At 77.5% G+C, this 56,438-nt stretch carries 56 protein-coding genes (2 of these 56 running past the window's edge); 36 read left to right on the forward strand and 20 right to left on the reverse strand.

The genetic code is table 11. From position 1 onward, the window contains the following. From ACI796_RS09335 to ACI796_RS09345, 3 genes are all read left to right on the forward strand, one after another. Positions 1 to 258, forward strand: the 3' end of a protein-coding gene (locus ACI796_RS09335; protein WP_456940950.1) for a ComF family protein. 510 nt of this gene lie to the left of the window's left edge; the window shows 258 of its 768 coding nt (coding positions 511-768); the start codon falls outside the window, past its left edge; its stop codon occupies positions 256 to 258. 67 nt (positions 259 to 325) lie between these two features. After that, positions 326 to 1,012 (forward strand): ribosome hibernation-promoting factor, HPF/YfiA family, encoded by a 687-nt coding sequence (gene hpf, locus ACI796_RS09340; protein ID WP_456940951.1) that lies wholly within the window; start codon positions 326 to 328, stop codon positions 1,010 to 1,012. 16 nt (positions 1,013 to 1,028) lie between these two features. Continuing rightward, on the forward strand, positions 1,029 to 1,220 hold the full coding sequence (locus ACI796_RS09345; protein WP_456940952.1) for a VOC family protein: 192 nt from the start codon (positions 1,029 to 1,031) through the stop codon (positions 1,218 to 1,220). 3 nt (positions 1,221 to 1,223) lie between these two features. On the opposite strand, the gene ACI796_RS09350 is transcribed toward ACI796_RS09345, so the two are convergent. Further along, positions 1,224 to 1,790, reverse strand: a complete 567-nt coding sequence (locus tag ACI796_RS09350) for a GNAT family N-acetyltransferase (RefSeq protein ID WP_456940953.1) — start codon at positions 1,788 to 1,790, stop codon at positions 1,224 to 1,226. Positions 1,791 to 1,865: 75 nt separating this feature from the next. Then, positions 1,866 to 2,258, reverse strand: coding sequence for a pyridoxamine 5'-phosphate oxidase family protein (locus ACI796_RS09355; RefSeq protein ID WP_456940954.1), 393 nt, complete (start codon positions 2,256 to 2,258; stop codon positions 1,866 to 1,868). A gap of 59 nt (positions 2,259 to 2,317) precedes the next feature. On the opposite strand from ACI796_RS09355, the gene secA reads away from it, so the two are divergent. Together secA and ACI796_RS09365 are read left to right on the forward strand one after the other, a co-directional pair. Continuing rightward, positions 2,318 to 5,410, forward strand: a complete 3,093-nt coding sequence (gene secA / locus ACI796_RS09360) for a preprotein translocase subunit SecA (RefSeq protein ID WP_456940955.1) — start codon at positions 2,318 to 2,320, stop codon at positions 5,408 to 5,410. 127 nt (positions 5,411 to 5,537) lie between these two features. After that, positions 5,538 to 6,044 carry a GtrA family protein gene (locus ACI796_RS09365; protein WP_456940956.1) on the forward strand — a complete coding sequence of 169 codons (507 nt, stop codon included), beginning with the start codon at positions 5,538 to 5,540 and terminating at the stop codon, positions 6,042 to 6,044. A 3-nt stretch (positions 6,045 to 6,047) separates the two neighbouring features. Here ACI796_RS09365 and ACI796_RS09370 read toward each other — a convergent pair whose 3' ends face one another. Both ACI796_RS09370 and ACI796_RS09375 read right to left on the reverse strand, forming a co-directional pair. Then, entirely contained in the window at positions 6,048 to 6,596 is a 549-nt protein-coding gene (locus ACI796_RS09370; protein WP_456940957.1) for an Rv3235 family protein, read from the reverse strand. Between the two features lie 75 nt (positions 6,597 to 6,671). Further along, on the reverse strand, positions 6,672 to 7,337 hold the full coding sequence (locus tag ACI796_RS09375; protein ID WP_456940958.1) for a hypothetical protein: 666 nt from the start codon (positions 7,335 to 7,337) through the stop codon (positions 6,672 to 6,674). A gap of 85 nt (positions 7,338 to 7,422) precedes the next feature. Between ACI796_RS09375 and ACI796_RS09380 the strand changes: the two genes are divergently transcribed. After that, positions 7,423 to 7,992, forward strand: coding sequence for a hypothetical protein (locus ACI796_RS09380; RefSeq protein ID WP_456940959.1), 570 nt, complete (start codon positions 7,423 to 7,425; stop codon positions 7,990 to 7,992). Positions 7,993 to 7,994: 2 nt separating this feature from the next. Here the strand turns inward: ACI796_RS09380 and ACI796_RS09385 are convergent, their stop codons facing one another. Beyond that, positions 7,995 to 8,303, reverse strand: coding sequence for a helix-turn-helix domain-containing protein (locus ACI796_RS09385; protein ID WP_456940960.1), 309 nt, complete (start codon positions 8,301 to 8,303; stop codon positions 7,995 to 7,997). A gap of 213 nt (positions 8,304 to 8,516) precedes the next feature. Here ACI796_RS09385 and ACI796_RS09390 point away from each other — a divergent pair, with 213 nt between their 5' ends. From ACI796_RS09390 to ACI796_RS09405, 4 genes are all read left to right on the forward strand, one after another. Continuing rightward, positions 8,517 to 9,449 (forward strand): SAF domain-containing protein, encoded by a 933-nt coding sequence (locus ACI796_RS09390; RefSeq protein WP_456940961.1) that lies wholly within the window; start codon positions 8,517 to 8,519, stop codon positions 9,447 to 9,449. Next, a complete protein-coding gene (locus tag ACI796_RS09395) occupies positions 9,449 to 10,744 on the forward strand; it encodes an AAA family ATPase (protein ID WP_456940962.1) in 1,296 nt (431 codons plus the stop codon). The genes ACI796_RS09390 and ACI796_RS09395 overlap by 1 nt, the downstream gene beginning before the upstream one ends. A gap of 91 nt (positions 10,745 to 10,835) precedes the next feature. Next, positions 10,836 to 12,218 carry a WS/DGAT/MGAT family O-acyltransferase gene (locus tag ACI796_RS09400; protein ID WP_456940963.1) on the forward strand — a complete coding sequence of 461 codons (1,383 nt, stop codon included), beginning with the start codon at positions 10,836 to 10,838 and terminating at the stop codon, positions 12,216 to 12,218. A 69-nt stretch (positions 12,219 to 12,287) separates the two neighbouring features. Continuing rightward, the gene (locus tag ACI796_RS09405) at positions 12,288 to 12,800 is read left to right on the forward strand and encodes a DUF6912 family protein (protein WP_456940964.1); all 513 of its coding nucleotides are present in this window, start codon (positions 12,288 to 12,290) and stop codon (positions 12,798 to 12,800) included. An 8-nt stretch (positions 12,801 to 12,808) separates the two neighbouring features. On the opposite strand, the gene ACI796_RS09410 is transcribed toward ACI796_RS09405, so the two are convergent. Then, on the reverse strand, positions 12,809 to 16,927 hold the full coding sequence (locus ACI796_RS09410; protein WP_456940965.1) for an FtsK/SpoIIIE domain-containing protein: 4,119 nt from the start codon (positions 16,925 to 16,927) through the stop codon (positions 12,809 to 12,811). Between the two features lie 155 nt (positions 16,928 to 17,082). Here ACI796_RS09410 and ACI796_RS09415 point away from each other — a divergent pair, with 155 nt between their 5' ends. Further along, the gene (locus ACI796_RS09415) at positions 17,083 to 17,376 is read left to right on the forward strand and encodes a WXG100 family type VII secretion target (RefSeq protein ID WP_456940966.1); all 294 of its coding nucleotides are present in this window, start codon (positions 17,083 to 17,085) and stop codon (positions 17,374 to 17,376) included. 7 nt (positions 17,377 to 17,383) lie between these two features. On the opposite strand, the gene ACI796_RS09420 is transcribed toward ACI796_RS09415, so the two are convergent. Both ACI796_RS09420 and ACI796_RS09425 read right to left on the reverse strand, forming a co-directional pair. Beyond that, on the reverse strand, positions 17,384 to 18,298 hold the full coding sequence (locus tag ACI796_RS09420) for an HTTM domain-containing protein (protein ID WP_456940967.1): 915 nt from the start codon (positions 18,296 to 18,298) through the stop codon (positions 17,384 to 17,386). Then, positions 18,295 to 18,783, reverse strand: a complete 489-nt coding sequence (locus ACI796_RS09425) for a hypothetical protein (RefSeq protein WP_456940968.1) — start codon at positions 18,781 to 18,783, stop codon at positions 18,295 to 18,297. The genes ACI796_RS09420 and ACI796_RS09425 overlap by 4 nt, the downstream gene beginning before the upstream one ends. Positions 18,784 to 18,925: 142 nt before the next feature. On the opposite strand from ACI796_RS09425, the gene ACI796_RS09430 reads away from it, so the two are divergent. After that, positions 18,926 to 19,435, forward strand: coding sequence for a MaoC family dehydratase (locus tag ACI796_RS09430; RefSeq protein WP_456940969.1), 510 nt, complete (start codon positions 18,926 to 18,928; stop codon positions 19,433 to 19,435). A 24-nt stretch (positions 19,436 to 19,459) separates the two neighbouring features. On the opposite strand, the gene ACI796_RS09435 is transcribed toward ACI796_RS09430, so the two are convergent. Then, on the reverse strand, positions 19,460 to 19,888 hold the full coding sequence (locus ACI796_RS09435; RefSeq protein ID WP_456940970.1) for an NUDIX hydrolase: 429 nt from the start codon (positions 19,886 to 19,888) through the stop codon (positions 19,460 to 19,462). Positions 19,889 to 19,993: 105 nt separating this feature from the next. Between ACI796_RS09435 and ACI796_RS09440 the strand changes: the two genes are divergently transcribed. The 5 genes from ACI796_RS09440 (at position 19,994) to ACI796_RS09460 (ending at position 23,338) form a co-directional block, all read left to right on the forward strand. After that, a complete protein-coding gene (locus tag ACI796_RS09440) occupies positions 19,994 to 20,617 on the forward strand; it encodes a DUF6758 family protein (RefSeq protein WP_456940971.1) in 624 nt (207 codons plus the stop codon). A gap of 123 nt (positions 20,618 to 20,740) precedes the next feature. After that, positions 20,741 to 20,905 (forward strand): hypothetical protein, encoded by a 165-nt coding sequence (locus ACI796_RS09445; protein WP_456929373.1) that lies wholly within the window; start codon positions 20,741 to 20,743, stop codon positions 20,903 to 20,905. Positions 20,906 to 20,912: 7 nt separating this feature from the next. Then, positions 20,913 to 21,539, forward strand: a complete 627-nt coding sequence (locus tag ACI796_RS09450) for a PH domain-containing protein (RefSeq protein WP_456940972.1) — start codon at positions 20,913 to 20,915, stop codon at positions 21,537 to 21,539. A gap of 35 nt (positions 21,540 to 21,574) precedes the next feature. Beyond that, the gene (locus ACI796_RS09455; RefSeq protein WP_456940973.1) at positions 21,575 to 22,432 is read left to right on the forward strand and encodes a PHP domain-containing protein; all 858 of its coding nucleotides are present in this window, start codon (positions 21,575 to 21,577) and stop codon (positions 22,430 to 22,432) included. Positions 22,433 to 22,459: 27 nt separating this feature from the next. Then, complete coding sequence (locus ACI796_RS09460; protein ID WP_456940974.1) at positions 22,460 to 23,338, forward strand: RecB family exonuclease; 879 nt, start codon at positions 22,460 to 22,462, stop codon at positions 23,336 to 23,338. Here ACI796_RS09460 and ACI796_RS09465 read toward each other — a convergent pair. Genes ACI796_RS09465 through ACI796_RS09480 form a run of 4 tightly spaced genes read right to left on the reverse strand, consistent with a single transcriptional unit; the run spans position 23,335 to position 28,290 of the window. Then, positions 23,335 to 24,204 (reverse strand): oxygenase MpaB family protein, encoded by an 870-nt coding sequence (locus ACI796_RS09465; RefSeq protein ID WP_456940975.1) that lies wholly within the window; start codon positions 24,202 to 24,204, stop codon positions 23,335 to 23,337. The genes ACI796_RS09460 and ACI796_RS09465 overlap by 4 nt on opposite strands. Further along, positions 24,201 to 25,115, reverse strand: a complete 915-nt coding sequence (locus tag ACI796_RS09470) for an alpha/beta fold hydrolase (RefSeq protein ID WP_456940976.1) — start codon at positions 25,113 to 25,115, stop codon at positions 24,201 to 24,203. Before ACI796_RS09470 ends, ACI796_RS09465 begins: the two co-directional genes overlap by 4 nt. 47 nt (positions 25,116 to 25,162) lie before the next feature. After that, positions 25,163 to 26,332: an outer membrane protein assembly factor BamB family protein gene (locus ACI796_RS09475; protein WP_456940977.1), complete on the reverse strand. Its 1,170-nt coding sequence runs from the start codon at positions 26,330 to 26,332 to the stop codon at positions 25,163 to 25,165. 8 nt (positions 26,333 to 26,340) lie between these two features. Beyond that, the gene (locus ACI796_RS09480; protein WP_456941008.1) at positions 26,341 to 28,290 is read right to left on the reverse strand and encodes a DEAD/DEAH box helicase; all 1,950 of its coding nucleotides are present in this window, start codon (positions 28,288 to 28,290) and stop codon (positions 26,341 to 26,343) included. 103 nt (positions 28,291 to 28,393) lie between these two features. Here ACI796_RS09480 and ACI796_RS09485 point away from each other — a divergent pair, with 103 nt between their 5' ends. Then, entirely contained in the window at positions 28,394 to 29,044 is a 651-nt protein-coding gene (locus ACI796_RS09485) for a ferritin-like fold-containing protein (RefSeq protein WP_387991597.1), read from the forward strand. Positions 29,045 to 29,104: 60 nt separating this feature from the next. On the opposite strand, the gene ACI796_RS09490 is transcribed toward ACI796_RS09485, so the two are convergent. Both ACI796_RS09490 and ACI796_RS09495 read right to left on the reverse strand, forming a co-directional pair. After that, positions 29,105 to 29,341 carry a DUF3107 domain-containing protein gene (locus ACI796_RS09490; RefSeq protein ID WP_387991600.1) on the reverse strand — a complete coding sequence of 79 codons (237 nt, stop codon included), beginning with the start codon at positions 29,339 to 29,341 and terminating at the stop codon, positions 29,105 to 29,107. Positions 29,342 to 29,452: 111 nt separating this feature from the next. Further along, a complete protein-coding gene (locus tag ACI796_RS09495) occupies positions 29,453 to 30,094 on the reverse strand; it encodes a TetR/AcrR family transcriptional regulator (protein ID WP_387991603.1) in 642 nt (213 codons plus the stop codon). Between the two features lie 69 nt (positions 30,095 to 30,163). Between ACI796_RS09495 and ACI796_RS09500 the strand changes: the two genes are divergently transcribed. The 6 genes from ACI796_RS09500 to ACI796_RS09525 all read left to right on the forward strand — a co-directional run bounded on the left by ACI796_RS09500 (position 30,164) and on the right by ACI796_RS09525 (position 37,097). Further along, on the forward strand, positions 30,164 to 31,264 hold the full coding sequence (locus ACI796_RS09500; protein WP_456940978.1) for an alpha/beta fold hydrolase: 1,101 nt from the start codon (positions 30,164 to 30,166) through the stop codon (positions 31,262 to 31,264). Positions 31,265 to 31,661: 397 nt separating this feature from the next. Beyond that, a complete protein-coding gene (locus tag ACI796_RS09505; RefSeq protein ID WP_456940979.1) occupies positions 31,662 to 32,462 on the forward strand; it encodes a DUF3152 domain-containing protein in 801 nt (266 codons plus the stop codon). A 110-nt stretch (positions 32,463 to 32,572) separates the two neighbouring features. Beyond that, the gene (locus ACI796_RS09510) at positions 32,573 to 33,478 is read left to right on the forward strand and encodes an ATP-binding cassette domain-containing protein (RefSeq protein WP_456940980.1); all 906 of its coding nucleotides are present in this window, start codon (positions 32,573 to 32,575) and stop codon (positions 33,476 to 33,478) included. Beyond that, the gene (locus ACI796_RS09515) at positions 33,475 to 35,118 is read left to right on the forward strand and encodes a hypothetical protein (protein ID WP_456940981.1); all 1,644 of its coding nucleotides are present in this window, start codon (positions 33,475 to 33,477) and stop codon (positions 35,116 to 35,118) included. The genes ACI796_RS09510 and ACI796_RS09515 overlap by 4 nt, the downstream gene beginning before the upstream one ends. A gap of 94 nt (positions 35,119 to 35,212) precedes the next feature. Further along, entirely contained in the window at positions 35,213 to 36,373 is a 1,161-nt protein-coding gene (moeZ, locus tag ACI796_RS09520; RefSeq protein ID WP_456940982.1) for an adenylyltransferase/sulfurtransferase MoeZ, read from the forward strand. A gap of 133 nt (positions 36,374 to 36,506) precedes the next feature. Then, positions 36,507 to 37,097, forward strand: a complete 591-nt coding sequence (locus ACI796_RS09525) for a TIGR03086 family metal-binding protein (RefSeq protein WP_456940983.1) — start codon at positions 36,507 to 36,509, stop codon at positions 37,095 to 37,097. A gap of 43 nt (positions 37,098 to 37,140) precedes the next feature. Here the strand turns inward: ACI796_RS09525 and ACI796_RS09530 are convergent, their stop codons facing one another. Then, positions 37,141 to 37,935 carry a hypothetical protein gene (locus tag ACI796_RS09530; RefSeq protein WP_456940984.1) on the reverse strand — a complete coding sequence of 265 codons (795 nt, stop codon included), beginning with the start codon at positions 37,933 to 37,935 and terminating at the stop codon, positions 37,141 to 37,143. 84 nt (positions 37,936 to 38,019) lie between these two features. On the opposite strand from ACI796_RS09530, the gene ACI796_RS09535 reads away from it, so the two are divergent. From ACI796_RS09535 to ACI796_RS09555, 5 genes are read left to right on the forward strand one after another with little or no spacing between them, the layout of a single operon-like run. Beyond that, complete coding sequence (locus ACI796_RS09535; RefSeq protein ID WP_456940985.1) at positions 38,020 to 38,289, forward strand: hypothetical protein; 270 nt, start codon at positions 38,020 to 38,022, stop codon at positions 38,287 to 38,289. Next, positions 38,286 to 38,597: an MGMT family protein gene (locus ACI796_RS09540; protein ID WP_456940986.1), complete on the forward strand. Its 312-nt coding sequence runs from the start codon at positions 38,286 to 38,288 to the stop codon at positions 38,595 to 38,597. Before ACI796_RS09535 ends, ACI796_RS09540 begins: the two co-directional genes overlap by 4 nt. 18 nt (positions 38,598 to 38,615) lie before the next feature. Beyond that, positions 38,616 to 39,152: a dihydrofolate reductase family protein gene (locus ACI796_RS09545; RefSeq protein WP_456940987.1), complete on the forward strand. Its 537-nt coding sequence runs from the start codon at positions 38,616 to 38,618 to the stop codon at positions 39,150 to 39,152. Between the two features lie 46 nt (positions 39,153 to 39,198). Beyond that, positions 39,199 to 42,387: an ATP-dependent helicase gene (locus ACI796_RS09550; RefSeq protein WP_456940988.1), complete on the forward strand. Its 3,189-nt coding sequence runs from the start codon at positions 39,199 to 39,201 to the stop codon at positions 42,385 to 42,387. A gap of 16 nt (positions 42,388 to 42,403) precedes the next feature. Continuing rightward, positions 42,404 to 45,823, forward strand: coding sequence for an ATP-dependent helicase (locus tag ACI796_RS09555; protein WP_456940989.1), 3,420 nt, complete (start codon positions 42,404 to 42,406; stop codon positions 45,821 to 45,823). Between the two features lie 120 nt (positions 45,824 to 45,943). Here ACI796_RS09555 and ACI796_RS09560 read toward each other — a convergent pair whose 3' ends face one another. Further along, the gene (locus ACI796_RS09560; protein ID WP_456940990.1) at positions 45,944 to 46,780 is read right to left on the reverse strand and encodes an alpha/beta fold hydrolase; all 837 of its coding nucleotides are present in this window, start codon (positions 46,778 to 46,780) and stop codon (positions 45,944 to 45,946) included. 45 nt (positions 46,781 to 46,825) lie between these two features. Here ACI796_RS09560 and ACI796_RS09565 point away from each other — a divergent pair, with 45 nt between their 5' ends. From ACI796_RS09565 to nudC, 6 genes are read left to right on the forward strand one after another with little or no spacing between them, the layout of a single operon-like run. Next, positions 46,826 to 48,229, forward strand: a complete 1,404-nt coding sequence (locus ACI796_RS09565) for a M20/M25/M40 family metallo-hydrolase (RefSeq protein WP_456940991.1) — start codon at positions 46,826 to 46,828, stop codon at positions 48,227 to 48,229. Continuing rightward, positions 48,226 to 49,839, forward strand: a complete 1,614-nt coding sequence (locus tag ACI796_RS09570; RefSeq protein WP_456940992.1) for a serine/threonine-protein kinase — start codon at positions 48,226 to 48,228, stop codon at positions 49,837 to 49,839. The genes ACI796_RS09565 and ACI796_RS09570 overlap by 4 nt, the downstream gene beginning before the upstream one ends. 55 nt (positions 49,840 to 49,894) lie before the next feature. Next, positions 49,895 to 50,791 (forward strand): DUF2510 domain-containing protein, encoded by an 897-nt coding sequence (locus tag ACI796_RS09575; RefSeq protein WP_456940993.1) that lies wholly within the window; start codon positions 49,895 to 49,897, stop codon positions 50,789 to 50,791. A gap of 41 nt (positions 50,792 to 50,832) precedes the next feature. After that, positions 50,833 to 52,143, forward strand: coding sequence for a M16 family metallopeptidase (locus ACI796_RS09580; RefSeq protein ID WP_456940994.1), 1,311 nt, complete (start codon positions 50,833 to 50,835; stop codon positions 52,141 to 52,143). Then, on the forward strand, positions 52,140 to 53,519 hold the full coding sequence (locus tag ACI796_RS09585; protein WP_456940995.1) for a M16 family metallopeptidase: 1,380 nt from the start codon (positions 52,140 to 52,142) through the stop codon (positions 53,517 to 53,519). The genes ACI796_RS09580 and ACI796_RS09585 overlap by 4 nt, the downstream gene beginning before the upstream one ends. Continuing rightward, positions 53,516 to 54,484 carry an NAD(+) diphosphatase gene (gene nudC, locus ACI796_RS09590; protein ID WP_456940996.1) on the forward strand — a complete coding sequence of 323 codons (969 nt, stop codon included), beginning with the start codon at positions 53,516 to 53,518 and terminating at the stop codon, positions 54,482 to 54,484. Before ACI796_RS09585 ends, nudC begins: the two co-directional genes overlap by 4 nt. A 91-nt stretch (positions 54,485 to 54,575) precedes the next feature. On the opposite strand, the gene ACI796_RS09595 is transcribed toward nudC, so the two are convergent. From ACI796_RS09595 to ACI796_RS09605, 3 genes are all read right to left on the reverse strand, one after another. After that, complete coding sequence (locus ACI796_RS09595) at positions 54,576 to 54,923, reverse strand: hypothetical protein (protein WP_456940997.1); 348 nt, start codon at positions 54,921 to 54,923, stop codon at positions 54,576 to 54,578. A 299-nt stretch (positions 54,924 to 55,222) separates the two neighbouring features. Continuing rightward, positions 55,223 to 55,831, reverse strand: coding sequence for an ANTAR domain-containing protein (locus ACI796_RS09600; RefSeq protein WP_456940998.1), 609 nt, complete (start codon positions 55,829 to 55,831; stop codon positions 55,223 to 55,225). A 121-nt stretch (positions 55,832 to 55,952) separates the two neighbouring features. Beyond that, entirely contained in the window at positions 55,953 to 56,216 is a 264-nt protein-coding gene (locus ACI796_RS09605) for a mycoredoxin (protein WP_456940999.1), read from the reverse strand. Positions 56,217 to 56,429: 213 nt separating this feature from the next. On the opposite strand from ACI796_RS09605, the gene ACI796_RS09610 reads away from it, so the two are divergent. Next, positions 56,430 to 56,438, forward strand: the beginning of a protein-coding gene (locus ACI796_RS09610) for an ATP-dependent helicase (RefSeq protein WP_456941000.1). 2,031 nt of this gene lie beyond the right edge of the window; the window shows 9 of its 2,040 coding nt (coding positions 1-9); it begins with the start codon at positions 56,430 to 56,432; the stop codon falls past the right edge of the window.

Here is a 56,438-nt window from a genome sequence, read left to right on the forward strand (position 1 = left end):
CTCGCCGGCACCTTCGCCGTCCGCCCGGCGCGGGTCCCGCCCGGGGCGGTCCTCGTGGTGGTCGACGACGTCGTGACCAGCGGCGCCACGCTCACCGAGGCGGCCGCCGCGCTGGCCGCGACACGCCCGGACGGCGACACGCCGGTGCTGGCCGCCGTCGTCGCCGCGACGCCCCGCCCCGGTCCCCGGCCGGTCCGCGGGGCGTCACCTGGGCCCTTCCCGGACGGCTCCGAGAGGGGGCGCCGGAGACCCGGCTGATCGACTGTCCGGGCCACGTGACAGCGACTAGCGTTGCATCGATCACACCCGATGACCGGGAGGTCTGATGGAGATCGTGGTCCGTGGCCGCAACGTCGAAGTGCCCGAACACTATCGGCAGCACGTGGAGGACAAGGTCGGTCAGCTCGAACGGTTCGACGGCAAGCTCTCGCGCATCGACGTCGAGCTGTTCCACGAGAAGAACCCCCGCCAGTCCTCCAACTGCCAGCGCGTGGAGATCACCCTGCGCGGCAAGGGACCCGTGGTCCGCGCGGAGGCTGCCGCGCCGGACTTCTACGCCGCCCTCGACCTGTGCTGCGGCAAGCTCGACAACCGGCTGCGGCGGGCGAACGACCGCCGCCGCGTGCACCACGGCCGGCGCACCCCGCCCAGCGTGCGGGTCGCCGGCACCACCGCCGCGCCGCTGGAGACCCCGGCGCTCGGCATCCCCGACGTGGAGCAGCAGTTCGCCGGGGAGCCCCTCGTCACAGACCTCGACGAGCACCTGCCCGGCCGGATCGTGCGGGAGAAGCACCACCCGGCCGTGCCCATGACCGTCGACCAGGCCCTGCACGAGATGGAGCTCGTGGGCCACGACTTCTTCCTCTTCCAGTGCGCCGACACCGGCCAGCCGACCGTCGTCTACCGGCGGCACGCCTTCGACTACGGCCTGATCCGGCTGGTGGAGCCGCCGCTGGGCAACGCATCCGCACACGTCGCGGCACCGGCCGAGCCCGCCGCCGTCCCGCGCTGACCGTTCCGGAGGGGCCGTGCCGTGCCGGCGCGGCCCCTCCGCCGTGTCCGGGCACCGACGAGCCGCCGCCGACGTCCGCGCCTCGCACGCCGCGCTCACCGCGGCCGGCGCGGTACCCGGCGAGGTGCTCGACACCGGGTCCGCCCCGCCGGTGCTCGCGACGGCCGACCCCGACGGGAACGCCGTGGTGCTCGTCGAGGGGGACTGACCCTCAGTCGGCGGCCAGCCGGCCGAACAGGACGGCGTCGGCGCGGGTGCCGTCGCGCCGCGGCAGGGCCGAGCGGACGACGCCCTCGCGGGTGAACCGGGCCCGCAGCGCCACCGCCTGCGAGGCGGGGTTGTCCACGTCGACCACCAGGTGCACCCGCGTCGCCCCGCGGGTGAAGGCCCAGCCGGCCAGCCCGTCGGTGACCTCGGTGGCGTAGCCGCGCCGCCGGGCCCACGGCGCCACCGAGTAGCCGATCTCCGGGCCGAGGTGCCGCCCGCCGAACAGCAGGCCCGCGGTGCCGACGAATTCGCCGTCGGCCTCGGCCACGACCGGCAGCCCGGCGCCCTCGGCGCGCTGGCGGACCACCGTGTCCACCCACGCGCGCGCGTCGGCGAGCGTGTAGGGCACCGGCGCGGCGCTGATCCAGCGCTGCGTCTCCGGGTCCTGGGTGGCGCGGTGCACCGCGCTCACGTCGTCGGGGGTGAACGGCCGCAGGACCAGCCGCGCGGTGCGGACCACCTCGGTGGTCAGGTCGATGCCGGAGAGCTCCACCCCGACAGGGTCGTGCATGTCCGGTGCTGTGTCTCGGCCCCGTCCCGGGTCCCGCCCCGAGCCGGCGAGGGGTGGGGAGGACGGGGTCCTCCCTCAGGCGTTGCCCAGCACCCGGTCGACCGAGATCTCCACGACGACCCGCGCCGGGTTCTCCCGCGGCTGCCGGTACCGCCGCGCGTAGCGGGCCTCGGCGTCGGCCACCGCGGCCGGGTCGTCGCGCACGACCGCCGTCCCCTCGAGGGTCAGCCAGCGGCGCCCCTCGACCTGGCAGACGGCGACCCGGTCCTGCCCGGCGCGGACGTGCCGGGCCTTCGCCGAGCCGCCGGAGGTGATGACGCGGGCGGTGCGGGTGTCCGGGTCGTAGGTGACGCCGACGGGCACCACGTGCGGGCTCCCGTCGGCGCGCAGCGTGGTCAGCGTGGCCAGGTGGCGCTCGGTCAGGAAGGCGAGCGCGCCGGGCCCGAGGGCGGCGGGGTCGGTGGCCACCCGGCGGAGGGTACGTGCGGCGTCCCCGGGGTGCTGGCCGGGCCGCCTACGCTGGTGCCGTGGTGTTCTCGAGAATCCTGCGAGCCGGTGAGGGCAAGATCCTCCGACGACTGGACCGGATCGCCGACGCGATCGAGTCCCTGGAGGGCGACGTCGCCGACCTCACCGACGCGGAGCTCCGGGCGAAGACCGACGAGTTCAAGCAGCGGTACGAGGACGGCGAGACCCTCGACCAGCTGCTCCCGGAGGCGTTCGCCGTCGTCCGGGAGGCGGCCACCCGCACGCTGGGCCAGCGGCACTTCCGCGTCCAGCTGATGGGCGGCGCCGCGCTGCACCTGGGCAACATCGCGGAGATGCGCACCGGTGAGGGCAAGACCCTGACCGGCGTGCTGCCGGCCTACCTCAACGCCCTGACCGGCGAGGGCGTGCACGTGGTCACGGTCAACGACTACCTGGCCAAGCGCGACGCCGAGTGGATGGGGCGGGTGCACCGCTTCCTCGGCCTGTCGGTGGGCACGATCCTGTCCGGCGAGAAGCCCGCGCACCGCCGCGAGCAGTACGCCGCCGACATCACCTACGGCACGAACAACGAGTTCGGCTTCGACTACCTGCGCGACAACATGGCCTGGTCCAAGGCCGACCTCGTGCAGCGCGGCCACCACTTCGCGATCGTCGACGAGGTCGACTCGATCCTCATCGACGAGGCCCGCACCCCGCTGATCATCAGCGGCCCGGCCGAGTCCGCCGGCAAGTGGTACGTGGAGTTCGCGCGCATCGTGCCGCTGATGAAGCGGGACGAGCACTACGAGGTGGAGGAGGCCAAGCGCACGGTCGCCGTCACCGAGGAGGGCGTCGAGTTCGTCGAGGACCAGCTCGGCATCGACAACCTCTACGAGGCGGTCAACACCCCGCTGATCGGCTACCTCAACAACGCGCTGAAGGCCAAGGAGCTCTTCCACCGCGACCAGCAGTACATCGTCAGCAACGGCGAGGTGCTGATCGTCGACGAGTTCACCGGCCGCGTGCTGGCCGGCCGCCGCTACAACGAGGGCATGCACCAGGCCATCGAGGCCAAGGAGAAGGTGCAGATCAAGGACGAGAACCAGACCCTCGCCACGATCACGCTGCAGAACTACTTCCGGCTCTACGACAAGCTCTCCGGGATGACCGGCACCGCCCAGACCGAGGCGGCCGAGCTCTCGCAGACCTACAAGCTGGGCGTCGTCCCGATCCCGACCAACCGGCCGATGGTCCGCGAGGACCGCTCCGACGTCGTCTACAAGACCGAGAAGGCCAAGTTCGAGGCGGTCATCGACGACATCGCCGACCGGCACGAGAAGGGCCAGCCGGTCCTCGTCGGCACCGCGAGCGTGGAGAAGTCCGAGGTCCTGTCCAAGCTGCTGCTGCGCCGCGGCATCCCGCACGAGGTCCTCAACGCGAAGAACCACGCGCGGGAGGCGGCGATCGTCGCCCAGGCCGGCCGGCTGGGCGCGGTCACCGTGGCCACCAACATGGCCGGCCGCGGCACCGACATCCAGCTCGGCGGCAACCCCGAGTTCATCGCCGACGAGGAGCTGCGCGCCCGCGGCCTGTCGCCGTCGGAGACCCCGGAGGAGTACGAGGCCGCCTGGGACGAGGCGCTCGCCGCGGCCAAGGACCAGGTCAAGGCCGAGCACGAGGAGGTCGCCGAGGCCGGCGGGCTCTACGTGCTGGGCACCGAGCGGCACGAGAGCCGCCGCATCGACAACCAGCTGCGCGGCCGGTCGGGCCGGCAGGGCGACCCGGGGGAGTCGCGGTTCTACCTCTCCCTCGGCGACGACCTCATGCGCCGGTTCAACGGCCCGATGCTCGAGTCGATGATGACCACGCTGCGGGTCCCCGAGGACCAGCCGATCGAGTCGAAGATGGTCTCCCGGGCCATCCGCTCGGCGCAGACGCAGGTCGAGCAGCAGAACTTCGAGGTCCGCAAGGACGTCCTCAAGTACGACGAGGTGCTCAACCGGCAGCGCACGGTCATCTACGACGAGCGCCGCAAGGTCCTCGACGGCGAGGACCTGCACGAGCAGGTGCAGCACATGCTCGACGACGTCGTCCGCGCCTACGTCGACGGCGCCACCGAGACCGGCTACGCCGAGGACTGGGACCTCGAGCAGCTGTGGACCGGCCTCAAGTCGCTCTACCCGGTGGGTCTGGACCGCCAGGAGCTGATCGACCGGGTGGCCGACGGCGAGCAGGCGGCGCTGACCGCCGACGTGCTGCGCACCGAGCTGCTCGAGGACGTGCACCGCGCCTACGAGGAGCGCGAGGCGGCGCTGGGCTCGGAGGTCATGCGCGAGCTCGAGCGGCGGGTGCTGCTGTCCGTGCTCGACCGCAAGTGGCGCGAGCACCTCTACGAGATGGACTACCTGCGGGCCGGCATCCACCTGCGCGCGATGGCCAACCGCGACCCGGTCGTGGAGTACCAGCGCGAGGGCTACGACATGTTCACCGCGATGCTCGACGGCATCAAGGAGGAGTCGGTCGGCTTCCTGTTCAACCTGGAGGTCAAGACCAAGGAGCAGCAGGAGGCCGAGGCGAAGGCCCAGCAGGCCGAGGCCGAGGCCAAGGCGCTGGCCGCCGCGCAGGAGGGCACCGCCCGGGTGCTCGCCCGGCAGCGGGCGGCGCAGGAGGCCGCGGCCCGCGCGGCCGCCGCGCCCGCTCCGGCCGCCGACGGCGCCACCGCACCGGCCGCCGACGGCGCCGCCCCTGCGCCCGCCGCTGCCTCCGCCGACGGGGACGGCTCCGCGCCGGTCTCGATGGCCAAGCCGTCCGGCGGGCCGGCGGCCCGGCGCTCGACCGGCGCCCCGGCCGGGCGGCCGACCGCACGCAAGAGCGGCACCCGGCCCGCGGCCCCGGCCGCGCCCGAGGCGGAGACCCCGGCGCCGTCGGGCACCGGGCCGCAGCTGGCGGTCAAGGGCCTCGACGAGCCGCGCCGGCAGGAGGACCTGAGCTACTCGGCGCCCTCGCTCGACGCCTCGCCGAAGGAGAGCGGCCCGGCCAAGGCGGCCAAGACCGCCACGGTCACCGGGACCAAGGAGCCGGCCCGCAACGCGCCGTGCCCCTGCGGCTCGGGCAAGAAGTACAAGGTCTGCCACGGGGCGGCCGGTCGCTGACCCGGCAGCTCCACCCCGGCGCCCCGTCGACCCCCGTGGTCGGCGGGGCGCCGTCGTCCCCGGATCAGGTACGCAATGAGGGTCATCCCGGATGTGCCGGACCCTCCCGGGCGAGGAACCTGGCCGCATGCCCGCGACCGTCCTCGCCCCTCCACCCGACCGGGTGGCGGCGCGGGCTGCGGCGCCGACGCTGCTCGACCGGCTCCGCGGCGACCGCGTCCCGGCGCAGTTCGTCCGGTTCGTGCTGGTCGGCGGCTCGGCGAACGTCGTGTACGCCGGTCTGTTCCTGGCGCTGGCCGGGCTCGGGGACCAGGCGGCCAACGTCGTCGCGGTGGTCGCCTCCACGGCCCTGGCCAACGAGCTGCACCGCCGGCTCACCTTCCGCGCCGGCGACCGGGCCGGCTGGGCGACGGCGCAGTGGGCCGGCGGGGGGATCGCCGTCGTCGGGCTGGTGACCTCCAGCCTCACGCTGGCCGCGGTCGACGCCTGGACCGTCTCCGCCCCTGCGCTGGTGTCGGTGCTCGCGGTCGTCGCGGTCAGCGGTGCCGTGGGCCTGGCCCGGTTCGCCGGACTCCGCTGGGTCCTCGTCGTCCACCCGGGAGCGGCGGCCCGCCGCGCCCGGGCCCACGCCTGACCCTCAGCCGATCGACAGGGCGGTGCACCGCCAGCGGCCGTCGAGGCCCTCGAGGCGGGCGGCCACCGCGTGCGCGCGCCCGGCCCGCCGCGCCACGGCGCTGACCTCGGCCACGCCGTCGACCGGCTCGCACACGTGCACCGGCCCGAGCAGCAGCGGCGCGGTGCCGGCGGCGCACCAGGCCGGCCGCCGGCCGGCGACGAGCGCGGCGTGCACGCCGGGGGAGGCGAGCCGCTGCACCTGGGACAGCGGCCGGCGGCCGGCCAGCGCCTCGAGCACCGTGGTGAACAGCAGCCGCCCGGTGGCGCGCGGGTCGGGCAGGTCGGCCCGCACCGACCAGGCCGGGCCGAACAGGTCCGGCCTGCGGCGGCGGGGCCCCTCCGGCACCGGCCGCGGCCCGGGCCGGTGCGGCGGGCGGGGTGGCGGCGTCGCCGGGTCGACCAGGGCGACGGCCGGTCCGGTCAGCGGCGGGTGCAGCGGCGGGACGAGGCCGAGCCGCAGGGTGCGCAGCGGCGCGGCGGTCGGCGGGGCGGGCTGGGTGGACGCGGTCACGGGGGCTCCCGGGGGTCGGGGTCGGGGACGACGCGGGCCGGGGGAGCGGCCGGACGGGTTCGGCGGGTGCGACCCTCACGGCGGCGGGCGCAGCACCTGACCGGGCAGCAGCAGGTCGGGATCGGGGCCGATGACGGCGGCGTTCGCCGTCCACCAGCGCTCGACGGCGGCGGCGGTCGCGGCGTCGGTCGGCTCGGCACCGGTGCGGGCGCGGAGGTCGGCGGCGGCGATGGCCCAGAGGCACTCGCCACGCAGCACGACGTGCCCGCCGGGCGCGGGCGCGGGCCAGTCGGGCACCGCGGGAGCGGGGGCCGGCGCCGGCCAGTCGGGGACGGCCATCGGGGCCGGCGCGCCGGCGGTCGCGACGACGACGGGTGCCGCGGTCGCGCAACCGGCCAGCACCGGCGCCGTGGCCAGGCCGACGCCGAGGGCGAGCGCGGCGGCGCGCCGGCCGGACGCCGGCACCACCCGCCGCAGGAGGACGCCCGCGGCGGCGCCGGCGAGGCCGGGCAGCGCCGACAGCGCGGTGAGCGCCAGTCCGAGGGCGCCCCAGGCCCAGACCACCCACGCCACGGCCGCGACCGCGTCGAGCAGCAGCGCCTCGGGACCGACGGCGTCGACGAGGGCCTGCAGGTCGCCGCCGCTGCGCAGGACCGCCGCGAGGTCCGGGGTGAGCGCGCGCAGACCGACGGCCAGCGCGGCCATGACCGCCGCCGTGACCACGGGTCGACGTGCCGACACGTGCCCTCCTTGCGTAGACGTCGGCGTACTGAAGCAAGCAAACGCAACCAAATGCAAGAGTCCCTGTGGATCTACGCTCGGCGGCATGCGCTGGCAGCAGCTGTTCACCGATCTGCAGGCGGAGTTCGAGGCGGCCGCGGCGGCCGAGGAGCGGGCCGAGCTCCCGTCGCGGTCCCGCGCGGAGGTCGGGGCGCTGCGGCTGGCGGACCGGCTCGGTGGTGCCGTGGGCGGACACGTGTCGCTGCGCTGCCGGGGCGCGGGGGAGGTGGCCGGCCGGCTCGCCGAGCTGGGACCGGACTGGGCGCTGCTCGACGACGGCACCGGACGCGAGGCGCTGGTCGCGCTGCCGGCCGTCGTCGCGGTGTCGGGGCTGGTGCGGACCACGGCCGCGGCCGGGCCGGCGTCGGCCGTCCGGGTCGCGCTGGACCTGCGCCGGGCGCTGCGCGGGCTGGCGCGCGACCGCAGCGCGGTGACCGTCGTCCTCGACGACGGCGGGGTGCTGACCGGGACGGTGGACCGGGTGGGGGCCGACTTCGTCGAGCTCGCCGAGCACGCGGCCGACGACTTCCGCCGGGCCGGCGCGGTGCGCGGCGTCCGGGCGGTGGTGCTCCCGGCGGTCGCCGTGGTGCGGACGCTCGCGCCCGGCGCCGCCTGAGCTCAGCGGGTGCGGCGCCGCCCCCGGGCGGGGACCTCGCCGGCCGGGACCTCGTCCCCGGCGGGCAGGTCGCCGGCGGGCCCCCCGTCGGGTGCCACCTCGCCGGCGGAGGGCACCGCGCCGGCGCGGGCCTCGGCGTACTTCTGCTGGATGAAGCGCTCGAGCTCGTCCACCTCGACCCGCCACTGCCCGCGGCCGCCGATCTGGATGGCGATCAGCTCCCGCCGCCGCACGAGGGCGTAGGCCTGCGACCACGAGACGTTGAGGATCTCGGCGACGTCGTCGAGGGTCAGGAAGCGCGGTGTGGGCATGGGGCTCTCCGTCCGGTCCCCGCCAGTCTGTCAGGAACGCGCTCACCCGCACGCTTCCCGTCCACACCCGAACGTGTGGACAACCGGTGCACGCATCCGCGTCCGTACCGCATCATCTGCGTCCGACCGAGCCTCGCCGTGCCGGTCGGGACGGACGCCCGCCGGTCGGCGGGCCGCCGGGGGAGCCCCGGCCAGCGGAGGGAGGAGCGCCCGGTGAGCGCTGCGACGCGCACGGTGCCGGCGGGTCCCGCCGCGGAGACGCCGGCCGGGCCGGTGCCGCGCCGGGTGCGGCCGCCCCGCTGGCTGGACCTGCGCCTGGTGCTCGGCGTGCTGCTCGTCCTCGGCTCGGTGCTGCTGGGCGCCCGCGTGCTCACCGCCGCCGACGCGACCGTGCCCGTGTGGTCGGTGACCGCCGACCTCGCCGCGGGCACCGTGCTCGGCCCCGAGGACCTGGCCGCCGTCGACGTCCGGCTCGGCGACGCCGCCGGCGCCTACCTGTCCACCGGCACCGACCCCGCGGGCCGGACGCTCGCGCGGGCGGTCCGGGCCGGCGAGCTGCTGCCGCGGACCGTGCTGGAGGAGCCGGAGGACCTGGTGCAGGTCGCGCTGCCGGTGCAGGCCGGCTACGTGCCGCCGGGCCTGGCCCGCGGCTCGGTCGTCGACGTCTACGGGGTCACCGACCCGGCGGGCACCGCGACGGGGGAGGGGGTCGTGCTCGTGGTCGGCTCGGCGCCGGTGCAGGCGGTCAGCGGCCGGGCGGAGGGCGTCCTCTCGACGACGACCACGACCGTGCAGGTGGTCGTCGCCGTGCCCGCCGACGAGGCGCCCGACGTGCTGGCCGCGATCGGCGACCGCCCGCTGGTGGTCGTGCTGCACGGGTCCGTCGACGACGTCGGCACCCCCGCGGTGTCCCGCGCGCCGGCCGCCGGCGGGTCGTCGTCCCCGACCTCCTCGTCCCCAACCTCCTCGTCACCGCCGTCGACGTCACCGCCGTCGACCTCGACGCCGGCTCCGAGCCCGGCTCCCGTGCCCGTCGCGCCGGTGCAGCCCGTGCCCGTGCCGGTGGAGCCCGCGCCGGTGGAGCCCGTGGCGCCGCCGGTGACCGTCGACCCCGCGGCGGGTACCCCCGCCGCGCCTCCCGCCTGATGGCGCTGCAGGTCGTCACCGCGGTCACCGGCGCGCCGTGGGAGGCGGCGCTGGTGGGTGCGCTCGACCGCGCCGACCACGGCGTCACCGTCGTGCGGCGCTGCGTCGACGCCTCGGACCTGCTGGCCACCGCGGCCACCGGCACCGCCCAGGCCGCGCTGCTGTCGGCCGACCTCCACCGGCTCGACGGCGACGCGGTCGCCCGGCTGACCGCCGCCGGGGTGGCCGTCGTCGGGCTGGCCGACCCCGCCGACGAGCGCGCCGGCGACCGGCTGCGCGCCCTCGGCGTGGCGACGGTGCTGCCGGCCGACGCCCCGGCCGAGGACGTCGTGCGCGCGCTGCGGGACGCCGTCGCGGGCGGGCCGGCGGCCGGGCGAGACGTCGCCGACCCGCGCGCGGCGCTGCCCGCGCCGGCGCTCCCCGAGCCGGGGCCGGAGGAGCAGCGGCCGCCGCGCGGTCGGGTCGTGGCGGTGTGGGGTCCGACCGGCGCGCCCGGCCGGACCACGGTCGCGGTCGGTCTCGCCGACGAGGCCGCCCGCCTCGGCGTGCCCACGCTGCTGGTCGACGCCGACGTCTACGGGGGAGTGGTCGCGCAGGTGCTCGGGCTGCTCGACGAGTCGCCGGGGCTGGCCGGGGCGGCCCGGCAGGCGGCGGCCGGCACGCTCGACGGCGCGGCGCTCACCCGGCTGGCGTGGTCGGTCCGCCCGCACCTGGCCGTGCTGACCGGGCTGGCGCGTGCCGACCGCTGGCCCGAGCTGCGGCCCGCCGCCGTCGCCGCGGTGCTCACGGAGGCGCGGCGGGCCGCCGACCTCGTCGTCGTCGACTGCGCGTTCAACCTGGAGGAGGACGAGGAGCTGTCCTTCGACACCGCCGCCCCCCGGCGCAACGGCGCCACGGTGACCGTGCTCGAGTCCGCCGACGACGTCCTGTGCGTCAGCGGTGCCGACCCGGTGGCGCTGCAGCGCACCATCCGCGCCCTCGGCCAGCTGCGCGACCTGCTGCCGGAGGTGGACCCGGCGGTCGTGGTCAACCAGGTGCGCCGCGGGCCGGTGCCCGGGGACCCGCGCGAGGAGATCGCCGGCGCCCTCGAGCGGTTCGCCGGCCGCGAGGTCCGCGCGTTCCTGCCGGCCGACCGCCGCGCCACCGACGCCGCCCTCGCCTCCGGCCGGACGCTCGCCGAGGTGGCGCCCGGGTCCCCGCTGCGCGCCGCCCTGCGGTCGCTGGCCGCCGGGCTCGCGCGGGTGCCCGAGCCCAGCGGCGGCCGGCGCGGCCGCCTGCGCCGGGGGGCCGGGTGACCCCGCCGCCCCGGCCGGGCGACCCTCGCTCCCGCGGGTGTGCCGGCTCCCGTCCGCGACGTACGGTGGGCTCCCGATCCGGAGGAGGACGATGGCCGAGCGGCTGAGCACCCTGGACGCGTCGTTCCTCTACCTGGAGGACGCCGGGACGCCGATCCACGTCGCCGGGGTGCTGGTCCTGGAGCCGGTCGAGGGCGGTCTCGACACCCTCGCCGAGCTGGTCGAGGCGCGGCTGCCGCTGGTGCCGCGCTACCGGCAGCGGATCGTGCCGGTGCCGGGTCACCTGGCCGACCCGGTGTGGGCCGACGACCCCGACTTCGACGTCGCCTACCACGTCCGGCGGTCGGCGGTACCGCGCCCGGGCACCGAGGCGCAGCTGCTCGACCTGGTCTCCCGGGTGACCTCGCGCCCGCTGGACCGCGGCCGGCCGCTGTGGGAGGTCTACCTGGTCGAGGGCCTGTCCGGCGGCCGGGTCGCGGTGGTCACCAAGACCCATCCGGCGCTGGTCGACGGCCTGGGTGCCGTCGACATCGCGCAGGTCCTCCTCGACCCCTCGCCGGACGCGCCGGTGCCGTCGGCCGACGACTGGGCGCCGCGGCGGGTGCCCGGCCGGGTGGAGCTGGTCGTCGACGCGCTCGCGGACTACGTGCAGCGCCCGACGGCGGTGCTCGAGACCGCGCGGTCGGCGGTCGGCGACCTGCGCTCCACCGCGGCCCGGGCGCGGGGTGTGGCCGGCGGGCTGGTGCGGGCGGTCCGCTCGGCGGTCGTCCCGGCCCCGCACGGCCCGCTCGCCCGCACGCTGGGCAACCAGCGGCGGGTCGCCGTCGCGCGCACCGACCTCGAGGACCTCAAGGCCATCCGCAAGGCGCACGGCGGCACCATCAACGACGTCCTGCTGACCGTGCTCAGCGGCGCCCTGCGCGACTGGCTGCTGTCCCGCGGCGAGCCGGTGCTCGGCTCGACCGCCGTCCGCGCGCTGGTGCCGGTGTCGGTGCAGGGCGAGGAACAGGACGCGCCCGGCAGCAGCGTGGCCGCGTACCTGGTCGACCTGCCGGTCGGCGAGCCCAACCCGTGGGTGCGGCTGGCCCGCCTCAGCTACGCCATGCGCGGGGTGACCGGCTCGGGCCGCTCGGTGCGCGCCGACACGCTCATCGCGCTGACCGGGTTCGCCCCGCCGACCCTGCACGCGCTCGGTGCGCGCGCGGCCCGGGGGCTGTCGCGGCGGATGTTCAACCTCGTGGTCACCAACGTCCCGGGACCGCAGGTACCGCTGTACGCCGCCGGCAGCCGGATGCTCGAGGTGTTCCCCGTGGTCCCGCTGGTCGGCGGGCAGGGGCTGGCGGTCGGCATGACCAGCTACGACGGGCACGTCTACGTCGGGCTCAACGCCGACCGGGACGGCGTCGGGGACGTGGACGTCCTGGCCGACCTGGTCGAGCAGGAGGTCGGGGCGCTCGCCGACGCCGTGCGCTGACCCGGCGGCGGATCCGCGCCGGGACGTGCGGGATACGGTCGCCTTCCCCGACAGGAGAGGAGCGGCCGGGTGCGGATCTACCTGCCGGCGACGACGAGCGTCCTGCGGACGCTCGTGGACGAGGGCCGGCTGAGCGGGCCGCACACCGGGTTCGCGGTCACCCCGCGGCTGCGCGACCACTACGCGCTCAGCGACGCCGCGGCCGACGTCGAGGAACTGGAGTACGCGGCGCTGCTCGCGGCCGCCCGGGCCAGCCTGCGGCTGGTCGACGTCGACCCCACGGCCGCCCGCCGCCGGGTCGTGCTCGCCGCCGACGTGCCCGACGGCTCGGTCTCCGAGATCGACGACCCGGACACCGACCCCGGGGCCGTGCGGGTCACCGCCGACGTCGCGCTCGCCGACGTGGCCAGCGCGCACGTCGACGGCGCCGAGGCGGAGGAGGACGTGCGCGCCGCGGTCGCCGTGGTGCTCGAGGCCGACCTCGGCAGCGAGGAGGCGCAGTTCGTCGTCGACCAGGCCGAGGGGCACGAGCTGGCCTGGTACGCCACGCAGGAGATCGGGCCGGCGCTCGACCTGCTCTGACCGGCCGGTCACGGGCCCGCCCGCCGCGCCCGGGCGACCTGGACCCGCTGCGGGACCCCGGCGGTGACCAGCCAGCCCGACCCGGGTCGGACGGGCACCGGCGTCCGGGGCAGCCGGGTGCCCAGCAGGTCGGCGTCGCCGGGACCGGGGCACAGCAGCAGGCCGCTGCGCCCGCGGCGCAGCTCGGCGACCGGCCCGCGGAAGGCGGGGGAGAGCTCGCCGGCCGTCCCGGCGGCGAGGACGAGCACCTCGCCGTCGGTGCGGTCGCCGCCGGCCAGGGCGGTGCCGACCGGCGAGTCGGCGAGCCTCCCGGCGTCGTCCAGCAGCACCGCGCCCGGGCGCCCGGCCAGGCCCGCGCGCCACACCCGCCAGCCGGCGACGTCGTCAGCAGGGAGCACCGGCAGCCCGTCCGGTGCGGACCGGTCGCCCCGGGCGAGGTGGACGACGGGGACGCCGGCCGCGGTCAGCGTCGCGCCCAGCGCGGCCAGGGTGGTCGTCCGGCCGCTGCCGGGCGGGCCGACGACGAGCAGCCCGCCGGCGCGCAGCAGGTCGACGGTGAGCACGCCGCCCTCGTCGCCGCCGGGACCCAACGGCACGCGGCGGAGCAGGTCGGCGTCCTCCGCGGCCGGCGGCTGCACCGGCGGCGGGTCCGCCGGCAGCTCCGGGACGACCAGCGGCCCGGCGCCCGGCGGGGCGGCCGGCGCGGTGCGGCACAGGGGCCGGGGCAGCGCGACCTGGCACTCGAGCGCCTCCTCACCCAGCAGCGCCCGGCCCGGCGGGCGGGCGCCGGGGACCGCGCGCACCGGCACCCCCGCCACGGCGTAATCGGCGCGGTCGGGCAGGGGGAGGACCAGGCGCGTCCCCGCGGCCGCGGCCAGCCGGCCCCCGGGGACGGCGCGGTCGGCGGTCAGGATGCAGGTCAGCCCGGCCGCGCCGCCGTCGCGGACCAGCCGGAGGAACCCGGCCGCACCCTGCCCGGGGACCGCCTCGTCCAGCTGCGCCAGCAGGGCATCCACGCCGTCGACCAGGAGCAGGACGGCCGAGGCGTCCGCACCTCCGCCGGCCCGCCGCCCGGCGACCTGCGCGGCCAGCCGGGACACCAGCCGCACGGTGCGCAGCGCGTCGTCCGCGCCGACCACCGTGCCGGTGTGCGATAGGCCGGCGGCCTCGGCGGCCAGCGCGCCCCCGGCGTGGTCGAGGACGTGCACGTGCAGCCCGCCCGGCGGCAGCCGCTCCACGGCCTCGGCGAGCACGGTGCGCAGCAGGGTGGTGCGGCCGCTGCCGGGACCGCCCACGGCCAGCCAGCCGCCGCCGCGGGCGAGGTCGAGCCGCAGCGGCTCCCGCGCCTGCCGGTCGGGGCGGTCGACGAGCCCGACCACCAGCTCCGTCGGGGGCCCGTCCGCGGCGGGGAGCTCGGTCGTCCTCAGTTCCTCCGGGAGCGCCGGCTGCCAGGGCCGGTGCGGCCGCCGCACACCCGCCACCGCGGCGCGGGCGGTGGTGGCCGCGGTGACCCGGGCGAGATCGGTCGGGCCCGGGGGAGGCCCGGGCGCGGTCCCCGCCGGGGGCGCCGGCCAGGACCAGCGGGTCACCGTCGGGCCGGCGGCCGCGGCGGCGGCGGGACGGAGCGCCACCCGGGCCGCCTGGAACGGCACCGGGTGCCCGCCGCCGGTGCGCAGGTACCCGCGGCCGGGACGGTCCGTCGGCACCGTCGCGGCGACCCCGCTGCCGAGCACGTCGCGCGAGTCGGCCTCGTCGGTGGTGCGCAGGCACAGCCGCAGCGAGCAGTTGGCCCGGATCTCGGGGGACACGACGCCGCTGGGGCGCTGGGTCGCGAGCACCAGGTGCACGCCGAGGGAGCGGCCGCGCTGGGCGATCCCGACCAGGCCGCTGACGAACTCCGGCAGCTCCTCGGCCAGGCCCGCGAACTCGTCGACGACGATGACCAGCCGCGCCAGCTCCACCTGCGGCGGGAGGACCGCGAGGTCGGGCACCCCGGCCGCGGCCAGCAGCGCCTCGCGGCGGGAGAGCTCCGCGGTCAGCGACCGCAGCGCCCGGGCGGTGGCCGCGCCGTCCAGGTCGGTGACCAGGCCGACGGTGTGCGGCAGCGCCACGGCCTCGGCGAAGGCGGCGCCGCCCTTGTAGTCGACCAGCAGGAACGAGCACCGGTCGGGCGGGTGCGCCAGCGCGAGCCCGGCGACCAGCGTCTGCAGCAGCTCGGACTTGCCCGACCCGGTCGTCCCCGCCACGAGGGCGTGCGGCCCGTCCCGCACCAGGTCGACCTCGGCTCCGCCGGCCGCGGTCACACCCAGCCGCGCGGTGAGCGACGACCGCGTGCCCGACCAGGCGACCGGCACCTCCCCGCCGGGACCGTCCCGGCCGTCCGCGAGCAGGTCGAGCAGGCGCACGGTGCGCGGCAGCCCGGCGGCCTGCCGGGCGGGCGCGAGGGGAGCGAGGTCGCGGGCCAGCCGTGCCGCGGCGGCGAGGGGCAGGCGGTCGACGACGACGTCGACGGGGCGCGCGCCGTCGCCGATCCCGAGCCGCCCGGTGTCGCCGGTCTCGCCCCCGACCTGGAGGACGGCGGGCACGCAGCCGCCGAGGTCCTCGCCACGGCGGGCGAGGGCCAGCAGCACCGCACCCTGCTCGCGACACCGGCGCAGGACGTCGGCGAGCGGGGGGTCGACCGGCCGGTCGACGACCAGGACCGGCGTGCCCGCGGCGTCCCCGCGCCCGTCGGCCAGGCCCGTCAGCCACGAGGACAGCGTCGGATCGGCTTCGGACCCCGAGAGGCGGACCGAGATCGGGCCTTCCGGCAGGTGCGGCAGCCACCGCGCCCAGGCCCAGTCGGCCGCACGGGTGGCAGAGGTCAGGACCGCGACGTCGACATCGCCGGGTGCCGACAGGGCGACCAGCTGCGCCAGCAGCCCCCGCACGACGCCCAGCGCCGGCTCCCGCGGGCCGGTCACGGCCAGGCCCCCGGTGCGGCGCAGGTCCACGGTCACCGGGAGGTCGGCCGCCGGCTCCGGCAGCCGCCGGCCCGCCTCGACGCGGACCACCCGCGTGGGGCCTGCGCCGGTGCCCAGCCGCACGGTCAGCGCTCCCGGGTCCCCGGCGCGGCGGGACCACAGCAGGGTGGTCCGCCGGCGCGCCGCGGCGGTCAGCGCCGCCAGGTCGGGAGCGGCCGCCCGCGCCGCCCGGACGTCGGCCCGGACCGCCTCGGCCAGCCGGGCGCGGGCCTCCTGCAGCTCTCCGGCGTGCGCCGCGGCCGCCCGCCGGCCGGTGCGCGACCCGCTCCACCGGTCCGACGCCCAGCTGCCCACCGCCACCAGCGGGCCCAGCAGTGCGAAGAACAGGAAGGTGGGCGCCGACAGCACCAGCGCGAGCGCGACCCCGGCGACGGCCGGCAGCACGACGGCGACCCAGCCCAGCCGGCGCCGGGGTGCGGCCGCGGGCGGCTCCGGCCACGGCACCTCCACCTCCGGGCGGTGCGCGGACGGCAGGACGCCCGGCCGGACGAGCCGGCGGCCGCCGGGCCCCGGCCGCAGCCCCGCGCGCCCGTCCCGCGGGCCGGTGACGGTCACCGAGCTCGCCCCCAGCCGCAGCACCGCGCCGGGACGCCACGGGCGCGCAGCGCCGTCCAGGTCGGCGTCGTCGAGCCGGCTGCCGTTGGTCGAGCCGAGATCGGTCACGGTGATGCCGCCGGCGCCGACCTCGAGCGCGACGTGCCGGCGGGAGACCCCGGGATCGGGCAGGGACAGCGTGGCTCCGGCGCCGCGGCCGAGCACGTGCCGGCCGGTGGCCAGCGGGACGGCGGTGCCCGCGGCCGGCCCGCCGACCACGTGCAGCTCCAGGGGGCTGGCGGCCGGCTCGCCGGACCGGGGGACCGGGCGGCCCAGGCCCAGGACCGCGCCGTGGAGCAGGCGGTCGTCGGTCAGGAGGAGCTCCCCGGACAGCCGGGTGGTGCCGGACCACAGGCCCGTCGCCGCGACGCCGAGGGCAGCGGCCAGCGGGCCCAGCACGGTGTCGAGCCGGGCGTCGTCGGGGGCGCGGACCTCGACGTGGACGGCGCCCTCGGCACGGACCAGCGTCCAGCAGCGGGCCTCGGCGCCGGCGGGGAGAGGAGCGGACACGGGCGCGACGCTCCCGGCCACCGGCCCGCCGCGGGGCCCCACGGTCCCGGGTTGTGGACGGGCCCGGGGCTGTGGACGGTCCCGGCGCCCTAGGGACCGGTCCGGCCTAGCGTCCGCAGCCGCCCGGGAGGGACCCGGGACGGACAGGAGGAGCCATGAGGGTCGACATCGGGACGCTGCAGACGATGGCCGGGCGGTGCCAGGCCGAGGCGGCCGAGACCGCCGCGCGGCACGCGACGCTGTCGAGCACGGTCACGAGCTCGGTGCTCGACGGCTGGACCGACAGCCAGGCCGCGGTGCAGTTCAGCGCGCTCTACGAGCAGTGGCGGGTCTCGGCCCAGGGGGTGAGCGACGCGCTCACCGGCATGGGCGGGCTGCTCACCGCGGTCGCCGCGTCCTACCAGCAGCACGAGGCGGACGTGGCCGCCCGCATCGGCGCGCTGATCTGAGCCCGGGTCAGCCGGGTGGCGCCGCAGCGGACAGCGCGGCGGCGCGCCCGGGCTGCAGCCGCCGGCGCACCGCGGCGAGCACCTCGGGCGCCCGCTCCCACGGCAGGATCGACAGGATCGCCACGCAGTGCGGCAGGAAGATGATCCGCAGCCCGCCGAACACCATCAGGTGGAAGCCGAGCAGGAACACCACGAGCGCGGCGCGGGCCCGGTCGGACCGGACGAGCAGCATCAGCAGGGCGGCGAACTCGAGGACGAGCATCGCCCACTGGACGGCCACGAGCAGGCCGGGGACGTCGAGCGTCCAGTCCGACAGGGCGGTGCCGCGGCGGATCACCGCCCGGGTGATGGTCGAGCCCGTCGCCCAGTCCCAGCCGCCGAAGCGCATCTTCGCCCAGGCCGCGAGGAAGTAGGTGAGCATCACCGTCACCATCACCGCGGCCATCGCCCAGCCGGCGGCCTCGGACCGGCGGCGGTCGCGCCAGCGGACCCGGCCGATGGTGGGCAGCACGGCGAGCGCGACGAGGTAGGCGATGCGGTCGTGGTCGACCTTGCCGTAGCTCATCGCGATGACCATCCACTCGAGGTACAGCAGGAACACGGCCGTGCCGAGCAGACGGGGGGCGCGGCCGGTGGCGGCGGCGAGCGCGGTGAGGACGAGTGCCCACTGGACGACGTGGACGACGGTCGACGTCGGCGTGGGCAGGTGCAGCACCCGGGCGATCTCCAGGGGCTGGTACCAGACGGTCGGCACCTCGGCGTGGGCGCGCACCCACGCGGTGGTGAGGAAGACGTCGACCGGCACGAACAGGTAGGCGATGGTGCGGAACACCGCGATGCGGGCCAGCGGGACCGGGCGGGTCCAGAAGCCGCGCAGGCCGCGGACCGCGGAGGCGAGGGAGGAGACCGGTGAGGTGCTCACGCGCCGCCCCCCAGGTCCTGGTCGACGAGGACGCGGTCGGTCCACGCGCCGGTCGGCTGCCCGTCGGAGAGCTCGAAGTGCCGCTGCACCACCTGCACCTCGACGAGGGCGGGGGCGTCCGGGTGCCGGCGGGCGTAGGTCTCGGCCAGTGTCACCAGCAGCGCCGGGTCGTCGACCAGCCGGGGGAGCTGCCCCTCGAACTCGGCCCGGCGCAGCCCCACCTCACCGCCGGACAGCCGGACCTCCTCGCCCTCGCCGGTCAGGCCGACCACGCGGGTGGAGACCACCGGCGCGTTCACCTCGGCGCGGGTCGAGTACATCTTGAACGGGCCGAACGGGAAGGAGGCGTCGGTGCCCCAGACCGTCCCGGCGAGCAGCAGCGCGAGGACGGCCAGGGAGGCGGCGAGGCGGACGCGGCGCCCGCCGCTGGAGAGCCTGACGACGTCCGCCTCCGCGGGGTCGCCGGCGCGGGACGGCTGGACCACCCGGGCATCGTAGGATCGGCGCCCGTCCAGATGGGTCACCGACGCCGCGTGGTGGGCAACTGGCCTGCCCGGCCCGGGACGGCCCCTGCCCTGCGCACGACGTCGGCACCGTCCACCGCACGACGACGTCGGAGGAGCGCACATGCAGTTCGGTCGGTACTACGAGGAGTTCGAGGTCGGTGCGGTCTACAAGCACTGGCCCGGGAAGACCGTCACCGAGTACGACGACCACCTGTTCTGCCTCATCACGATGAACCACCACCCGCTGCACCTGGACAGCCACTACGCGGCGGAGACCACGGACTTCGGCAAGAACGTCGTCGTCGGCAACTACGTCTACTCGCTGCTGCTGGGCATGAGCGTGCCCGACGTGTCGGGCAAGGCCATCGCCAACCTGGAGATCGAGTCGCTGCGGCACGTGGCGCCGACCTTCCACGGCGACACGATCTACGGCGAGACCACCGTCCTGGACAAGACGGAGTCGAGGTCGAAGGACGACCGCGGCGTCGTGCACGTCGAGACGATCGGCTACAAGCAGGACGGCACCGTCGTCTGCGTCTTCCGGCGCAAGGTCATGGTGCCCAAGCGGTCCTACGGCGAGGCCCGCGGCGGCGAGCAGCCCGGCCGCCCGGAGCCGGCGCCGCGCTCCTGAGGGAGGGGTGCGCTGCCGGACCGGTCAGGACGGCAGCGCACCCCAGCCGCGCAGCGTCGCGACCAACCCCGGCGTGCAGGCCAGCCGGTCGAGGTCGGCGGCGCCGGCCCAGGTGACCGCGTCGGCGTCGTCGCCCGGGACCGGCGCCGCGGCCGGGTCCTCCGGCGTGCAGGCGAAGTCCACCACGTCGTAGACGACGCCGTCGCCGGGGATCGTCACCCGGCCGACCTCCGCCCCGACCCGGACCGCCAGCCCGGTCTCCTCGCGGACCTCGCGGGCGACCGCCGCGGGCAGCGTCTCGCCCGGCTCCACCCGCCCGCCGGGCACCGACCACAGCCCCCGGCCCGGGGCGTTGCGCCGGCGGACCAGCAGCAGCCGGCCCTCCCCGTCGAGGACCACGCCCCCGACGCAGGCCTGCACCGGCAGCCGGTCGCCGGGGGAGTCGGGAGCCACCGCCGCAGGCTACGGCCGGGCCCGCGGCCGGCGACCCGGCCGGGCCGGACGGTGCCGTCCGCCTGCGCTTGACGTCAGCCCCGTGTGACAGGACGGTGTCTTGCGATGAGCGCCTCCCCGGTCTGTCCCCGCTGCGGCGAACCACTGGTGGTGCGCCCCGGGGACTCGGCCGTGGCCTGGTGCCACGTGCACGGCGCGGTCACCCCGCTGCACCACACCACGCTCATCGCCCACGACGCCATCGCCGCGGTGACCGCCGACGCCCGGGTGCCCGCGTGGGTGCCCGACCCCGTGCCCCCGGGCTGGTCGGTGACCGGCCTGGCCTGGGGCGGGGAGCCCGGGGCCCGGGCGATCGTCGTCGGCTGCGCCGGGCCGGCACCCCTGGGCGGGTCGGCGGAGCTGGTGCTGGTCGCCGAGGAGCCGGGCATGGGCGTGGGCTGCGGCTACGCCGGCCTCCCGGGCCTGGACCCCGGCGACGTCATCACCGGCCCGTCGTCGGCGGCGGTCGAGGCCGCCGGGCAGCACGCGCCGCTGTGGGCGGTGCCCACCTCCGACGACCGGGCCGCGTTCGTCGGTGAGGCCTACGGCGTGTGGCTGTGGCTGGTCATGTGGCCGATGTCCGCCGGCTGGCTGCTCGCCGAGGAGATGCGCCTGCTCGACCTGCGGGAACGGCTGTACCCGGACCTCCCGCTCGGCCCGCCGAGCGAGCACCTGCTGCCGGGGGACTGACCCGTCCGTCCGCCGCCCGGCGTGTCCCGCCGGGGGGCGCTGGGGCCTGTGTTACCCATGGGGCCGGCCTCCGGGCCCAGCCGTGCGGGCGCCGTGCCCGCCGGTCCGAGCGGACCCCCGGGGGTGGCGGTGAACCTGAAGAAGGTGCTCGTCTGGCTGGCGGTGGCCTTCGTCGTCTTCTACGTCATCCAGCGTCCCGAGGCCTCGGCCGACGTGGTGCGCAGCGCGGGGGAGGCGCTCGGCAGCGCGGCGTCGTCGATCGCGGCCTTCGTCGGCTCGCTCGTCTGACCCCGCCGTGAGCGGCCCGGCCGGCGGCCGCCCGCCGCGGTGGGCCAAGGACGCCGCCAAGTACCTGCTCCCCGGCGAGCAGGCGGTCGTGGCGACCCGCCGGCACTGGGCGGTGCTGCTGTGGCCGGGCGCGAAGGCGGTCGCCGTCCTGCTCGTCGGGCTGTGGGTGCTCACCCTCGACCCCGACAACCGGGTCAGCGCGAGCGCCGGGCTGCTCGTCGTCCTCGGTGCCCTCGGCTGGTTCGCGCTGCGGGCCGGGGAGTGGTGGATGCGGCACTTCATCGTCACCCGCCGCCGGGTGCTGCTGACCTCGGGGATCGTCGCGCGCACGGTCAGCCTGCTGCCGCTGCGCCGGATCACCGACCTGACCTGGAAGGAGACCGTCCCCGGCCAGCTGCTCGGCTACGGCACGTTCCGGTTCGAGTCGGCCGGCTCGCAGCAGGCGCTGTCGCAGATCACCTTCCTGCCGCGCGCGGACCTGCTCTACCGCGAGGTGAGCGAGCTGCTGTTCGGCAGCGACGGGGGCGGCGCCGCGGCCGGCGACGACGAGGGCAACCCGGACGACGGCCGGCGCCCCGCCGCGCCGCCGCCGCGGCACGACACCCAGCCGATCCCGCGCCCGCCGGGGGCCTGAGCAGCGCGCGCCCGCCTGGGGGAGGCTGGACGCCGATGCGCATCGACCTGCACACCCACTCGTCGGTCTCCGACGGCACCGACACCCCGGCCGCGCTCGTGGCCGCCGCCCGCGCCGCCGGCCTCGACGTCGTCGCGCTCACCGACCACGACACCACCGACGGCTGGGCGGCGGCCGCCGCGGCGCGGCCGGAGGGGCTGACCGTCGTCCCGGGCCTGGAACTGTCCGCGCGCTGGTTCCCCGCGGAGGGGCGGCCGGTCAGCGTGCACCTGCTGGCGTACCTGTTCGACCCGCACCACCCGGAGCTGGCCGAGGAGCTGCGGCGGCTGCGCGAGGAGCGGCTGACCCGCGGCCAGCGGATGGTCGCCGCGCTCGCCGCGGCCGGCTACCCGGTGGAGTGGCAGCGGGTCCTGGACGCCAGCGGCGGCACCGTGGTGGGCCGCCCGCACGTGGCCCGGGCGCTGGTCGAGGCGGGCGTCGTCGCGTCGGTCGACCAGGCCTTCACCACGCTGCTGCACCAGGGCGGCCCGTACCACGTGACCAAGGCCGACACCGACGTGCTGGAGGGCATCCGGCTGGTCCGGGCGGCCGGCGGGGTGCCGGTGTTCGCCCACGGCCTGGCCACCCGGCGCGGCCGGGTGGTCGACGACGCCGCGATCGCCGCCATGGCCGACGCCGGGCTCGTCGGCCTGGAGGTCGACCACCCCGACCACGACCCGGCCCAGCGCGCGCACCTGCGCGGCCTGGCCGGTGACCTCGGGCTGCTGGTCACCGGCTCCAGCGACCACCACGGCACGAACAAGGCGACGCCGCTCGGCGCGTGCACCACCGACCCGGAGCAGTACGAGGCGCTGGTGGCCGCGTCCACCGGCAGCGTGCCCCTGGCCGGCTGAGGCCCTGTCGCCGGATAGCGTGGCCGGGTGAGGCAGTCCGACGGCGCACAGCTCGAGATGCCCGGCATGCCGCGCCGGCTGTTCCCCGCGACGCCGAGCAAGCTGGCCACCTTCGCCGACTGCCCGCGCCGCTACCGCTTCGCCTACGTCGACCGGCCGACGCCGCCCAAGGGCCCACCGTGGGCGCACAACACGGTCGGCTCCGCCGTGCACGCCGCGCTGCGCTCGTGGTGGGACCTGCCGCGGGCCCGCCGCACCGCCGTCGCCGCCCGGCAGCTGCTCTACGGCGTCTGGTCGGCCAACGGCTTCCGCGACGACGAGCAGGCCGCCCGCTGGCGCGCCACCGCGGCCGGCTGGGTCACCGGCTACGTCGAGTCGCTGGACCCCGCCGACGAGCCGGTCGGGCTGGAGCGGCAGGTCTCGTGCACCACCGAGCGGCTGGCGCTCACCGGGCGGGTCGACCGCATCGACCAGCGCGGCGACGAGCTGGTCGTCATCGACTACAAGACCGGCCGGGTGCCCAGCACCGACGACGAAGCGCGCGGGTCACCCGCGCTGGCGGCCTACGTGCTCGGCGTGCGGCGCACGCTGCGCCGGCCGTGCAGCCGGGTCGAGCTGCACCACCTGCCCAGCGGCACGGTCGCCTCCTTCGAGCACACCGAGCGGTCGCTGGCCAACCACGTGCGCCGGGCCGAGGACGTCGCGGAGGACATCGCCGTCGCCACGCAGCGGATGGAGGACGGCGTGCCGCCGGACGAGGCGTTCCCCGCCGTCCCCGGCCGGCAGTGCGGCTGGTGCGACTTCCGGCCCAGCTGCCCGGTCGGGCAGGCGGCGACGCCGCCGCGGGAGACGTGGAGCTTCCTGCCCGCCGACGGGGACCGGGCGGAGGGCCAGGCGGGGATCTAGGCGCCGACCTCGACCGCGCCGGCCGTCCGCTCGAACGCGGCGCGGCGGATCGGGGAGTGCCGGGCCCGGTCGGGCAGCGCGAGCATCCCGGTGCGGAACGCCCGCAGCGCCGCCGTCGCCGCGGCGTCGGTCAGCGTCAGCCCGGGCAGCGAAGCCATCCGGCGCGCCCACGGCGGCAGGGTGGCCACCGCCAGTGACGCCAGCGACCCCCAGGCCGGCCGGGCCGGGGTGAGGAACTGCACCCACCGCGGCATCGGCGGGACGACGAGGAAACGCCACGCCTCCCACGCGGCCGGGGTGAACGTGAGTTCGGGGCGCAGCCGCTCGAAGTAGCCGGCCAGCGCGGCCGCCGAGCCGGGGACGTCGGCGCGGTCGATCCCGATGAGCTCGGCGGCGGTCACCTGCTCGGCGACGTAGCGGTCGGCCTCCGCGGGGGTGACGACGCCGACGCGGCGGGCGACGTCGAGCAGCGAGTCGACCTCGCAGTTGTGCACCCACAGCAGCAGGTCGGGGTCGTCGACGCGGTAGGTGCGGCCGGTGGTCTCCTCCGTGCCGCCCAGGCGTCGGTGCAGGCCGCGCACCCGCCGCACGGCGCGGACCGCCTCGCGGCGGGTGCCGAAGGTGAGCGTGTCGACGTACTCGGCGGTCCGCACCAGCCGCTGCCACGGGTTCGCGCGGAAGACCGAGTTGCGGGCCACGCCGTCCATCGCGACCGGGTGCAGCGCCTGCAGCAGCAGGGCACGCAGCCCGCCGACGCTGTAGACCGGGTCGGCGTGCACCCGCCAGGTGACGCTGTCGGGCCCGAAGAAGCCGAGCAGGTCCTCCTCGACGGTCCAGTCGCGCGCCGAGGGCCGGGCGCCGCTCACCGGGTCCCCTCCGGCACCGAGGACCAGAACGCCTCGAGCACCTCGAGCGTGCGGCGCGGGTTCTCGACGGCGGGGGAGTGGATCGCGCCGTCGATGACCTCGTGCCGGGCGCCCAGCCGCCGGGCCATGTCCGCCTGCACGTCCGTCGGCCAGGCGTCGTCGGCCACGCCGTAGGCGACCAGCACCGGCACGCCGGTGGCGGCCAGCTCGGCCACCCGGTCGGGCTCGGCGGTCATCGCGTCGGCCATGCCGCGCAGCCCGGCCGCGGTGTTGCGGAGGAACCGGCGGGCGTAGAACGCGCGGGTGGGGGCGGGCACCGCCTGGGCGCGCTCGTCGGTCATGGCCAGCTGCTCGAGCGTGGCGTGCACGCCCGGGACGCCGCCGGAGTCCAGCAGGGGGCCGAGGTGCTCGAGCAGCTCGGCGCGCAGGCCGCCCAGCCGGGAGGGGCCCGACCCGAGCAGGGTCAGCGAGCGGAAGGCGGCGGGGTCGGCGAGGACGGCGCCGCGGGCGACCAGCCCGCCGAAGCTGTGCCCGAGCAGGTGCGGGGTGCCGGTCTCCTCGCGCAGCAGGGCGGCCACGGCGACGACGTCGGCGGCGAGCTCGGCGACCGAGTAGGCGGCCGGGTCGTCGGGGCCGGGGGACTCGTACTGCCCGCGCTGGTCGATCGCCACCACCCGGTAGCCGCCGGCGGCCAGCGGCGCGAGCAGCGGGGCGAAGTCCTCCTTGCTGCCGGTGTAGCCGGCGACCAGCAGCACCGTGCCGCTGGTCCCGTCGCCGCCGGTGTCCAGCGCGGCCAGCGGCCCGGCCCGCCCGGGGAGGGTGCGCGGCGTCGCGTCGTGGTCGGCGAGCTGGCGCAGGTCGTCGGCGGCGATGGCGAGGTCGGGGCTGTGCGAGGTGCCGGGCAGGACCATGGTCCCAGTGAACCCCGCCCGCGGCGGCCGCGCCGCCGTGCGGGGGACTAGGCGTACCCGAGCACCCGGTCGGGGAGGGCGTACACGAGCACCGGCCCGGCGACGGCGGCCCGCCCGCCCGGCGCCGGCGGGTCCTGCAGCGCCACCCGGGAGAGCTCGGCGCCGGTGGCCGGGTCGCGCAGCACGAGGCCGTCGGGCTCGGGCACCCAGACGCCGGCCTGCCCGACCTCGCCCTTGCCGGCGGCGGACGCGGTGGGCAGGCCGAGGGCCGGCGTCGACCACAGCGTCGCGCCGCTCGTCCGGTCCAGCGCCCACACGGTGCTGCGCGCCCACACCAGGGCGACGTCGCCGGTCCCGGACTGCAGCACCGGATCGCCCTCCGCGCCGCCGTCGGTCGGGGCCGGGAGCGCGAGCTCCTGCAGCTGGGTGCCGTCGTCGGGGCGGTGGACCAGCAGGGCGTCGCCGGAGACGACGTCGACCAGCCGGTCCGCGCCGGCCAGCCGCACCTCGTCGCCGTCCGCGACGGCCAGGTCGCGGGTCCAGCGGGCCTCGCCGGAGAAGGAGTCGAACAGCCGTAGCTGGACGGCGGCCGAGCCGGCGCAGCGCTGCAGCACCGCGACGCCGGCGCTGCCCGCGGCGGTGTCGAGCAGCGTGCAGCCGGACTCCGCGCCCGCCCGCCAGCGGACGTTGTCCCCGACCGGGTCGAGGACGACGACGCCGGTGTCGCTGCTGGCGAGGACCACCTGGTCGGCGCCGGTGACGGTGGCGTCGCCGCGCAGGCTCAGGTTGCGGGTCCACGCGCGCACGCCGGTGGCGGCGGTGAGCGCCAGCGCCTCGTCGCAGCGGTCCGCGGTGCGGAAGACGGCGACGACGAGCCCGTCGCCGGCGGAGAGCCCGCACAGCGCGGCGTCGGTGCGCCGGTAGTGCCAGGCCTCCTCGCCGGTGGCCGGGTCCAGCGCCGTGACGCCGTCGGCGACGGGCACGACCACCCGGCCGCCCTCGACGACGGCGTCCGGCAGCGGGACGTCGACGTCGACCGACCAGGCGGGCGCGAGGTCACCGGCCGGCGCAGCCGAGGGGACCGGCGGTTCGGCGGCGGTGGTGCTGTCGGTCGCGGCGACGCTCGACCCCCGCCACAGCAGGGTGGCGACGACGGCCAGCGCGAGGGTGGCCGCCGTCCAGACCCACACCCGCAGCGGCGGGGGACGCAGCGCCACGCGGCGTCTTACGCGGCGGACTCGGAGTCGCCGCCGTCGCCGTCGCCGTCCTGGCCCTCGGCGCCGGAGCCGGCGGAGGCGCCGGAGGCGCCGGAGCGACCCCGGCCGCCGCGGCGGCGACGGCGACGGCGCGGCTGGGCCGCACCCTCGCCGGACCCGTCGGCGGCGTCCCCGGCCGGGGCCGCGGGGGCCTCGTCGGACCCGGCCTCGGCCGGCGCGGCGTCGGCCGGCGGGGCGGCGATGGCCTCGGCCGCGGCACCGCCGCCGCGGGTGCGGCGGCGCGAACGGGTCCGGGCCGGGCGCTCGTCCTCGGTGCGGGACTCCTCCCGCGCGGGACCGCGGCCGGCGCCCCTGGTCTTCTTGCCCGTCTCGCCGAGGTCCTCGAGCACCTCGGCGTCGAGGCCCTCGCGGGTCCGCTGGGATCGCGGCAGCCGGCCCTTGGCGCCCTCGGGGACGTCGAGGTCGGTGTAGACCCACGGCGAGGTGGAGTAGGTCTCCGGCGGGTCCACGAACGGCAGGTCCAGCGCCTTGTTGATCAGCTGCCAGCGCGGGATGTCGTCCCAGTCGACCAGCGTGACGGCGACGCCCTCGCGCCCGGCGCGGCCGGTCCGGCCGATCCGGTGCACGTAGGTCTTCTCGTCCTCGGGGCACTGGTAGTTGACGACGTGGCTGACGCCGGTGACGTCGATGCCGCGGGCGGCGACGTCGGTGGCGACCAGGACGTCGACCTTGCCGCTGCGGAAGGCGCGCAGCGCCTGCTCGCGGGCGCCCTGGCCGAGGTCGCCGTGGACGGCGGCGGCCGCGAACCCGCGGTCGACCAGCTCGTCGGCGACCTTCTGGGCGGTGCGCTTGGTGCGGCAGAAGACCATCGCCAGGCCGCGGCCGCGGGCCTGCAGCACGCGGGCGAGCAGCTCGGGCTTGTCGAGGTTGTGCGCCCGGTACACGAACTGCGTGGTCTGCGGGACGGTCGAGCCCTCGTCGTTGCCGTGCGCCCGGATGTGGGTCGGCTGGGTCATGAACGACCGGGACAGGGTGACGATCGGTCCGGGCATGGTGGCCGAGAACAGCATCGTCTGCCGCTGGGCCGGGACCATGCCGAGGATCCGCTCGATGTCGGGCAGGAAGCCCAGGTCGAGCATCTCGTCGGCCTCGTCGAGGACCAGGACGCGGACCTTGCCGAGGATCAGGTGGCCCTGCTCGGCCAGGTCCAGCAGCCGGCCGGGGGTGCCGACGACCACCTCGACGCCGGACTGCAGCGCGGACACCTGCGGCTCGAACGCGCGGCCGCCGTAGATGGCCTGCACGCGGATGCCGCGCCTGGCGCCGGCGGTGCCGAGGTCGCGGGCGACCTGGACGCACAGCTCGCGGGTGGGGACGACGACCAGCGCCTGCGGGACGCCGTCGCCGCCCTCCGCGGCGGGGACGACGCGCTGCAGCAGCGGGACGCCGAAGCCGAGGGTCTTGCCGGTGCCGGTGCGGGCCTGCCCGATGAGGTCGTTGCCGGCCAGCGCCAGCGGGAGGGTGAGCTCCTGGATGGCGAAGGTCCGGGTGATGCCGGCCTCGGCCAGCGCCGCGACGACGTCGGGGTGGACGTCGAAGTCGCTGAACAGCGGCGCGGTCTCCTCGACGGGAGCGCCGCCGAGGGCCTCGACGGTCTGCTCGACCTGCTCGGGGGCCGGTGCGCCGGTCTCGGCGTGCTCGAGCTCGGTGCTCGGGGTGGTGGTCTCGGTGGGGGTGGTCTCGGTGGGGGTGTTCTCGGTGGAGGTCAGTGCTCTCGCCTCTGGTCGGCTGGGGGAGCTGCCGGGGGCGACGGCGTCGTCGCCCGGGCGCTCCGCGGTCGGGTGTCGCGGGATGCGTTCCAGCGCCGACGCGGCCAGCGGACCGGGGAGGACCGGGACGCACCCGGTGCCCGGTCGGGGCTCCTCAGGGCGTCGTCCGACGTTCGTCAGCGCACAGATACCAGCGAGCCTCGCGGCCCGCCTGTTCCCATGCTAGCGCGGACAGCGGCTAGCCTCGGTCGCCGCGCGGCCAGCCCGCCCCGACACCACCCGGAGGTGGCACGTGACCACGGTCGACACCCGAGCCGTCGTCGACCTGCTCGGCGTGCTGGCCTACGCGGAGCTGACCGCGTTCGACCGGCTGGCCGAGGACGCGCGGATGGCGCCGACCCTGGCCGGGCGCGCCGCCCTGGCGCGGATGGCCGCCGCGGAGATGGGCCACCACGACCGGCTGGCGCAGCGGCTGACCGAGCTGGGTGCGGAGCCGACCGAGGCGATGCGCCCGTTCGTCGCCGCGCTCGACGGCTTCCACGAGGGCACCCGGCCGCGCACCTGGCTCGAGGGCCTGGTGAAGGCCTACGTCGGCGACGGCCTGGCCGCGGACTTCTACCGCGAGATCGCGGGCTCCCTGCCCGAGCCGGACCGGTCGCTGATCCTCGAGGTGCTCGCCGACACCGGCCACGCCGACTTCGCCGTCCGCGAGGTCCGGGCCGCGATCGCCGCGCAGCGGACCCTGGCCGGCCGGCTCGCGCTGTGGGGACGCCGGCTGGTGGGGGAGGCGATCTCCCAGTCGCAGGCGGTCATCGCCGAGCGGGACGGCCTGGCCCGGCTGATCATCGGCGGCACCGGCGACCTGACCGGCGTCGTCCGGCTGGTGGACCGCATCACCGCCGCGCACACCGAGCGCATGAAGACCCTCGGCCTGAACCCCTGAGGACGGCGGAAGGGCGCCCCCGCGGGATGCGGGGACGCCCTTCCGGGACGTACCGAGGTCTCAGGCGCCGGCGACGAAGCCCACCCGGCGCTGGTCGGCCTGGGCGATCTCGACGTAGGCGATCCGGTCGACCGGGACGAGGACGCGGCGGCCCCGCTCGTCCTCCAGGGTCAACAGCCCGTCCTTCGTGCCGCCGGACACGGCGGCGGCCACGTCGGCAGCGATCTCGTCAGGGGTCTTCGGGCTGTCGACGACCAGCTCCCGGGGGGAGTGCTGGACACCGATCTTGACTTCCACGGGGGATGCCTCCTCGGGTTGCACGGCTGCCGACCACGCTAGTCCAGCGCGGGGTGCCCGGCCCCGGCGTGCGCCTGTGCCCTCAGCGAACAGGCCCGGGACGGGACCGGATCAGCCCGCGGCCGGCTCGCCCTCGACCCGCGGGAAGCGGGAGATGCCCCGCCACGCCAGCGCGGACATCAGCGACACCGCCTCGTCGCGGGACACCGTGCCCTTCTGCGCCAGCCACCAGCGGGCGCTGGTCTCGGCCAGGCCGGTCAGCCCCGAGGCCAGCAGGTGCGCCTGCTCCGGCGAGCTGCCGGTGTCGCCGGCGATCACCTCGGCGATCGCCTCGACGCAGGCCCGGTTGCCGCGGTCGACCAGGGCCCGCACGTCGTCGTCGTTGCGCAGGTCGGACTCGAAGACCAGCCGGAACGCGCCGCCCTCGGCGTCGATGAAGTCGAAGTACGCGCCGACGGCGCCGTGCACGCGCTGCCGGTTGTCCTCGGTGCCGGCCATCGCCTCGCGCACCCGGTCGGTGAGCTCGGTGACCTGCTGCTCGAGCAGCGCCAGGTACAGCTCCCGCTTGCCCGGGAAGTGCTGGTAGAGGACGGGCTTGCTGACGCCGGCGCGGTCGGCGATGTCGTCCATCGCGGCGGCGTGGAAGCCGTGCGCGACGAAGACCTCCTGCGCGGCCTGCAGCAGCTGCAGCCGCCGGGCGCCGCGGGGGAGCCGCGACGTGCGGCGGACGGGGGCCGGTCGGGAGGACTGCATGGTCCCGGGGATGTTACCGGCGGGTCACCCGCTCCACGCGACACCTCCGGCTGGCATACCGTTCGCCGCGTGCCCGAGGTCCGTCGTGTGCGCCGCCGCCCGCCGGCGCCCCCGTCGATCGCCCCGTCGTCCACCGCCCGGCTGTCGACGGCGCCCCTGCCCCTCGCCGGCCCCCCGCCGGACGCCTGGCCCGGCGAGGAGCTGCCGGTCAGCGGCGGCAGCGTGTACGTCCGCACCACCCCCTGGGCCGGACCGCCCGGGGCGCCGCGCGAGCGGGCGCTGTACGTCCACGGCCTCGGCGGCGCGTCCACCAACTGGACCGACCTGGCGGCGCTGCTCGCCGTCCGCTGCGCCGGGTGGGCGGTGGACCTGCCGGGGTTCGGCCGCTCCCAGCCGCCGACCGGCGGGTCGTACTCCGTCCGCGGGCACGTGCGCGCGGTGGTCGACGTCCTCGAGCACGTCCGGGACCAGCCCGGCGACGGGCAGGGCGCGCCGGTGCACCTGCTCGGCAACAGCCTCGGCGGCCTCGTCAGCCTGCTGGTGGCCGCCCGCCGGCCGGACCTCGTCGCGTCCCTGACGCTGGTCTCCCCGGCGATGCCGGTCTACCGCGTGCCGCAGGCCTTCGGCCGGGCGCTGCTGCTGCTCCTGCTGCCAGGCGTGCCGACCATCGCCGAGCGGCGGCTGGCCGGCGTGACGCCGGAGCAGTCGGTGCGCGGCATGCTGCAGATGTGTTTCGGCGAGCCCGCGCGGGTGCCGCCGGGGCGGATTGACGCCGCCGTCGAGGAGACCCGGGAGCGGGCGCGGCAGGAGTGGGCGAACCGGGCGCTGACCCGCAGCATGCGCGGCCTGATCACCTCCTACCTGCGGGTCGGCCGGGCCAACGCCTGGCGGCTGGCCCGCGCGCTGCGGATGCCGACGCTGGTGGTCTGGGGCGACCGCGACCGGCTGGTCGACCCGCGACTGGCCCCGCGGCTGGCGGCGGCCGTCCCCGACGCGCGGCTGCTGGTGCTGGAGACCGTCGGCCACGTGGCGATGCTCGAGGCGCCGGAGGAGACCGCCCGGGCGGTGCTCGGCCTGCTCGAGGACATCGACGCCGGGACCGGTGCCGGGGCTCGCGACGGCACCGTGGAGGCCGGGGACGACGACGAGCCGGAGGCCCGCGCGGGCTGAGCCGGGCCGTGCGCGACGCGCCACCAGCGGGTCGCACGGGTCTCGTGTGACGCATGAGAACCTCACCTGGACGCGCGGTGACGCCGCCCGCGACACTGCGTGACCGGAAGGACGACCGGCGGCCCCCCGGCCGCGAGGCCCGACACGGCGAGGAGGCGGCACCGTGGCAGGTCCTCCGCCCGGCCGGTCCTCCGGGGCCCGGACCGGGAGGGAACCGGCTCGCGGCCTCCCTCCGCTGCCGCCGCTGCCCTCCCGCCCGCCGTCGCCCGCGGCCGACCGCCGTGACGCGCCGGTGCGGCCCCGGCCCCCGAGGCCCGCGGCGCCCGAGGCGCGCCCCGGCGCCGGCCGCCGCGCCGCCCGGAACCGGCGGCGCCCGCGCGGCCCGGTGCGCCGGTTCGTGACCCGGTGGGGCTGGCGCGCCTACGCGATCCCGCTGCTCGTCGTGGCCACCGTGCTGACGGTGCTCGACCTCGTCGGCCCGGGCACGCCCGCCCGGGTGGGCGCGACCGCCGGCAGCACCGGGTCGGTGGCCTCCTCGCCGGCGACCTCGCCCCCGTCGGCCTCCTCGACGCCGAGCGCGACCCCGGCGGACACCCCCCCGCCCACCGCGCCTGCGGAGGGCGACGCCAACCCGACCGGCCTCCCGGCGCCGGCGGCCGACACGTACGTGGAGCAGGGTGCGGGCACCGTGGCGGTCGTGCCCGGCAGCTCGGGGGTCTACGGCACCGGCCCGCTGCAGCGCTTCGTCGTCGAGGTCGAGGACGGTATCGGCGTGGACGGCGCGGCCTTCGCGGCCGCGGTGGAGGCCACGCTCGGCGACCCCCGCTCGTGGGGGAACGGCGGCCGGATGTCCTTCCAGCGCGTGGACGCCACCGACGCCGGCGCCTACGACTTCCGGGTCAGCCTGGTCAGCCCCGGGAGCATGGAGCGCTACTGCCCCGGCGTGGGCACCGGCGGCTACACCTCCTGCCGCTACGGCGAGCGGGCGGTCATCAACCTTGCCCGCTGGGAGACCGCCGTCCCCCACTACCAGGGCGACGTCGCCACCTACCGCCAGTACGTCGTCAACCACGAGGTCGGGCACGCGCTGGGCAACGGCCACCAGGCCTGCTCCGGCCCCGGCCAGGTCGCGCCCGTGATGCAGCAGCAGACCCTCGGCCTCGAGGGGTGCGTCAAGAACGCGTGGCCCTTCCCCTGACCAGGGGCGCGGGACCCTCCCGCCGGGCGCGGGGCGGGGCTACGCTCCGGAGCCGGTGCGCCGGGAAGTCTGGTCGGCAGTCGTGATCCCGACGACCCGATCGGAGCGCCATGACGACTCCGGACGTCCCCGCCGTGCTGCTCGACTCCCTCGGCAAGCGCTTCGGCGCCACCGACGCGGTCGTCGACCTCTCCCTGACCGTCCCGCCGGGTGAGGTCTTCGGCTTCCTCGGGCCCAACGGGGCCGGCAAGTCCACCACCGTCCGGATGCTGCTCGGGCTGCTGCGCCCGACGACCGGCCGGGCCGAGGTGTTCGGGCACCCGGCGGCCGACGTCGAGGAGGCGCACCGGCACCTCGCGTACGTGCCGGCCGACGTCGCCCTGTGGCCGTCGCTGACCGGCCGCGAGTGCCTGGACCTGCTGGCCGGGGTGGGCCCGGGCACCGACCCCGCCCACCGCGACGAGCTGGTCGAGCGGTTCGCCCTCGACGTCGGCAAGCGCGCCCGCGCCTACTCCACGGGCAACCGGCAGAAGGTCGCCCTCGTCGCCGCGTTCGCCACGCGGGCCCCGCTGCTGGTCCTCGACGAGCCGACCAGCGGCCTGGACCCGCTGATGGAGCGGGAGTTCCGCACCTGCATCGCCGAGGCCTCCGCCCGCGGGCAGACGGTCTTCCTCAGCTCCCACCAGCTGGCCGAGGTCGAGGCGGTGTGCACCCGGGTCGGCATCCTGCGGGCCGGCCGGCTGGTCGAGGTCGCGGGCCTGGCGGAGCTGCGCCGGCTGCGCCGCTCGGAGGTGACCGTGCAGCTCGGCGGTCCCGCGCCCGGCCTCGCGCGGCTCGCCGAGCTGCCCGGGGTGGCCGACGTGCGGTGGACGACGCCGCTGGAGGTCACCCTCGCGCTCACCGGCCCGCCCGGCCCGGTGCTGCGCGTCCTCGGTGACGCCGACGTCGTGCGCCTCGACGTCCGCGAGCCGTCGCTGGAGGAGATCTTCCTCGACTACTACGGGCGGGCGGCGTGACCACGCGCACCGCGTCGCGCGCGGACGCCGGCCGGCGGGTGCCCGCCGCCGCGGCGCGGCCCGGGACGGCCGTCCGGCGGCTGGCGGTCCGGTCCGTGCGCCGGGGGACGGTGGTCGTCGCGGTGCTGTGCGGTGGGCTGGCCGCCTTCGTCGCACAGCAGTACGAGTCGACGCTCAGCGGCGCGGTCGGCCTGGACTCGCTGGCCGCGCTGGCCGACAACCCCGCGATCCGCACCCTCTTCGGGCCCCCGCTGGCCCTCGACGACGCCGGCGGCTTCACCGTCTGGCGCACCGGCACGGTCGCGCTCGTGCTGGCCGGCATCTGGGCGGCACTGGCCGGGACGCGGCTCACCCGCGGCGAGGAGGAGGCCGGGCGGGCCGACCTCCTGCTCGCCGGCCGACTCCGGCTCGCCGCGCTGGTCCGGACCGCGCTCGGGGTCCTGCTCGCGGCGGGCGCGGTGGTCGGCGCCGCCGTCGTCGCGGGGATGCTGCTCGCCGGGACGGCGCCGGCCGGGGCGGCGCTGTTCGGTGCGCTCGTGGGCGGCACCGCCATGGCCGGCGGCGCGCTCGGCGTGCTGGCCGGGCAGCTGCTGGCCGAGCGGCGCTCCGCCACGGGCCTCGCGGTCGCCGTCGTGCTCGCCGGCCTGCTGGCGCGGATGGTGGGCGACGGCGTCCCCTCGCTGTCCTGGCTGCAGTGGGGGAGCCCGTTCGGGCTGCTCGGCCGTGTGGCGCCCTACGCCTCCGACCGGTGGGCGCCGCTGCTCGTGCTCGCGGTCCTCGTGGCGGTGCCCGCCGTCCTGGCCACCGTCGTGTCCGGGGCGCGCGACGTCGGCGCCGGCCGGTGGCGCCCGGCCGACCGGGCGCACGCCCCCAGCCGGCTGCTGCGCTCGCTGCCCGGGCTCGCGGTGCACCGCACCCGGCGGGCGACGGCGACCTGGTCCCTCGGCGTCGCCGCCTACTTCCTGCTCATCGGCCTGCTGGCCACCGCGATGGTCGACTTCCTGCGGCAGAACCCGGTCTTCGCGGACATGGCGGCCGCCGCCGGGTTCGACCGGCTGGCCTCGGTGCAGGGCTACGCGGCCTCGCTGTTCACCCTGCTGGCGGTGCCCGTCGGGGCGTACGCCGCCGCGCGGGTCGCCGCCGTCGCCGCCGACGAGACCGCGGGCCGGCTCACCCTGCTCTACAGCCGGCCGGTCGGGCGGGTCCGCTGGATGGCGTGGGAGACGGCGGCGGTCGCGGCCGGCGCCGTCGTCGTCGCCGCGGCCGCGGGGACGGCGACCTGGGCGGGCGCCGCCTGGGTCGGCGCAGGCCTCGGTCCCGGCGAGGCGCTGGCCGGCGCGCTGTCCGTCGTCCCGGTGGCCCTGCTGTGCCTGGGTGCGGCGCTGTTCGCGCTCGGCTGGCTGCCCTCGGCGGTGCTCGCCGTCGGCGTGCTGCCGGCGGCCGGCGGCTACCTGCTCCTGGTCCTGGCCGACAGCTTCCGCTGGCCGGGGTGGATCCGGGACGTCTCGCCGTTCGCGCACCTCGCGGCCGTGCCCGCCGAGCCGCTCGACGTCGCGGGCGCGGCCGGGATGCTCGCCGTCGCGGCGGTGCTGGCGGCCGCCGGGCTGGCCCGCTACGCCCGCCGGGACCTCCAGGGCTAGGGACCTCCGGGCCGGGGAACAACGCGTCCTGTCACGCTGTTGTGCGCACGAAACACCGGCCAGGGCCGGAGTCCGCGACCCCCGAGGAGCAAGCGTGTCCCTGCCACCCCTGGTGGAGCCCGCCGCCGACCTGTCCATCGACGAGGTCCGCCGCTACAGCCGCCACCTGATCATCCCGGACGTCGGGATGGACGGGCAGAAGCGACTCAAGAACGCCAAGGTGCTCGCCGTCGGCGCCGGCGGCCTGGGCTCGCCGGTGCTCATGTACCTGGCCGCCGCGGGCGTCGGCACGCTGGGCATCGTCGAGTTCGACGTCGTCGACGAGTCGAACCTGCAGCGCCAGATCATCCACGGGCAGTCCGACGTCGGCCGGTCGAAGGCCGAGAGCGCGCGCGACTCCATCAAGGAGATCAACCCGCTGATCGACGTCCGGCTGCACGAGACGCGCCTGGACAGCGACAACGTCCTCGACATCTTCGGCCAGTACGACCTCATCGTCGACGGCACCGACAACTTCGCCACGCGCTACCTGGTCAACGACGCGTGCGTGCTGCTGGGCAAGCCCTACGTGTGGGGCTCGATCTACCGGTTCGACGGGCAGGTCTCGGTCTTCTGGAACGAGCACGGGCCCAACTACCGCGACCTGTACCCGGTGCCGCCGCCGCCCGGCATGGTGCCCTCCTGCGCCGAGGGCGGCGTGCTCGGCGTCCTCTGCGCGACCATCGGCGCCATCCAGGCCACCGAGGCGGTCAAGCTGATCACCGGCATCGGCGAGACGCTGCTCGGCCGGCTCATGGTCTACGACGCCCTGGAGATGACCTTCCGCACCATCAAGGTCCGCAAGGACCCGGAGGCCGAGCCGATCACCGGCCTCATCGACTACGAGGCCTTCTGCGGCGTCGTCTCGGTCGAGGCCCAGGAGGCGGCCGCGGGCTCGACGATCACCGTCGACGAGCTCAAGGACATGATGGACGCGGGCAAGGACTTCGAGCTGATCGACGTCCGCGAGCCCAACGAGTACGAGATCGTCTCGATCCCGGGCGCGACGCTCATCCCCAAGGACGAGATCCTCTCCGGCCGCGCCCTGTCGCAGCTGCCGAACGACAAGCCGATCGTGCTGCACTGCAAGACCGGCGTCCGCTCGGCCGAGGTGCTCGCCGCGGTCAAGAACGCCGGCTTCCGGGACGCCGTGCACGTCCAGGGCGGCGTGACGGCGTGGGCGACCCGCATCGACAAGGCGCTGCCCACGTACTGACGAAGGACCCTCCTGCCCCCACCCCTCGCTGTCGCTCGGGGCGGGACCCTGCAGGAGGGCCGTTCCAGGACGTCGCCAGGGCCCGGCACCCGTCACGGGTGCCGGGCCCTCGGCGTCCGTGTTGACTGGTCCGGTGCCCGAGCCGACGACGTCACCGACCGAGCTGCTGGAGCTCTTCCAGCGCGCCCAGGCCACGTTCACCGACCGCGTCGACGCGGTCGAGCCGGGGCAGTGGGACCTCGAGGCGCTGCCCGGCTGGACCGTGGCCGACCTCGTCGCGCACCTGGTCGGTGAGGCGTACTGGGTGCCCGGCCTGCTGGCCGGCGAGCCCCTCGACGACGTCGCCGCGCGCGTGCCGTCCGGGACCGACGCCCTGCTCGGGGACGACCCGCTCACCGCGTGGGAGACCGTCGCGGACGAGGCGCTGGCCGCGGTCGCCACCGCTGACCTGACCGCCGGCACCGTCCACCTCAGCCGCGGCCCGACGCCGGCGCGCGAGTACGTCGAGGAGCTCACCGCCGACCTCACCGTGCACGCCTGGGACCTCGCCCGCGCCACCGGCGGCGACGAGGCCCTGGACCCGGCGCTGGTCCGCGCCGCGGAGGCACTGGCCGGGCGGCTGCCCGACGACGGCGTGCCCGGCCTGTTCGCCCCGGCGGTCGAGCTGCCCGACGGCGCCGCCCCGCAGCAGCGGCTGCTGGCCCGCTTCGGCCGCCGGGCGTAGCCCCCGCGACGCGTCAGGAGGGCCTGCCGGACGCGACGTCTCCCTATCCTCCGGAGCACGTCTGCAGGAGGTCCCCATGAGTCAGCCGCCCTACGGTCCCCCCGGCCAGCCGGGCCAGCCGGGCCAGCCGGGCCAGGGTCAGCCGGGCCAGCCGGGCCAGCCGGGCCAGCCGGGCCAGCCGGGCCAGCCGGGCCAGCCGGGCCAGCCAGGCCAGCCGGGCCAGGGTCAGCCGGGTCAGTACGGCCAGCCAGGCCCGTACGGCCAGCCAGGCCCGTACGGCCAGGGCCAGCCGGGCCAGCCCGGTCAGTACGGGCAGCCGGGCCAGCCGGGCCAGCCGGGCCAGCCGGGCCAGCCGGGCCAGTACGGGCAGCCGGGTCAGTACGGCCAGCCCGGTCAGTACGGCCAGCCGGGCCAGCCTGGTCAGTACGGGCAGCCGGGCCAGTACGGGCAGCCGGGTCAGTACGGCCAGGGGCAGCCCGGTCAGTACGGACAGCCGGGCCCGTACGGGCAGCCCGGGGGCCCGGGACCGGGACGCAACCGGCGCGGACTGGTCATCGGCCTCGTCGCCGCCCTGGTCCTCGTGGTCGCCGCCGCGGTCGTCCTGTTCGTCGTCCTCCGGGACGACGACCCGGCCCCCGCGGCCGGCGCCACGACCTCGTCGGCCGGCGCGCCGACCAGCACGTCGCCGCGCCCGTCCTCGAGTGCGCCGTCGTCGACCACCAGCGCGCCGTCGCCGACGGGTGGGGCCGGGTCCGGCGGTGACCTGCTGGCGATCCTCCCGGCCGACTTCACCGACTGCACGGAGGCCCCGCTCGCCGGGGACGGCGACATCGCCCACGCGTCGTGCGGCGCGAGCACCACCCAGCCCGGCCCGACGCAGGCCGAGTTCTTCCGGTACCCCGACCAGGCGACGATGGACTCGGTGTTCACGAACGACGCCTCGGGGCAGGGGCTGTCGCAGCTCCCCGAGGGCCAGGACTGCAGCGCGACGACCGGCATCGGCTCGTGGGGCGGCGGGACCAACAGCGGCCTGGTGGCGTGCGCCATCGACACCGAGAACAACGCGGTGGTCATCACCTGGACCGACGACGCGGCGCTCGTCGAGGGCATCGTCGGGGCGCCGGGTGGCACGCAGGCCGACCTCGCCGCGCTCTACGCCTGGTGGCAGGCCAACAGCGACTACCGCCTGTGAGCCCGGGGCCGGCCGAGCCGGACCCCGCCGACGTCGACGAGGCGGTGTACGACGCCGTCGACTCGATCCCGCCGGGCCGGGTGAGCACCTACGGGGCGATCGGCCGGCTGGTCGGCGTCGGGCCCCGGCGGGTGGCCCGCGCGCTGTCCGGCGGGGGCGGCGGGGCGGCCGTGCCCTGGTACCGGGTGGTCCGCGCCGACGGCACCTGCGCCGAGCCCGTGCGGGTGCGCCAGCTGGAGCTCCTGGCCGGGGAGGGCGTGCCGGTGCGCGACGGCCGGGTGGACCTGGCCGCCGTCGCCTGGCCCTGAACGCACGAGAGGGGACCCGTGGCTCGGCTGCTGTACTCCGCGACCGCGTCGCTGGACGGCTTCATCGCCGGCCCGGGCGGCGACATGTCCTGGCTGACCCCGCACCTGGGCGACCCGAACCCGACGGCGGACCGGCTGGTCACCCGCGTCGGCGCGATGCTGGTCGGCGCCCGCACCTTCGGCGGCGACGACCCGAACCGGGGCACCGAGCAGGAGGGCGCCTTCGGCGGCCAGTGGTCCGGGCCGGTCGTCGTCCTCACCCACCGGCCGCCCGCCGAGGCGTCCGACGGCGTCACCTACACCGACGACCTGCACCGCGCCGTCGACCTCGCCCGCGAGGCGGCGGGGGACGACTACGTCAACGCCCTGGGCGCCGACGTCGCCCGGCAGCTGATCGAGGCGCGGCTGCTCGACGAGGTGCTGCTGTTCTTCGCGCCGGTCCTGCTCGGCGACGGCGTCCGGGTGTTCGAGCACCCCGGCGGGACACAGGTGCTGCTGGACCGACTCCCCGGCGAGACCGAGCACTGGTACCGGGTGCGGTACCCGCCCGCGTGACGAAGGGCTCCGCGGCGATGTCGGTGAGTCGTGGTGTCATCGGAGGGTGGCACTGCGGGGGGACGAGGGTGCGCCGGTCTACCGGCTCGTGCAGCCGCACCGGGAACCGGTGGCGCCGCCGCGGCTGGACCCCACCCAGCAGGCCGTCGTCGACCACGCCGGCGGCCCGCTGCTGGTGCTCGCGGGCCCCGGTACCGGCAAGACGACGACGATCGTCGAGGCCGTCGCCGCCCGCATCGACCGCGGCGTCGACCCCGAGCAGGTCCTGGTCCTGACCTTCAGCCGCAAGGCCGCCGCCGAGCTGCGCACCCGCATCACCGCGCGGGTCGCCCGGACCATCCGCGAGCCGCTGGCCCGCACCTTCCACTCCTACGCGTACGGCGTGCTGCGGCGGGCGGCGCTGCTGCGCGGCGACGCCCCGCCCCGGCTGCTCACCGCCGCCGAGCAGGACGCCGTCGTCGCCGAGCTGCTGCGCGGTGACCTCGCCGGGGAGGGCGCGGTGCGCTGGCCGGCGTCGCTGCTGCCCGCGCTGGCCACCGCCGGCTTCCGCGGCGAGCTGCGCGAGCTGCTGCTGCGGGCCACCGAGCGCGGCGTGGACCCCGAGCTGCTGGCCGCGTGGGGCCGGGAGACCGGCACGGAGGCGTGGCTGCACGCCGCGGCGTTCCAGGAGCAGTACGAGGCGGTCACCGCCTTCTCCACGGCCGGCGGCGGCGACGCCTCCGGCTACGACCCCGCCGAGCTGGTCCGGGCCGCGATCGCCGAGCTGGAGGACGACCCCGAGCTGCTGCGCCAGGAGCGCGCGCGGGCCCGCTGGCTGTTCGTCGACGAGTACCAGGACACCGACCCCGCGCAGGTCGAGCTGCTGGAGCTGCTCGCCGGGGGCGGTGGCGACCTCGTCGTCGTCGGCGACCCCGACCAGGCCATCTATGCCTTCCGCGGTGCCGAGCCGCGCGGGATCGTCGAGTTCCCCGACCGGTTCCGCACCGTCGACGGCCGGCCCGCGCAGCGGCTCTCGCTCGGCGTCTGCCGCCGCTCGGGCCCGGCACTGCTCGACGTCAGCCGCCGCGTCGCCGAGGCGCTGCCCGGCCCGTGGGAGCACCGCCGCCTGCAGCCGGTCGACGGCGCCGACGCGGGCCGCGCCGAGGTGCACGTGTTCGGCTCGGCCGCCGTCGAGGCCGCCTACGTCGCCGACACCCTGCGCCGCGCCCACCTCGTCGACGCCGTCCCGTGGTCGGACATGGCCGTCGTCGTCCGCACCGTGCTGGCGATCGGCCCGCTGCGCCGCGCGCTGACGTCGGCGGGCGTGCCGGTCGAGGTGTCCACCGACGACCTGCCGCTGGCCGCGCAGCCGGCCGTCGCGCCGCTGCTGGCGGCGCTGACCGCGCTGCTGCCCCGGCCCGGCGACGAGCCCGGCGCGCTGGCCCTCGACGAGCCCGGCGCCGAGGCGCTGCTGGCCTCCCCGCTCGGCGGCGCCACCGTCCTCGACCTGCGCCGGCTGCGCCGGGCGGTGCGGATCGCGCAGGCCCAGCGCGGCGTCGACGCCGACGAGCGCGGCACGCCGCTCGCCACCGCCCTGGCCGACGAGCCGCTGCTCGAGGAGCTGCCCGACGCGGTGGCCCGGCCGGCCCGCCGGGTGGCCGCGGTGCTCGCCGCCGGCCGGGTCGCGCTCGCCCGCGACGGGTCGGCCGAGGACGTGCTGTGGGCGATGTGGCAGCGCAGCGGCCTGGCCGGCCGGTGGGCGCGGGCCAGCGCCGCCGGGGGAGCCGCCGGCGCCGCCGCCGACCGCGACCTCGACGCCGTCGTCGCGCTGTTCGACGCCGCGGCCGGGTTCGTCGACCGGCTGCCGTCGGCCACCGTCGGCGCGTTCGTCGAGCACCTGTCGGCCCAGGAGCTGCCCGGCCTCACCGGCGCCGAGCGCGACGCCGCCACCGACGCCGTCCGGCTGCTCACCGCGCACGCGTCCAAGGGCCTGGAGTGGGACGTCGTGTGCGTCGCCGGCGTGCAGGAGGGCGTCTGGCCCGACCTGCGCGACCGCGGCACGCTGCTCGGCACCGAGCTGCTGGTCGAGCGGGTCGCCGGCATCGACGGCACGTCGGTGGACCGGCGCACGCAGATGCTGGCCGAGGAGCGGCGGCTGTTCTACGTCGCCGCCACCCGGGCCCGGAAGCGGCTGGTGGTCACCGCCGTCGAGGGCGCGCTGGACGGCCCCGACGCCGGGGCCACCGCCTCCCGGTTCCTCGACCTCGTCGTCCCGCCGCCGGACGACGGCCGGCCGCTCACGCCGCTGCCCCGCTCGCTCACCCTGCCCGCGCTGGTGGCCGAGCTGCGCCGCGCGGTCAGCGACCCGCAGACCGAGCCGGCCCGCCGCTCGGCGGCCGCGGCGGTGCTGCGCCGGCTGGCCGCCGAGGGCGTGCCCGGCGCGTCCCCGGAGGACTGGTGGGGCCTGGCGCCGCTGTCCGACGACGCCCCGCTGGTGCCCGGCGACGAGGTGGTGCGGGTGCGCCCGTCGGCGATCGAGACCTTCCAGCGCTGCCCGCTGAAGTGGGTGCTGGGCGCGGTCGGCGCCGAGGCCGCCCCGGAGTCGCACCGCACGGTCGGCTCGGCGGTGCACGCGGTCGCGCAGAAGGTGGCCGAGGGCCTGCCGCCCGCCGAGGCGCGGGCCGCGCTGGCCGAGGAGCTCGACGCCCTCGACCTCGGCCCCGGCTGGGCCGACCAGCGGCAGCGGGTCGCGGCCCGCGACATGCTCGAGCGCTTCCTCGGCTGGCACGCCGCCAACCGCCGCGAGCTGCTGGCCGCCGAGGCCGACTTCGACGTCACCGTCGGCCGGGCGCGCATCCGCGGCCAGGTGGACCGGCTGGAGCGCGACGCGGCGGGCCGGCTGGTCGTCGTCGACCTCAAGACCGGCCGCACGCACGCCAAGGAGGTCGACACCCACGGGCAGCTGGCCGCCTACCAGGTCGCGGTGGCCGCCGGCGCGTTCGGCGACCACGGCACCGCGCCCGGCGGGGCCTCGCTGCTGCAGGTGGGTACCGGCACGAGGGCGAAGGAGCAGGCGCAGGACGCGCTGCCGCCGGACGTGCCGCTGGGGGAGACGTGGGCGGGGCAGCTGGTCGCCGAGGTCGGCGAGGGCATGGGCGCGGCCACCTTCGAGGTGCGCACCGGCAGCCACTGCGGGCGCTGCCCGGCGCGGCGCAGCTGCCCGCTGCACGAGCGCGGCCGGCAGGTCACCGCGTGACGCGGCGGGGACGCCGGTGAGCCGGCGCGCGCCCACGCCCGACGAGCAGCTCTCCTTCGACGACCTCCTGGGCCCGGCGGTCGCCGAGCCGGTCGCGCCGAAGCGGCTGCTCGACCCGGCCGAGGTGGCCGCCCGCTGCGGGCTGTCCTACGCGCCCTCGCCCGAGCAGGCCGGGGTGGTGTCCGCGCCCGCCGACCGGCCGCTGGTCGTCGTCGCCGGGGCCGGCTCGGGCAAGACCGAGACGATGGCCGCCCGCGTGTGCTGGCTGGTCGCCAACGAGCTGGTCGCACCGGAGGAGATCCTCGGGCTCACCTTCACCCGCAAGGCGGCCAGCGAGCTCAACGAGCGGATCCGGCTGCGGCTGGGCGCCCTCGCCCGCCACCCCCAGACCGACCCGCAGCTCAAGGAGCGGCTCGCGGTCTCGATGCCGACGGTCTCGACCTACCACGGGTACGCCGCCTCGCTGGTCTCCGAGCACGGGCTGCGCATCGGCGTCGAGCCCGGCGCCGGCGTGCTCGGCCCGGCCATGTGCTGGGGGCAGGCGGCCGCCGTCGTGTCCGGCTGGACCGGCGACATGGACGACGTCCCGCTGAGCCCGCTGACCACCACCGAGGACGTGCTGGCGCTGGCCGCCGAGCTCGGCGAGCACGACGTCAGCCCCGCGGCGCTGCGGACCTGGACCGCGCGCCTGGAGGCGCAGGTGGCCGGCTACCCCGACGCGAAGGGCAAGCGCGGCCCCTACAAGCCGGTCGTCGAGATGCTCGCCCGGCAGCGCGCCCGGGTGGCGCTGCTGCCGCTGGTCGAGGCGTTCGAGGGGCGCAAGCGCGCCGCCGGTGCGATCGACCACTCCGACCAGGTCGCACTGGCCGCGCGGATCGCCGTCTCCGCGCCCGAGGTGGGCCGCCGCGAGCGGTCGCGCTGGCGGATCGTGCTGCTCGACGAGTACCAGGACACCAGCGTCGGCCAGCTGCGGATGCTCGAGGCGCTGTTCGGGCGGGCCACCGGGCACGCGGTGCTGGCCGTCGGCGACCCCCGCCAGTCGATCTACGGCTGGCGCGGCGCCTCGTCCGGGACGATCGAGCGCTTCGACCGCACCTTCCCGGGCGCCCGCGGCAGGAAGGCGGAGCGGCTCACGCTGGCCACGAGCTGGCGCAACGACGGCGCGGTGCTCGACGTCGCCAACGCCGTCGCCGGGCTGCTGCCCGCGCCGGTCGTGGCGCTGCCGGACCTCACCGCCCGGCCGGGCGCCGGGCCCGGCACCGTGCTGGCCGGGCTGTACACGACGGTGGCCGAGGAGACCGAGGCGCTCGCCGACCGGCTGGCCGCCTGCTGGCGCGGCGAGGACCCGGCGCTGCCGCCCCGGCCCGACGGCCGCCCGCCGACGACGGCGGTGCTCGTCCGCACCCGCAAGCAGCTGCCCGGCATCGCCGCCGCGCTGCGCGCCCGCGGGCTGCCGGTGACCGTCGTCGGGCTCGGCGGGCTGCTCGAGGTGCCCGAGGTGTCCGACGTCGTCGCCACCCTCACCGTGCTGGTCGACCCCTCCGCCGGCGACGCCCTGGGCCGGCTGCTCACCGGCGCCCGGTGGCGGATCGGCCCGCGCGACCTGGCGGCGCTGGAGGCCCGCGCCCGCACGCTGGTGCACGCGCGCAGGCCGGACCGGGACGACGACGAGACGGTCCGGCGCTCCGAGCGGGGCAGCATCGTCGAGGCGCTCGACGACCTCGGCGACCCCGGCGCGTACTCGCGCGCGGCCTACCGCCGGCTGCGGCGGCTCGGCGGGGAGCTGGCGCACCTGCGCGGGCGGCTGGGGGAGTCGCTGCCGGACCTGGTCGACGAGGTCGCCCGGACCCTCGGCCTGGAGACCGAGCTGGCCAGCACGCCCGGCGTGAGCCCCGGGGCGGCGCGGGCGCACCTGGACGCGCTGCACGCCGTCGCCGCCGAGTTCACCGAGCTGGCCGAGCTGCCCTCGCTGCCGGCGTTCCTCGGGTACCTGCGCGACGCCGAGGAGCGCGAGCGCGGCCTGGAGCCCGGCGAGGTGGCCGTCGACCCCGAGTCGGTGCAGCTGCTCACCGTGCACTCGGCCAAGGGCCTGGAGTGGGACGTCGTCGCCGTGCCCGGCATGACCGCCGACCAGTTCCCCTCGCGCACCGACACCAGCGACTCCTGGGTCAAGGACCCCGGCGCGATCCCGGTCGACCTGCGCACCACCGACCGCGCCGAGCTGCCGCAGCTGCGGCTGCCGGTGCCCGGCTCCGGCGACCAGGCGGCGGTGCGCGCGGCGCTCGAGGACTACGTCGAGGAGTGGAAGGCCTTCGGCGAGGCCGAGGAGATCCGGCTGGGCTACGTCGCGGTCACCCGCGCCAAGCACCTGCTGCTGTGCTCGGGCAGCTGGTGGCGGGAGGGCGTGAAGCCGAACGGGCCGTCGGTGCTGCTCGACACCGTCCGCCGGGCGTGCACCGCCGGGGCGGGCATCGTCGTCGCCTGGGCCGAGCGGCCGGAGGAGGGCGCGACCAACCCGGCGCTGGAGGAGTGGCCGGTCGGGGTGTGGCCGGCCGACCCGCTGTCCCCGCCGCGCCGCCGCGCACTGACCGCCGCCGCGGAGCTGGTCGCGGGCGCCGCCCCGCACCCGCTGGACCCGGCGGCCGCGCTCGGCACCGGCGACCCGCAGGTCGAGCAGTGGGTGCGCGAGGCCGACCTGCTGCTGCGCGAGCGCCGCCGCACCGCGCGCCCGACCGTCGAGGTGCCGCTGCCCAGCCACCTGTCGGTGTCGGAGCTGGTCGCGCTGCGCCGCGACCCGGCCGAGCTGGCCCGCCGGCTGCGCCGGCCGATGCCCTCCGCGCCCGCGCCGCTGGCCCGCCGCGGGACGGCCTTCCACGCCTGGCTGGAGGAGCGCTTCGGCGTCTCCCGGCTGCTCGACCTCGACGAGCTGCCCGGCTCGGGCGACGAGGCGGCGGCACCGGACGGCGCGCTGGGCGCGCTGCAGGCGGCGTTCCTCGCCAGCCCGTGGGCCGACCGGCAGCCGGTCGAGGTCGAGGTGCCGTTCGAGACGCCGCTGGGCCCGCTCACCCTGCGCGGCCGGATCGACGCCGTCTTCGCCGACGGCGACGGCGGCTTCGAGGTCGTCGACTGGAAGACCGGCCCGCCGCCGTCGGGCGCGGAGCTCTCGGCGGCCGCGGTGCAGCTGGCCGCCTACCGGCTGGGCTGGTCGCGGCTGACCGGCGTCCCGGTGGAGAAGGTGAGCGCGGGCTTCCACCACGTCGCCGCGGGCGTCACCGTGCGCCCGGTCGACCTGCTCGACGAGGCCGGCCTGATCGCCCTCGTCACCGGCGAGGCCGGCCACGAGGACCTGCCGCCCGAGCCGGACGACGACGAGCTGCCCCCGCCGCCCGAGCCCGACGACGACCTGCCCCCGCCGCCCGACGAGGACCTCGGCTGACGCCGCCGCGACCTCGCCGTCGCGGCGCCGCCGTGCGCCCCGCCCTCACCGCGCGGTGCCCGACCTCACCCCGCGGCGCGCGGCCGGGCACCGCCCGGTGAGGTCGGTCGGGCGGCGCGGTCAGGAGGAGGCGATGCGGTCCAGGATCGCGGCGGCGAGCTGGTCGGGCGCCTGCTCGGGGATCCAGTGGCTCACCCCGGCCAGCTCGACGAAGCGGTAGTCACCGGCGACGAAGGACCCGCAGCCCTCGGCGGCGATCCGGCCGATGGCGATGTCGGCGTCGCTCCACACGAAGGTGGTCGGCACCGGGACGTCGTCCACCGGCGTCGCCGAGCTCATCGCCCGGTACCAGTTGAGCGCGGCGGTGAGCGCACCCGGCGCGGACAGCACCGCCACGTACTCCTCGACCGCCTCCGGGTCGACGGCGTCGCCGTACATGCGGCGCAGCCGGCGGGCGCCGTCGGCCAGCAGCACCTCCTCGGCCTTGCCCTCCTGCCAGAACAGCCGGATGTAGGACGAGCGCTCCTTCTGCTCCGGGTCGGAGCGGAAGGCCGCGGTGAACGCCGTCGGGTGCGGCACCGAGACGGCGGTGAGCGACCGCACCCGGTCGGTGTGCCAGCCGGCCAGCGCCCAGGCCACGTTGGCGCCCCAGTCGTGCCCGACGACGTCGGCGACCGGGACGTCCATCGCGGTCATGAGGTCGGCGGTGACCTGCGCGAGGTTGGGCAGCGCGTAGGCGCCGACCTCGAGCGGCCGCGCGCCGGGGGAGTAGCCGAGCTGGTCGACGGCGTAGGTGCGCAGCCCCGCCTCGGCCAGCCGCGGCGTCACCGCGGCCCACGACGCCGAGGTCTCCGGGAAGCCGTGCAGCAGCACCACCGGCCGCCCGTCCCCGGGGCCGTCGGCCCGCACGTCGAAGGTCAGGTCACCGACGTCCACCCGCAACAGCTCTCCGGCCATGGGGCGCAAGGTATCCGGTGCCGGCCCGCCGCTACCGTCGCGCTCGTGACGAGCCCGGAACGCGACTTCGTGCAGGCCCACCTCGACGACCTCCACGCCGATCTCGACGCCTGGCTGCGCATCCCCTCGATCTCGGCCGACCCGGGGCACGCCGGCGACGTCGCGGCGAGCGCGGACTGGCTGGCCGGGGCGCTGCGCCGCACCGGCTTCCCCGTCGTCGAGATCTGGCCGACGCCGGGCGCCCCGGCCGTCTACGCCGAGTGGCCCAGCGCCGACCCCGACGCGCCGGTCGCGCTGGTCTACGGCCACCACGACGTGCAGCCGGTGGACCCGCTGGAGCTGTGGGACCACCCGCCGTTCGAGCCCACCCGGGTGGAGACGCCGGCCGGCCCGGAGCTGCACGCCCGCGGCGCCATCGACGACAAGGGCAACGTCGCCTTCCACCTGCTCGGCATCCGCGCGCACCTGGCCGCCACCGGCCGCGACACCCCCGCCGTCACGGTGAAGCTGCTGGTCGAGGGCGAGGAGGAGTCCGGCTCGCCGCACTTCGCCGACCTGCTGCGCGAGCGCGCCGACCGGCTGGCCTGCGACGTCGTCGTCGTCAGCGACACCGGCATGGCCGCCCCCGACGTGCCCAGCGCCGTCGTCGCGATGCGCGGCCTCGCCGACGCCGAGATCACCCTGCGCGGCCCCGCCGTCGACCTGCACTCCGGGTCCTTCGGCGGCGGCGTGCCCAACCCGCTGCACGCGATGGCGTCCCTGCTCGCGGCGCTGCACGACGAGCAGGGCCGGGTCACGCTGCCCGGCTTCTACGCGAAGGTGCGGGAGCTGACCGACCGCGAGCGCGAGCTCATGGCCCGCGTGCCGTTCGACGAGGCCGCCTGGCTGGCCGGGCCGGCCGCCTCCCGCGCCACCGCCGGCGAGGCCGGGTTCAGCACGCTGGAGCGGGTCGGTGCCCGACCGACCGCCGAGGTCAACGGCATGTGGGGCGGCTACACCGGCCCCGGCCACAAGACGATCGTCCCGGCCGAGGCGCACGCCAAGCTGACCTTCCGGCTGGTCGCCGACCAGCGTCCCGAGGACGTCGGCCCGATGCTGCGCGCGTGGGTCGAGCAGCACCTGCCCGAGGGGATCACGGCCGAGGTGCACACCCCGCCCGGCGGCGTCGCCCCGTGCGCCAGCGACCTCGACTCGCCGCACACGGGCGCCCTGCTGCGCGCCATCGGGCAGGCGTTCGACACCGCCCCGGACGACGTGCTGTTCACCCGCGAGGGCGGCAGCGGCCCGGAGGCCGACCTCGTCGAGGTGCTCGGCGCGCCGCTGGTCTTCCTCGGCGCGGGCCTGCCCACCGACCGCATCCACTCGCCGAACGAGCGGGTGCTGCTGCCGATGCTGCACCGCGGCGCCGAGGCCGCGGCCCACCTGTGGCGGGAGCTGGCCGCCCGGTGACCGCGGCGGGGGACGGCGGGCGCTTCGGCCCGTACCGGGTGCTCGGCGTGCTCGGCCGCGGAGGGATGGGCCAGGTGCTGCGCGCCCACGACGGCGAGCACGGGCGCGACGTCGCCCTCAAGGTGCTGCACCCGCAGTGGGCCGCCGACGAGAGCTACCGCGAGCGGTTCCGCCGGGAGGCCCGCATCGCCGCGCGGCTGAACGAGCCGCACGTCGTCCCCATCCACCGGTACGGCGAGATCGACGGCCAGCTGTTCCTCGACATGCGGCTGGTCGAGGGGGAGGACCTGGCCTCGCTGCTGCGCCGCGCCGGGCGGCTGTCCCCGGTGCGCGCGGCCGACGTCGTCGGCCAGGTGGCCCGCGCGCTCGACGCCGCGCACGCCAGCGGCCTGGTGCACCGCGACGTCAAGCCCTCCAACGTGCTGCTGGTCGCCCGCGCCGACGGCGGCGACCTCGCGGCGTCCGCGCCCGGTGAGGACTTCTGCTACCTCGCCGACTTCGGCATCGCCCGCACCTCGGCCGACGCCACCGGCCCGGCGCTGACCGGCACCGGCGTGGCCGTGGGCAGCACCGAGTACATGGCGCCCGAGCGGTTCGGCTCCGGGCAGCTCGACGCCCGCGCCGACACGTACTCGCTGGCCTGCGTGCTGTTCGAGGCGCTCACCGGGCGGCGGCTGTTCGCCGGCGACGACCCGGTGGCGCTCATGGCCGCGCACGTGCACGAGCCGCCGCCCCCGCCGTCGTCCCTGGCCCCGGGCGTCCCGCCGGCGCTCGACGCGGTGGTCCTGCGGGGTCTGGCCAAGGACCGCGACCGGCGCTGGCCCACGGCCGGGGCCATGGCCGCCGCCGCCCGGGCCGCGCTGGCCGAGAGCGGCGTCCCGGTCCCCGGCGGCGACGGCGGGACGGCGGTCGGCCCGGCCGCCGACGGCGCCCCCGGCCGGGCGGTCACCCGGCAGCAGAGGGTGGGCCGCCCGCCGGCCCCGCCGACCACCGTCGGGCACCGCCCGCCGGCCCCGCCGCGGCCCGCGCGCCTGCCGTGGGTGCTCGCCGGGCTCGGCGCGGTCCTCGCGCTCGCGCTCGCCGGGGCGCTGGTCGCGGTGGTCCTCCGGCTCGACGACGCCCGCGAGGACGCCCGGGCGGCCGGCCAGCGGCTGGTGGCCTCGGCCCTGGCGGTCGGCACCGACCCCGCCGGGTGCTCCGCCGAGGAGCCCCCCGACGGCGTGCTCCGCGAGGTCGGCTGCCCCGGCGACCCGGAGGACGGCGGGCCGACCGCGGTCACCTACTCGGCCCACGACGGCGACGGTGCCGCCCGGGCCCTCGCCGCCGACGTCGAACAGCAGGGGCTGACCGAGCTCGAGGACCGCTACTCGTGCGGCCGGCAGGTGGACGGCGAGCCCGGCCCCGCCGGCTGGTTCCCGGTCCTCGACGACGACGAGGCCGAGGTCGGCCGCGCGGCGTGCTGGGTCGACGGCGAGGGCGACGCCGTCCTCGCGTGGACGTGGGACGACCTCGGCACCCGGGCCGTGGCCGAGCAGCGCGGCGGCGGCGAGCAGGGACTGTCCACGCTGCGCAGCTGGTGGGACGACGTCGCCGACCGCGGCTTCGGCTGACCCTCCGCGCCGCGGCAGCCCGGGGCGGCGCGCCGCCCGCCCTACGCTGCCCCCCGTGACCGGACCTGGGCTGACCCGCGCACCCGCGGGGTGGTACCCCGACCCCGACGGCGCGCCCGGCATGGTGCGCTGGTGGAACGGGGAGACCTGGTCGGACGTCACGACGCCGGCCGGTCCCGGCGTCGCCGTCCAGGCGCCCCCCGTGGCCGCGGTGCCGTCGCCGCAGGGCGGCGGGTCCTGGCAGCCGGGCCCCTCGTCGCAGCCGGCCCGCCGTCCCGGCACGGCCTGGTGGGTCGGGGGATCGGTGCTGGCCGTCGTCGCCGTGGTCGTCGTCGCGCTGGTCGTCGGCCTGTCCGGGGGCAGCCCCACCGGGCCGGGCACCGAGACCGACCCGCCGGTCGCGAGCTCCTCACCCGCCGGCCCCACGTTCCCGCCGGGCACCGTGCGGATCATCGACGAGGAGTCGGGCATCTCCTACCCGTTCCTCGGCAACGGCTGGTACGAGTACGACCTCGGTCTCATGCCGGAGACCCGCACCATCGCCGGGCAGTACTTCACCACCCAGGAGCAGACCCCCGACGGCGGCAACTTCATCGCCCAGTGCACGTCGGGGCCGGTCTCCGACGGCTACGGCTGGACCGGCCCGGGCAGCGAGCAGGCGACGGTGACGACGCTGGCCGACAGCGTGCGCGCGGCCTACTACCCGTACCCGAACGAGCGGGAGGTGCTCCGCGACGAGGCGCTGACCGTGGACGGGCACGCCGCGCACCTCGTCGAGTTCCAGCTGACCTGGGACGTCGAGGGCTACGACTCCACCGGTGAGCGGGCGGCGCTGCTGGTCGTCGACGTCGGCCGGCCCGACCCCGCGCTGCTCTACGTCTCGATCCCCAACACGCACGCCGAGCTCTACGGGACCATCGACCGGATCGTCGCCGACATCGACGTGCTGTAGGCGCCCGGCGCGGCGTCGTCCCGCGTGGTTAGGGTCGGTCCGTGACAGCAGCGGGAGCCGACCTGACACTGCGGCACCCGGTGGAGCGCTTCACGCTCGACAACGGGCTGCGAGTGGTCCTCGCGCCCGACCGCAGCGTGCCGGTCGTCGCCGTGACCGTCTTCTACGACGTGGGCATGCGCAACGAGCCGGAGGGCCGCACCGGCTTCGCCCACCTCTTCGAGCACGTCATGTTCCAGGGCTCGGCACACGTGCCGAAGATGGAGCACGCCCGCCTGGTGCAGGCCGCCGGCGGCACGTTCAACGGCTCGACCCACCAGGACTACACGAACTACTACGAGGCGCTGCCCGCCGAGGCGCTCGAGCGCGCGCTGTTCCTCGAGGCCGACCGGATGGCCGCCCCGGCAATCACCGAGGAGAACCTCCGCAACCAGATCGACGTGGTCAAGGAGGAGATCCGGGTCAACGTGCTCAACCGGCCCTACGGCGCCTTCCCCTGGCTGCAGCTGCCGCAGATCGCCTTCGGGAGCTTCGCCAACACCCACGACGGCTACGGCTCGTTCGTCGACCTGGAGAGCTCCACGGTCGCCGACGCCGAGGACTTCTTCTCCCGCTACTACGCACCGGGCAACGCGGTGCTGTGCATCGGCGGGGACCTCGACGTCGGCGAGACCGAGCGGCTGGTCCGCCGCTGGTTCGGCCCGGTCGAGGCCCGCGAGGTGCCGCCCACCCCGTACACCGGCGAGCCCTCGCCGACGGCGGTGCGCCGCGACGTCGTCGAGGACCGGCTGGCCCCCGCGCCCGCCGTCGCGCTGGGCTGGCGGGTGCCCGACCCGGTCGGCGACCTCGACACCTACCTCGGCACCGTCCTGCTCGCCGAGCTGCTCAGCGAGGGTGACGCCTCCCGGCTGGAGCGCCGGCTGGTGCACGACGACCGCCTGGCCGTGGCGCAGAGCAGCTACGTGGGCCTGTTCGGCGACCCGTTCGACGTCCGCGACGCCACGCTGCTCACCACCCAGGTGCACCACCCGGCCGCCGTCCCCGTCGACGACGTGCTGGCCGCGGTGCACGAGGAGATCGGCCGGGTCGCCACCGAGGGCGTGAGCGCCGAGGAGCTGGCCCGGGTGCAGGCCCGCACCAGCGCGCAGCTGCTGCGCCAGGCCGACTCGGTGCTCGGCCGCACGCTCGCCTTCGCCGGCGCCGAGCTGGTCCACGGCCGCGCCGAGCTGGCCGGCGAGCTCGCCGCCCGGCTGGCCGCGGTGACCCCCGACGCGGTGCAGGTCGCCGCCAAGGGGCTCGATCCCGGCACCGCCGCCGTCCTGGAGCTGCGCGCCACCGGAGGAGCCCGATGAGCGCCCCCGTCCTCGACCTGGGCCTGATCCCGCCGCTGGGCGAGCCGCGCCCGCAGCCGGTCCCGGAGGTGGCGACGACGACGCTGCCCAACGGGCTGGCCGTGGTCGTCGTGCCGCGGCCCGGCGTGCCCCTGGTCGAGCTGCGGCTGCGCGTGCCGTTCGCCGCGACCTCCCCGCGCGGCGCCCTCCAGCACGCCGCCCGGTCCTCGGTGCTCTCCGGCGCGGTGCTGCTCGGCACCGGGCAGCGCGACGCCACCGCCGTCGCCGAGGCGCTGCAGACCCACGGCGCCGAGCTCACCGTGGCCGCCGACCCCGACCGGCTGCTGTTCGCCACCACGCTGCTGTCCGAGGGGCTGGCCCCGGTGCTCGGCGTGCTCGCCGAGGTCCTCACCGAGGCCGCCTACCCGGGCGACCAGGTCGAGGCCGAGCGCGACCGGGTGGCCGAGCGGATCGCCATCGCCCGCTCCCAGCCCGGCGTCATCGCCCGCACCGCGCTGGCCGCCCGCCGCTACGGCACCCACCCCTACGCCGCGCAGCTCCCGGCGCCGGACCTGGTCGGCAAGGTGGCCGCCCCGGCGCTGCGCAAGCTGCACCGGGAGCGGCTGCTGCCCGCCGGCAGCACGCTGGTGCTCGTCGGCGACCTCGACGTCGCGGCGGCCACCGACGCCGTCGCCGCCGCGCTCGGCGGCTGGACGGGGGAGGGCGCCGCGGCCGGCGCCAAGCCCGCCCCGACCCTCGCGCCGGGCCACCTCGAGGTGGTCGACCGGCCGGGCGCGGTGCAGTCCAACATCCGCCTCGGCGGGCCGGCGCCGGGCCGCACCGACCCCGACCTGCCCGCGGTGCGGCTGGCGAGCATGGTGTTCGGCGGCTACTTCTCCTCGCGGCTGGTCGAGAACATCCGGGAGCGGCGCGGCTACTCGTACAGCCCGCGCAGCGCCGTCGACCACCTGGCCGCCGCCTCGTCGTTCCTCGTGGAGGCCGACGTCGCCACCGAGGTCACCGGCGCCGCCTTCCTCGAGACCTGGGCCGAGCTGGGCCGGATGGCGCTGGCGCCGGTCACCGAGGCCGAGCTCGACGCCGCCCGCCGCTACGTGCTCGGCAGCATGGCGCTGTCGACCGCCACGCACGCCGGGCTGGCCAGCACGCTGTCCGCGCTGGCCGGGTCGGGGCTGTCGGCGGAGTGGCTGGCCGAGCACCAGCGCGCGCTGGCCGAGGTGACCGTCGAGCAGGTGCAGGAGGCCTCCCGCCGGTACCTGGCGCCGGCCGCGCTGACCGCCGTCGTCGTCGGGGACGCCGAGCGGGTCACCGACGCGCTGCGGGCCCTCGGCCCGGTCGACGTCACCGCCAGCGCCGCCGCCGCGCCGGACCCGGCGTGAGCGTCCCGCCGGGCGGCAGCACGCCGGACGACGTCGTCACGCCGGAGGCGGTGCGCGGGTTCTGGCCGGCCGGCACGCCCGACACCACGGGCACGGTGCCGGTGCTGTCCCGCTCGGCGCACGACCGCGACCACCTCGGCCGGGCGCTGGAGGACCCCACCCGGGGACGGCGGGTGCGGGTGCTCACCGTCGACGAGCGCCGCGCCGTCCCGGTGCGCGAGACCGAGGGCGGCCCCGAGCTGGTCTGGGACGAGCAGCCGGCCCTCCCGGCCGGCGCGGTGTACCTCGGCGAGGCCGGCGGCGTCCCCTACGCCGCGATCCGCGGTGAGCGGGCACTGACGGTCAACGGCCGGCCGGTGGACCTGTGGACCGGGCTGCGCGAGGTGGGCGCCGACCTCGGCGACCTCGACGCCGGCCTGCTCGCCCAGGCCGTCGGCATCCTCGAGTGGCACGAGCGGGCGCGCTTCAGCCCGCTGTCCGGCGCCGCGACGACGATCGAGCGGGCCGGCTGGGTGCAGCGCGACCCGGTCACCGGCACCGAGCTGTTCCCGCGGACCGACCCGGCGGTGATCATGCTGGTCCACGACGGCGGCGACCGCTGCGTGCTGGGCCGGCAGGCGGTGTGGCCGCCCGGGCGGTTCTCGATCCTCGCCGGGTTCGTCGAGCCGGGGGAGTCCGCCGAGGGCGCGGTGGCCCGCGAGGTCGCCGAGGAGGTCGGGCTGGAGGTCACCGACGTCCGCTACGTGAGCAGCCAGCCCTGGCCGTTCCCGCAGTCGCTGATGCTCGGCTTCGTCGCGCGGGCCGAGGGCGACCTGGAGCTGCGGCTGGACCCGACCGAGATCGAGGAGGCCCGCTGGTGGACCCGCGACGAGCTGCGCTCGGGCCGCGGGCCCGCTGCGCTGCCGCCGCCGGTCTCGATCGCCCGGCACATCATCGACCGCTGGGTGGCCGGCGAACTCGACTGAGCCCGCAGGTCCGGTCCGATCCTCGGCCCCGACCCGGGCCCCGCCCTGAGCCCGCGAAGGGTGGGGAGGTCGGGGTCCTCGTTCAGCTGGCTCAGGCGAAGCGGCCCTGCAGGACCAGCGCGGGGTGCTCCGGCCGGTCGGCGAGCACCACCGCGTCGGCCAGCAGCACGGGGTCGACCTCGTCGTCGTAGCGGTCGAAGGCGGGCAGCTCCCACGCCTGCTCCGGGGGGAAGCGCCGCTCCCGCGCGGCCGGCGCCACCCGCAGGTGGACGACGACGTCGAAGGCCAGCCCCACGCCCTGCAGCAGCGGGCCGGGGACCAGCAGCACCCCGCGCGGCGGCATCGGGCGGTAGCCGGCCCGGGCGGCGCGGTCGCGCACGACGTCCCACAGGACCGGCAGGTACTCGGCCGGCCCGCCGGGCCCCACCCGGTCGAGCACCTCGCGGGCCAGCGCGCCGGCGTCGAGCCAGTCGGTGTAGCGGGCGTCGGGGTCGGTACGGCCGTGCTCGAACCGCAGGGAGGCCGGCCGGAGGAACCCGGCGGCCGGGACGACGACGGCCGGGCGGCCGAGCGCGGGCAGCCGCTCGGCGACCGCCCGCGCGAGGCCCTCCGGGTCGGCGACGTCGGGCCCGTCGACGGCGACCCGCAGGGCGGCCGCGCCCGGCTCGGGGTCGGCGTCGGCGAGGAGGGCGGCCAGCCGGTCGGCCAGCGCGCCCGGGGTCAGCGGCTGCGGACCGCTCAGCGGCGGCCGTCCGCGGGCACCGCGGGGCCGGGGCGGCCCGGCGCGTGCTGGACCCGTCGGCCGGGCGGGCGGCGGGGGACCGGCGGCAGGACCGCGGCCGGCTCGGCGGCCGGCGCCCCGGCGGCCGCGCGGTCGAGGGTCTCGAGCACCTCGCGGGCGAGCTCGTGCACCGGCCGCCCGAGCGACCGGGCCTGCGTCCGCAGCGCCTCGAACGCCACGCGCGGCGAGGTGCCCTGCCGTTCGGCGAGCACGCCGAGGGCCCGCTCGGTGGCGACCCGGGCGGCCAGCGCGTGCTCGAGCTGCGCGACGGTCCGCTCGAGCGCGGCGATCCGGGCGTCCCGGGGATCGCCGTCCGGCCCGGCGTCGGCCGTCCCGCGGGCGGCGCGGCGCGTCGCGCGGTCGGGGTCGGCCGGGCCGCCGAGCTCCTCGGCGACGAGGTCGGCCAGCGTCAGCCCCTCGAGCAGGTCGGCGACGTCGTCGGCGCGGCCGGGGGACAGGACGCTCCAGCCGCGGCCGGTCCGTGCGAGCACGACGGAGGGACGGTCGGCGGGCGGCTCCTCCCCGGCTGCTGCGGGCAGGGGGAGGTGCACGGCGTCCGAGGTCACGACAGCGGCTCCCGCGGGTGCTCGGCCGGTGGGCCGGGTGGACGTCGGCGCGCCACGGTCGCGACCCGCCGGGGGACGATGATGCACCGCCGGGGGCCGCGACCCCTACACCCCCCGCCGGTCAGGCGCCGGCCTGCTGCGCCAGCTGCGCCTTGACCTGGGCGATGCTCGGGTTGGTCAGGGCGCTGCCGTCGGCGAAGACCAGCGTCGGGACGGTGCGGTTGCCGCCGTTGGCGTTCATGACGACCTCCGCGGCGGCGGCGTCCCGCTCGATGTCGACCTCGGCGTAGTCGATGCCCTCGACCTGCATGAGCTTCTTGAGCCGCACGCAGTACCCGCACCAGGTGGTGGTGTACATCGTCACGGCGGCGGGCGCGGCACTCACTCGGGGTCCTCCAGCAAGGTCGGGGCGGGACGCGGCGACGTCCCTCCGGGGCGCAACACCGCGGGCGCGTCCCCTCTTCCCCGCCCCACGGGTCCCCAGGCGCACCGGCCGTCCCCAGGCGCCGGGGTGTCCCCGCCGCCTGTCGTCCCGGGCTGGGACACTCGCAGGAGCGGTCCGCCGGCCGCCGTCCCCTACCCCCGGAGGAACCACCGCATGCCCCGG

This window comes from Geodermatophilus sp. SYSU D00525 (genome assembly GCF_054050475.1).

What these genes read in the sequence shown, in the direction of transcription:
- ACI796_RS09350 (WP_456940953.1), bottom strand. Translation starts at nt 1,790, where the DNA reads ATGCACGACCCTGTCGGGGTGGAGCTCTCCGGCATCGACCTGACCACC.
- ACI796_RS09430 (WP_456940969.1), top strand. Translation starts at nt 18,926, where the DNA reads ATGCAGTTCGGTCGGTACTACGAGGAGTTCGAGGTCGGTGCGGTCTAC.
- ACI796_RS09585 (WP_456940995.1), top strand. Translation starts at nt 52,140, where the DNA reads ATGAGCGCCCCCGTCCTCGACCTGGGCCTGATCCCGCCGCTGGGCGAG.
- ACI796_RS09470 (WP_456940976.1), bottom strand. Translation starts at nt 25,115, where the DNA reads ATGGTCCTGCCCGGCACCTCGCACAGCCCCGACCTCGCCATCGCCGCC.
- ACI796_RS09400 (WP_456940963.1), top strand. Translation starts at nt 10,836, where the DNA reads ATGGCCGAGCGGCTGAGCACCCTGGACGCGTCGTTCCTCTACCTGGAG.
- ACI796_RS09385 (WP_456940960.1), bottom strand. Translation starts at nt 8,303, where the DNA reads ATGCCCACACCGCGCTTCCTGACCCTCGACGACGTCGCCGAGATCCTC.
- ACI796_RS09510 (WP_456940980.1), top strand. Translation starts at nt 32,573, where the DNA reads ATGACGACTCCGGACGTCCCCGCCGTGCTGCTCGACTCCCTCGGCAAG.
- ACI796_RS09395 (WP_456940962.1), top strand. Translation starts at nt 9,449, where the DNA reads ATGGCGCTGCAGGTCGTCACCGCGGTCACCGGCGCGCCGTGGGAGGCG.
- ACI796_RS09495 (WP_387991603.1), bottom strand. Translation starts at nt 30,094, where the DNA reads ATGCAGTCCTCCCGACCGGCCCCCGTCCGCCGCACGTCGCGGCTCCCC.
- ACI796_RS09380 (WP_456940959.1), top strand. Translation starts at nt 7,423, where the DNA reads ATGCGCTGGCAGCAGCTGTTCACCGATCTGCAGGCGGAGTTCGAGGCG.
- hpf (WP_456940951.1), top strand. Translation starts at nt 326, where the DNA reads ATGGAGATCGTGGTCCGTGGCCGCAACGTCGAAGTGCCCGAACACTAT.
- ACI796_RS09365 (WP_456940956.1), top strand. Translation starts at nt 5,538, where the DNA reads ATGCCCGCGACCGTCCTCGCCCCTCCACCCGACCGGGTGGCGGCGCGG.
- ACI796_RS09440 (WP_456940971.1), top strand. Translation starts at nt 19,994, where the DNA reads ATGAGCGCCTCCCCGGTCTGTCCCCGCTGCGGCGAACCACTGGTGGTG.
- ACI796_RS09560 (WP_456940990.1), bottom strand. Translation starts at nt 46,780, where the DNA reads ATGGCCGGAGAGCTGTTGCGGGTGGACGTCGGTGACCTGACCTTCGAC.
- ACI796_RS09455 (WP_456940973.1), top strand. Translation starts at nt 21,575, where the DNA reads ATGCGCATCGACCTGCACACCCACTCGTCGGTCTCCGACGGCACCGAC.
- ACI796_RS09415 (WP_456940966.1), top strand. Translation starts at nt 17,083, where the DNA reads ATGAGGGTCGACATCGGGACGCTGCAGACGATGGCCGGGCGGTGCCAG.